The following is a 57,671-nucleotide window of genomic DNA, read 5'->3' as shown; positions in this document are numbered from 1 at the left end:
GTCCAGAAGTTTTGGTAGTACCAACGACAGCAGTATTCGGCCGTTAGTCCAACGGAGAAGCCATCGGCAATGGCTTGGGCCAGGCAGAACATGAGCGAGGCATCATCGGACCAAGTGCCGGGCGGCTGCTTGTGCGTGCCGTAGCCGCGCATGGTCACCACCGGATCGAGGCGGCGACGGGTACGGCTTTCAAACTCCACGGGGACGCCCAATGCGTCGCCGACGGCCAGCCCAAGCAGGGCAGACCGAACTTGAGATAGAAGTTGGGATTGGTGTGCTGACATAGCCATTAATAAAACTCAGGCAAGCTCAGCAAGCCGCAGGGTATAAAAAAAGCTGATCCGAAGCAATGCAAGTGTTTTATTGTTTCAGGGGCCGCTTGCCAGCATCCGCTTGATGGCCAAGTGGCTAAATTTTATAAGAATACACCGCCAGGGTCAAGATCTGCGCTTCATCTATTCCTTTTTGAACTCATGCCCAACTTGTTTCAAATTTTTTCAACGGAACAAACACGTTCTTATCAATTCACAACTATCAGTTTTTCAAATATATAACTTATAAAACCAACTAATTCTCGAACTTCGAGAGCACCTTTCATCTACCTATAGTTGCTGTTCGTCGTCGGAATTGGCACACATTTTTCATATAGCAATTCGACTCTGATCAATACACTAACCCCTACTCTGTACCATGTTCCGGATTCTGCTCTTGTGTTTCGCGCTGCTGGTGAGCAGCGTTGCTCCGGCCGAAGCGGCCCGTATCAGCTCATACGCCAAGGCCAAGATGAAGGGCCGCATGTACACTCACCGCCCGAACTACAAGCGCTACAAAGGCTGGAAATTTTCCAAGCGCCAACGCAGCCGCAAATCCGGCAACACCAAGACCTTCCGCGCTCCGGCGCGCACTACGCGCACCACGCACAGCACCACGCGCTTCTAACGGCGGCGCCCATCCCCGACTCCACCCGGGTTACTTTTAGCCGTTACGACGAGGGCCTTCCCCGGCAGCATTGCTGGGGAAGGCCCTTCTGGTTTTGTGCGGAACGATAAGCTGCCCTCAATTAGTAACTTCATCATAAAGACGCTGGCGAGTCTCAACCAGCAGCCGTTCCACGACGTCGCGGTCGGGCTCGTCGGGCAGGTGACTGGCGACAAAGGCGGCTTCTACCCGCGTTACCAGCACTTCAGCCTGCTGCACCAACTCGTCGTACTCAAACTCACCGCGCCGGATCTGCAAGAGAAAGTCACGATTGGGGCGGCGTACGCGCAGCTCGCCTTTCGTAGCAATTTCTTCGGCCATCTGAAGCAAGCGGAAAACGTGCAGCATGTTCTTGGCATCGTAGTTTTTGCCGTGCTGCACAGTGTTCTGGTAGCGCTCGGCGTTGCGCTTCGCTACCCAGTCCCAATATTCCCGATATACGCGGCAGTAAGTGCTATACCCGTTGCGGTTGAACGAAAGGTAGGCTAGCGGCTCTTCCCCTTTCGGCACGGCGGAGAGTTGCACGTCGTTGGAGGCTTCGGCGTCGCGCAGGAGGCCACGGTAGCCAAGGCGACCTTCGGGCGAGCGGTCTACGAACAGGGCGTAAAGATCAGTCAAGTGTGGCACGTTGGCTAGGCCGCACTGCTGCTGATCCAGTCCTTGGCGCTCCAGCCATTTCTGCGCAGGTTGGGCCCCGGCGCCCACGGTCACGTAGCAGAAATCGAGCACCGATTTGCGCGCGGGCGGCTCAGGGTTGTTGATCTTCTTGTTCAGGCCCTTGGCTTTCTTGATCTGGGCCACGGCGTACTCGGCAAAGGTCTGGCGGCAGAGCTTGGAGAGGTACAGCTCGGGGCGCAGCAGCGGCTCCATGAGCGGGTGGCGCTGCCGCACGCAATCGGCCGGCGAAGCAAGTAGCTCCAGCACGTTGGGGTTGTTTTTGAGCGCCAACTCCACAAAGCGGCGCAGCTCATAGAACACCTCATCGTTGGTGGAGTTGGACACTTGCGGCAAGTAATCGAGACCGAAATACTCGGCTTTGGGCAGCAGAAACACGCCCTTCAGGTCGGTATCGGAATGAGCTAGATTGGTGCCATAGGCGCGGCTGCCGCTTACGGCTTCGAAGAGGATAAGGCCCCGCTGGCGCAGGTTAGGGATGGTCACGGGGCAGTGGTATAGTTTTTAGCCCGCAGAGGACGTGGTGACAAGTGCAAAAGGTGGAGTGGCAGAATCAACTCTTAGCTAGTAACTGCTGAAATAAGGAGTTAAGCTCGGGGGTTGGATCCTGGTGCCGGGGCGGTGCCAAGGTGGTGCGGGCGGCCTGCGCCGCTTCGTACTCAGCCCTCAAGAAATTTGCTACATCGGCAGGCTTCGCTATGGTGGTTTTCTCGTTGGCGTCGGCTTTTTGGCGCAGCAAGTCATCCACGCACTGGGACAACTCTTGGGGCAACATCGCGCGCAACGGCTGGAACTCCATCGGAGGCACCTCCCCGGGCCGCTCCCGAATCCAGCGCGCTGCCAACGCCGAACGCAGCGCGTAGAACAGGCGCTTCAGGCGAACGTCGTTGCCGACTAAGTCATCTTCGATGCCCCGGCGCACCAAGCCAAGGTAGTGATGCAACACCGCCAGCGGATTATAGCACGCTGACAGCAGCGGCCGCACGGCGGCGCAAAAATCCAGCACCTCGTGGTACACCGTAGGCGACTGCAGCCACTCCTGCAAGGCCGCATTGGAGCCGCGTAGCAGCTTCAGGGTTTTGCGCAACTCCCAACCGCTCAGGTCCAGTTCGTCGCTGATGGGTAGGTGCAGCGTATCAGGTCCTTCGTCCAAGCGCAGGTACCACTCGGAGGCGTGACAATAAATGAAGCGCACATCGTAGTCCGAATCGGGTGAGGGAAAGCCCCAGGCCCGGCTACCGGCTTCACAGGCATAGAGGATGCGAATGTGGTGCTCTTTCTCAAGGCGGAGCAGTTCGGCTTGGATGCGGACACGGATGGTGGATTGCATACGGGCAAAAGTAGCCGTTGGAAGCTCGGTTCATCGCGTCAGAAACGAGAGGCCACCCCGAAACTTACGAGGCGGCCACATGCGGTGCCATTAAGTATGCAATAGGGATAAGGCGCGAAGCAGTGCGTTTCTACGCCTTACAATGCCTCGGCCTGTGGGGCTGGGGCACCATCAGTTAAGGAAAGCATAAAGGCTTTTAGGGCCAACTTCTCGGCAGTCGTGAGGTTGAGTGGCTCGGCCGCCAGCGTTTGGTTGTCGACACTCAGCCCGCGGCCCGCGCCGCCGCCTTCGTTGTAGAAGTCAATGACTTCCTCCAAGGTGGCGAAAGCGCCGTTGTGCATGTAAGGCGCCGTGAGGGCGATGTTGCGCACGGTAGGCGTCTTGAAGGCGTGTTTCAGTTGCTCGAAACGCGTGTGGGCGTAGCGGCCGAGGTCAGGGTCGAGGCGGCGGTCTTTGTTGGACATGGTCACGCCCAGCACTTCTGATTCGGCGTGGGTAAAAGCGGGCGGCACGGTGCCGTTGAACAGTGGCGTAAAGTGGCAGGTGGCGCATTTGCCTTTGCCCATGAATACGTTGAAGCCCAGAGCCTCTTCAGCTGTCAGCACGGCTTGGGAGCCGCGCAGGTGGCGGTCGAAGCGTGAGTTGAGGCGCACGAGGGAGCGTTCATAGCTGGCCAGGGCCATTTGCAGGTGCTGCGGGCCGATCTGGTTTTTGGACTGCGGAAAGGCCTCGGCGAACAGGCGCTGGTAGTCGGGCTGCAGGGGCAGCTGGCGGGCCGCATCGGTCAGGGAACCGTGCATTTCGAGCGGATTGCCGACCACGTCGGCGGCTTGGTTTTCGAGAGTGGCCGAGCGCATGTCGTAAAACTGCGCGGCCTGCAGAGCGGCGTTGAGCAGAGTGGGTGTGTTGCGGGCTATTTGCCCGCCGCTCAAGGTGGTGTTGCGGGCGAGGCCATCGGTGAAAGCCTTGTCGGGCTGGTGGCAGCTAGCGCAGGAGCGCCGCCCGTTGCCGGAAAGTGAGGCGTCGAAAAACAGCTTCTTGCCCAAGGCGACCTTGGCCGGCGTGCTCAGCGCTTCCTGCGTGGGCGCGTAGAAATCAGCATCGAAAGCGGCCGAGTCAAACAGCGTAGCGGCCGAAGGGCGCAAAGCCCGGCGCTCCTCAAAGACAGGCACACCCGCTTGCTGCTGAAACTGCAACAGCTCGCGGCTCAGCGGGTTGGCATAGGCTGTGATGAAGTTCAGGCGGTCAAATTCGTTGAAACCGACGGGCTGCCGCAGGTAGGTTTCAGCGGCTTGCAGGCGCTGTTCCAGTGCGCGCCACGCCCCACGGTTCGGAGAATCGGGGCTGGCGTAGGCGGCCAGCACCAGGCGCAACGCCGCCACGGCGGCAGCGGCTTCGGGCAGGGCCTGCCCGCAGAGCGGCGTATCAAAACCGGTGATGCCCAACGACACCACGCGGAACACCTCCAACCGGGCCGCATCAAACACGTGGGCGTCGGTCAGCTCCTGAGCTTCCCAGAGCGCCTGGGCGCGGCGAACCTCGCGGAGCAGCTTGCGCACTTCGCGCACGAGGTCGGCACGAGAGGCGGGGTCGAACTCAGGATAGATTAACTCCTCCACCACCTGAAAGCCGCTGGCCTCGAAAGCGCGGGTTTCCTCCACCTCGATTTCCTCGAAGGGCGGACCGTTCAGCAGCCGGCTTAGGCCGGGCATGAAGTACTCGGTGAAAGGCTCCACCCGCTTGAAACGCAGCCGGCAAGCTTCGAAGACCCGGTGCAAAGAATCGGTAGAGCGGCCCGCCTGCGCCAGCGGCAGCAACTGCTGCTCTACCTGCGTGGCCAGCACCTGCAAATCCTGCTGCACCAAGGCTTTCACGGCGGCGGCCGGGGCTGGTGGGGCTTGCCGCTGCGGCGAAGTGGTGCAGGCCACTACGGCCCAGGCGGCCAGCGCCAGCAACAGGACAACACGGCGCCAACTGGCTGCTATTGTATTGAAGGTCATTGGATAAAAACGTGCTGCTACGCAACGAACCCGCCGCCCCTGTGGACGACGGGTTCGGGCGAAGCGTACCGTAATCAGGTTATTTGGCTACGCCGCGGATAATGAGCACCTGCCCGCCTTCCCGGTTTGTCGACAGGCCCGAGCCGTCGGCGTTCAGGAATTTGGCATCCTGCCAGGTGTGCGGGTGAATGTTGACGGCGAAGGTGTTCGGCACCCCGATGATGTCGGAGATGTCGTACATGGCGCCGTACTCCCAGGAACTCAGGCGCTGGTCGTTCGAGGGATTGTACTTCTGGTTGAACGCGGCTTCGGTGCGGCGGTGGTTCATTTCCAGCATTGGCACCAGGTTCTTGGAGGCGATGTTCATCTGCCAGATACGGCCGTCGTGGCGCGTCTCGCGGTAGAAGGAGTCGCCGTCTTCCTGGATGTACACGTAGTTGTCGGTCACGCAGATGTTGTCGGGGTTCACCAGGCTCCTGCCGGGATTGGAGTCGCCCTGCGCCACCACCTCCAGCTTGCCGCGGAGCGGGTTATTGGCGTCGAGGTTCAGCTTGTACACGCGGCCCCACATGGTTTTGCCGGTTACGGGCGTCACCTTATCGGCCTGGCTTACACCGGTAGCCGTGAAGTAAATTTCTCGGCCGTGCGCGCCACCGCCTTTGCGGTAGTCCATGTCTTCCACGCGAGCCAGCTGCAGAGCGTTGAGCGTGCGCGAGGCAGCGGCCATCTGGGCGCCGGTCATCGTTTTGGCTCCTACCACTTCCACAAACTCCACGTCGTACTGCGTGCTGGGGGCCATGTTCGTTTCCACCGGGTCGTTGTTGGTGCGCTTGAGCATGTAGAGCTTGCCGTTCTGCAAGTCGCCGGGGGCGTCGCTTACGTAAGCCAGCAGTTGGCCGTCGGTATCGTCTTCACCAATGATAATCACTGTCTTGCCGGGGAAAGCGTCCTTGGGCAGCGGCACGGCATTTTCCATGCTGCCACGGCCCAAGGCGGGCAACACGCGGGAGCGGTTTTTCTTGTCGGCGGGCCCGAGCGGATCGATGGCGTGTACCAGCGACTCGGCGCCGCTTTCGCCGGCCGTCAGGAACAGCGGCCCGAAACCGTGCTCCTCCGGCGTGGCCAGCGTAGCCGAGCACAGGCGGAACATGCCCCCGTCGCCATCCACGATGTACTCCCCTTTCACGGGCTTAAACGACTTATCGAGGTACACGCGCGACACCGACCACAGAATCTCGTGGTTGTTGATCATCACGTAGCCCTCGCCGTTGGGGTTCTTCAGCAGGGCCGCGCCGTCGGGCTGGGCACCGAAAACGAAGTTTGGCGACTCGGGCAGCTGGTCGTCGGAGCTGATGAGCGGGAAGATGTCGAGGTTTTCGAAGCCGGCGAGCGGCTTTACCAGCGAAGGCGTGACGGAGTGTGCCTTCAGCTCCACGGTGGTATTGGGGTTGTCGTCATCGTTGTTGCAGCTGGCCAGCAGGCCAAGCAGCATCAGGCCGGCCACGGGGCGCAGCGCAACACGTTGGGCGAAGAACATAAGGTTTGGTAAGGGTTAGTCGATGCACAAAGCACCGCATAGCACATTACCCGTCATTTACCCTAGCGTTATTCTACTGCGAATCACAAATACTTAACGCATAGCGCGTAACCTTCCGGAAACAAAGCACCCCGACCAATCTGGCCGGGGTGCTGAACTTACTGAAACGTTGGTCGGAAAGTGGCGCAGAGTACCACTCAGCGCCACTCCGGGGCTCTAACGGACCACCAGCTTGCTGCTGGCGCCATCATCGGTACGGAGTACGTACACGCCGGCGGTGAGGCCCTGGGTTTCGAGGCGGTCAGCCTTGGCGAGCTGGCGCACCGGGCGGCCGAGCGCATCCACCAGCGTACCGGTTACGGGGCGGCTCAGGCGTACCTCGCCACCTTGGGCCGGGTTGGGGAAGATGCGCAGCGGCTCGAGGCTGCGTGCGCTGCGCGCCGCCGTTACGGTGCCGCGCTGCTGCACGCGGTACACGCTCACGGTGCTGCTGACTTCGTTGGCGAGCAGCAGCAGCGGCTGGCCGGTAGGGCTGTTGGCCGCCGATACGAAGATGATACCTTCGGGGCCTTGGTCACCGGTGCCAGCGGTGGTGCTGCGGTTGTTCACGTAGTCCACCAGGCGGGGCTGGGCGGGGTTGTTCACGTCGAACACCATCACGCCGCCGATGCGCTCCAAGGAGACGAAGGCGTAAGTGGTGTCGCGCAGCACGGCGGTGGTCACACCTTCGGGCTCGGGACCTTTGTCGTCGGAGCGGTTCTTGCGGGCGGGGTTGCCGGTGGTGTTGCTGGCATTGAAAATGGCGCCGAAGGTGGCGTCGGTGCTGGTGACGCGCTCCAGCAAATCGCCGCTGTCGTGCACGAGGGCGCCGGTTTGGGCGTTCAGGATGCTAAACGAGCGGCCCCCGAAAGCGTAGATTTCGTCGAAGTCGCCGTCGCCATCGGTGTCGCCCAGTTTGTTGGTCACGTTCAGGCGGCCCAGCACGTGGTTTTGCTTGAGCAGGCGGTGATTGGGGAAAGCTACGGTATCGAGCACGTAGCCGGCCGCGCCCACGCGCACGGCTTCTTCCAGGGCGGTGTACTCGCGGGCGTCGCCTTCGTTGGCGGTCAGCAGGTAATCCACGCCCTGCACCTGGAACGAGGCCATGGCATCGGGCATACGCATGCCGCGCACCGGCCAGTTGGCAATCAGGATGTCCGAAGTTTGATCCGAAGCATCGAGGCCAAAACCGGCCTGGCTATGATCCTGAAAGCCCACCGAGCGAATGCCGGTAAACTGCCGCGTGGTGAGGTCCAGCGTGGCAATGGCGTTGTTTTCCTGCAGGGTCACGTAGGCAAAGCGCGAATCGGCGCTGACGGCAATGTACTCGGGCTCGAGGTCCTGGGCTACCGAGGAAGGATTGGTAGCGGTACCGCCAAACAGGCGCACGCCGGCCGTGCGCAACGCAGCCGCCTGGCCGTTGAAGCTGGTGAAGCCCACGGTGGTCACGCTGGCTTGCGTCACGCCGTTTACGCCGCCGGTGTAGTCGATGATGGACACCGAGCCTTCCGGGTCGTTGGTGTAGGTGGTATTCGGCTCGCCTTCGTTGGCGGTGAGCAAGTAGCGGCCGTCGGGCGTAAACGTAATCATGTCGGGCATGGCGCCCACGGTTACCTGCTTGATGAACACGCCGTTTTGATCCAGGAACACCACGGTGCCGGGGTTCTGCGGGTTGGTGGCCTCCATGGCGCAGGCCACGAAGCCGTTGCGCACGGCCACCGAGTTGATGCCGCCGTAGGGCCGCACATCAATAGACGCTACCGACGTGATGTTGGCCGGGTTGTCGAAGCTGAGGATATCGAGCTTGCCGCCGATAGAATTGGCTACGTACAGTCGCCGGGTACTAGGGTCGTGCGCCACGATTTCGGCCGAGTTGGTGCCGGCGGCGCCGTTTTGATAGCTACCCAGGTGCGTGAGCGTGAGGTTGCGGCCGCGCAGCGGGGCCGTCGCGTCGTTGTCCTTAATATAGACGAGGTACTCCCGCGCGTCGCGCTGCACCCGGCCGTTGGTGGGGTTTTCGAGGCGGATGGTAAAGTACTCCGCTCCTTCCGCCACAGCGTCGTTGACGATGGGAATGGTCAGCGTTTGCGGGGCAGTGCTATTGGCCGGGAAGGTCAGCGTTTGGGCGGTGGCGTAGGTGAAGTCCTGCCCGGCCGTAGCCGTGCTCAGCGTGGGCACCAACACGGCCTGCACGGTAGTGGCCGAGGCGTTGGCATCCTGAATACTGACCGGAATGCTCACCGTACCCGCTGCCTCATCTACCACGGCCGTGGCGGTGGCGAAGCGCAGCGTGGGCAGCTGCACCGGCGCGGGAGTAGCTGTTAGCGCCACGTCGTCCCAGGCAGCCCAGTCGTCGTTGCCGTTTTGCTTGGCCGCGAGGCGCAAGCGCACGTGCGTGCTGCCGGCCGGAATCGGCACCGTGACGGTGGTCCAGGCGCGGGTATCTTTGTTTAACTGGGTGAACGTGCGCGGCGCGGCCCAGGTGGTGCCGTTGTCGAATACCACGGTATAGGCCAGCGAGTCGGGGTTGTCGAAGGCGTTTGAGAAGTACTTAAACGACACCGCCGTAGCTGCCCCGCTCCCGCTCTGAATGGCTACCGGCGCAAAATCCAAGTAGTGCCAGATAGCGGCATTATTGGTAGCGGGCCCTTCCAGGTCGCGCATGCCCCAGAGGTGGGCGCCGGCGGCCGGGGTGGCTTGCACGCCGGCCGAGCCGGTGGTGCCCACGTTGGGCAGCACGGCCCACTGGTCATTGTCGGCCGGCACGTTGTAGCTGGCCGGCGTGGCGGTGTAGGTCCAGGTGTCGGCGGTGGTGCCTTCGAAGCCCTGGCGGGAGCTTTGGGCGTGGCCACTGCCGGCCGAAAACCCCAGCAATAACAGAGTGGAAGGTAGTACTAAGTACAAGTTCTGGCGCATCAGCAACAGGTAGTTGAATGAAGCGCCAAAGCTATTTTGGCCCTGTTGCCAGCGTATTACGCGCCGGTTATTGAATTGTAAACTGGCAATATTTCGTCGCCGGGCCACTCAGCCACCAGCGCTGTGGCGCAGCCCAGCAGCAAGGGTACCTGTCGTACCTGCTCAAAGCCCATCAGGTGAAACGCGCCTTCCACGGCATCGAGGTTGGCAAACGACTGCGCGTAAAACGGTAGGTAGCGGTGCATGGCCGCCTGCCCCCTTCCCAGCCGGGACAACAGCGGCAGCACCGCCCGCAGGTAGTGCCGAAAGCCTGCCCGGCGCCAGCCCTGGCGGGGCACCGTCAGCTCCAGCAGCACCACCGTCCCGCCTGGCCGCAGCAGCCGGCGCACCTCCCGAGCCAACTCTGTAAAACTGCCCACTTCTAGAGTTTTCAGCCCGAAGCCGCACACCACGGCATCGGCCGCGCCGCTGGGCAGCGGGGCTGCGGGGGCTGCGGCCCGGCGCTGCTCGGCCCGCGCCAGCATGGCCGGCGAAAAATCAACGGCGTGCAGCTCGGCATCGGGCCGGAGCCGGGGCTGCAGCGCCGCCCACATCTCACCGGTGCCCGTCATCAAATCCACCACGCAGCGCTGCGGCTGCTGGGGCAACAGGGCCGCGGCCTGACGGCGCCAGATGCGCGTCAGGCCCAACGAAAACAGCTCGTGCCAGCGGTAAGCGGCGGCTAGCTGATTGAACAAGGCCCGCACAAACGCGGGGCAGAACAACTCAGCCGCGGGCGCCAGATCGGCCGGGGTACGGCGGCGGGCGCGGGGCAGGGCCATTACGCGGCTACTCATGTTCGGCTTGGGTTTGGATGGCGGAAAGCACGCGGGCGTGCATATCATCGAGCAGGTAATCACTCCACAGCTGCCAGTAGGCCCGGGGTCCGATGCTGTGGCGGTACACGGTGCGGGCTTCCAGCAGGGTGCGGCCATCGGGCTGCGGCAGAAGCCGAAACGTGCCGCTTTCCACCTGAAAATAGCCGTGCAGGTGCGGCGCATGGATGCGCGGATACGGGCTCAGTTCCTTCATGGGAACGGGCGTATCGCGCACCGCAAAGCGCAGCTCCCGCCCCGGCCGCCACACCGTAATGGGCAGCGTAGCCGCGCCCTGCGAGTAGCGGCACTCCAGCACCCGCTGCCCCTGCGCATCGGTACCGATGGCGGTGCGCTGGGGGTACGCCACGCCGGCCCGGAACAGCCAGCCGACCTCGGCCGGATACGCCACCGGCTGCGTCAACACCCGCCAGATGCGCTCGGGCGAGGCCTGCACCAGCACGCGCGTGGTGACTTCGGTGGGCACGGCGGGCGCCGGGCGCTGTGCTTCGTATTGCTGCCCGGCGGGGTACAGCAGCACCACCACAGCCAGCACTGAGACCCGGCGCGTTTGCCCCAGTGCCGCGCCCAACAGCTGGCCAAACACCGAGCCGAGCAAGCCGAGCACCAACGAGAAAGGAGCAGCCATCAGCACACAGATAATGCCTTCCAGGGCCGAAAAGACGAGCAGCGCCAGGGTCGCCAGCATGGCCAGCACTACTGTGACCCAAAACGTGATGCCGTTGTTACTTCCTTCTTCCTTAGGGTTTAGCCAAGTGAAGGTGGTGCTGGCCACCATGCCGCAGATAAAGGGCGAAGCCACAAACAGCATGACGCCGTACTGCCCGAAGCCATTGGCCGAAAGCGCGGTGAGCAAAACGCCGAGCAGGGCCGTGGCGGCTACGGATAGGGTGACGCAGCCAAGCTGCGTGTGCAGCAGCCAGCGCCGGAAAGCTTGGGACGTAGTGTGCCCGTCGGCCGGATTTTCCGGCCGTTCATCGGTTTCCATGATGCAAGCGGGTAAGGTGTATGACGCGCCGTTCTACACGAACAGCTTCAAAAACTTGTCCCAAAACCAGTTGCGCTCGGCCTTCATCATCACCGTCAGCACGCGGTCGGCGCCGTCGGCGAGCTGCTGGATGTCGGTAAGCGTGCGGTTGAACTCGCGGTAGTTGGGGTCAGAGGCGTCGCCGGCGACGTGGGCCAGCTGATCCAGGCTGCGCTTCATGGCGTCCAGCTCGCGGCGCTTCCGCTCCCGGATGACGCAGCGCGTAACCTGCAGCATGTCCTTTTCGGCAACGAAAAACTCGCGCCGCTCGCCCGGCCGCAGCTCCTTGTAAACGAGGCCCCAATCGAGCAGCTCACGCACGTTCATGCTGGCATTACCGCGTGAGATCTGCAGCTGCGCCATGATGTCCTCGGTGCTCAGCGCCTCCGCCGATACCAGCAGCAGGGCGTGAATCTGGGCCATGGTGCGGTTGATGCCCCAGCTGGCGCCCGAGGTACCCCAGGTATGGATAAACTGCGCTTTGGCCTCTTCGAGGGTCATATATCTGGTGCTTAGTACTTGGGGTTGGGTGCCTGGGAAGAGCACAGATCCAGCGTAGACTTGGTAACGAGCTGGCGTTGGTCAGTGGAGCTGCAGTTTAGCTTGAGCCTTCAGCCGAAGCTTACAAGCGAATGGCGGGCAGTATCGAAGCCTTAGTGAAATATGCGGCGGAGCGAGCCGCGCAAGTGCGGAAAGTCGAAAGCAAACCCGTGCTGGCGCAGCACCTCGGAGGTGACGTAACGGCCCGTCAGCACCAGTTCGGGCTCGGTGCCCAGCAGCCAGGTGCCCACCCGAACCAGCGGCGCCCAGCCTGGCAGCCCGATGGGGGCCTTCACGGCCCGGCGCAGCTCGCGCATGAACTCGGCATTAGAAACCGGATTGGGCGCGGCGGCATTGACGACGCCCTGCACCGCAGGACGCTCCTCCAGCCAATCAATCAGCCGGCAAAAATCGATTTCATCCAGCCAGGTAATTCCCTGTGTACCACGCCAAATGGTGCCGCCTAGCCCCCACCGCGCCACCCGCACGAAGGGCTGCAACACGCCGCCGGGCAGGCCCAGTACTAAGCCGATGCGCAAGAATATTTTCCGTGTACGGGGAGTGTCGGCGGCAGCAAAGGCGGCCTCCCACTGCTGGCAGACTTCGGCTGAGAAGCCCGATCCGGGCGCGTTGTACTCGTTGACTTCCCGGTCGCCGGGGTCACCAAAAAAGGCAGCCGAACCGGCGTTGATCCACAAGGGCGGCGGGGTGGCGCAATGCTGCAAGGCCTCTCCCAGCACACGAGTGCTTTGCACTCGCGAATCCACTATTTCCCGCCGGTTTTCGGGGGTGTACCGGCAGTTGACGGAGCGGCCAGCCAGATTTATCAGTAGGCGGCTGCCCTCCAACTCCTGCGCCCACTCTCCCACGCTACGCCCATCCCAGCTCACGTAGCGCACATTGTCGTGCGGAGCACGCGCCGTGCGCGTCAGCACCACTAGCTCCACCGGCTGGTCGAGGTAATGCCGCATGAGGCACTGACCCAGAAAACCAGTTCCACCGGCGAGAATGATGCGTATGGGAGTCATAGCTAGAGGCGTTTCAGGCGGGCCAGGGTTAGCCCTGATCCTTGTTCGCCTCAAAGGTATCATAAGTTTCAATAATTATTGAAACTTATGATACCTTCTTCACACTGTACTGATTTACAGCATCAAATATTCACGATTGAGTTCTTAAAGGGGCAATAAATAGCCGCATTCAGCCTGCTGAGGTAAGCTGTAGGCAGCATCAAACACCCGGGTCAGAAACTCAGACGGATTGCTGAAGCGGAGAATTGCTGACGTTCAGAGCCGCAGTTTCACCGGTCGACAGGGACTGTCCCGCCAGAAAGTCCCCGTACCACCGCCCCGAGTCCTTTACGGTACGCTGCTGGCTTTCATAATCCACGTGCACCAGCCCGAAGCGCGGGCCGTAGCCTTCGGCCCACTCAAAATTGTCGGTAAAGGACCACACGAAATAGCCATCCACCGGCACTCCCTCTCGACGGGCCCGCAGCACTTGCCCGATGCAGGCCTGCAAAAACGCCATGCGCGCCGGATCAAACAGCCGGCCATTGGGAGTGAGTGCCTCGTCGGGGAAGGCCGAGCCGTTTTCAGTTACCAGCAGACGCGGCGCGTTCGGGTAGGCCGCAAACTGGTGCAGCATGTGGTGCAGGCTTTCGGGATACACCTCCCACCCCATCACGGTGTGCGGCACCCGGCGGCGGGCGGCCCCTACCAGCGTGGCCCACAGCAAAGGCACGAAAGGCGAATGGCGCACCACTTCGCGGGTGTAGTTCTGCACGCCCAAAAAATCGAAGTCAAAAGGCAAACGGGCCTCGTCGCCCGGCAGCATGTAGCGGTCCATCCAGCCGAGCAGGGGCAAATCAGCCACGGGGTAGCCGAGGCCAAGCGCGGGCTCCACAAACAGGCGGTTGAGCAGGGCATCGGCGCGGCGGGTGGCGCGTTCGTCACGGGGCAGGCCGGGGCGCCAGGGCGTCACCTGCGAGCAGGAAAAGGTGGTGCCGATGCGGGCCGTAGCGGGCAGCGCGGCGCGCAGGGCGCGGCCGCCTGCAGCCTGGGCCAGCGCGGCGTGATGGGTACTGCTCAGAAAGGAGCCAAGGCCCCGCCGGCCGGGCGCGTGAATGCCCAACATGTGCCCGGCACCTACGAACACCATCGGCTCGTTGAGCACCATCCAGTGCTGCACCCGGTCGCCGAGGCGGCGAGCCATCAGTTCGGCGTAATCGGTGAACCAGCCCACCACAGCGCGGTTTTGCCAGCCGCCACGCTGCTGCAAGGCCAGTGGCAGGTCCCAGTGATAGAGCGTGAGCCAAGGCGTGATGCCTCGCTCCAGACAGCCGTCGACAAGCCGGTCGTAAAAATCCAGGCCCTTCGGATTCACGGTGCCGGTGCCCGTGGGCAGCACCCGCGACCAAGCCACGGAAAAGCGGAAATTATCGATGGCCAGCTGCCGCATAAGGTCCAGATCCTGCGGCCAGCGGTGGTAGAAATTGGTGGCAACATCGGCATGCTCGCGGCGCTTGATCTTGCCCGGGCGCCGTACAAATGCGTCCCAGATGCTCGGCCCTTTGCCGTCGAGGTTCCAAGCCCCTTCGGTCTGGTACGCCGCCGCGGCTACGCCCCAGCGAAAATCGTCTCCAAAATCGGCCCGGCTAAAAGCGCTCGGGGTAGTGGCAGGAAAGAAAGCCGGCGGCAGGCTGGCGGCGAGGTAATCAGACATGCACGGGATAACGGCGGCAGCGGGCAGTGGTTGGCTGCCGGTACGGTTGGAAAGCTACCCTTCTTAGATGAGGGGCGCTAGTCGTTCTTTCTTGCTGTTGCTCCTCGGCCTGACGCCCGCCGGCAACTGCTCCAGCAGCAGCTGATCGATGACGGCGGCCGTTTCGTCGGGGTAATCCACCGGTACGGTGTGTCCATGGTGCAGCCAGTGGTCGAGGGTAGCCAGGTGCTTGTCTTTAAGGCTTTTTACCACCGGCACGCCCAAGTGCGCCAGCGCGGCGGCGTTGCACTGCTGCTCATACTGATTTTTCATGGGCACCACCAGCAGCTTCTTGCCAAGGAACAGGGCCTCGGCGGGTGTTTCGAACCCGGCGCCGCAGAGCACGCCGGCGCTGCGGCTGAGGCTGTCGAGAAAGGCGGCCCCGCTCACGGGGCGTACCAGCACATTGTCATGCTCCGATTCGGTGTGGCTATGCTTGCTGAACACTTCCCAGCGCGCCGAGCGGCTAAGGTAGCGCAGGCGCTTCACCAGCGTTTCCTCATCGAAAGCAGGCAGGTACACGGTGTAGTGGCCGTCATTCTGGGGCTGCAGCTGGCGCACCTGCTGGCGGATGACGGGCGTGCTGATGCCCGGCGCGTAGCGGTCGAAGTGAAAGCCGTATTGGGCGGTGCTGGGCGCGTAGTGACGCAGCACGCCGCGGCCCATCACGTCGGAGCTATCGGGGGCAGGGGCCGCGGGGTGCAGCACGGCGCTCTGGTGGCTTAGGGCTACACAGGGCACCTGCCGCAGCTTGCACGCCCACGCCGACACCGGCTCGAAGTCACTGATAACCAAATCGTAGTCCTGCACCGGCAGCTGGTTTACTTCCCGCATTAGCTTGGTCGACTTCAGCTGCCAGAACGTGCGCACGAAGTCTACCCCGCCCTTCTTGCCGAAGATAAACCCCATGCCGTGACAGCGGAAGCGCACCGGAAAAGGCAATGGCAGATCGGCGGGCGGGCCGCTCACCAGCACGTCGAGGCGGGTGGCGCGCTGCTGGAGCAAGGGTACCACATCGAGGGCGCGGCTGAGGTGGCCGTTGCCGGTGCCCTGAATGGCGTAGAGAATACGAGGCAAGATGAAAAGTGAATGTCGTTGAATAAACTTCCCTCCTCGGCTGAGGAAGGGGACGCCAAGCCACAGGCTTGGCTGGGGTGGTCGACAGCCCTTACTAATGTGGTTCTGATCGACCTTGAAAGCGCGTCGCGTCGAGCTTATCGAGACATAACGCTCTGAATCCTAATGGCTCCTCCGCCCTATCTGGCCCCGCTCAAGCGCATCTCCGCCAATAGCCCATCAAGTAAGGTGGCAGGCAGCGCATCGGCTGCTTGGTCCAACTCGTCGGGTTCGGGCTCAGCTTGGTTGTGCATACGCGCATCGTCTTGGTAGCGGTAGAGGAGCCAACCCGCATCGGTGGTGTATTCGAGAGCGGTGAGGTTCTCGACCCAGTCGCCGGAGTTCAGGTAGGTTACGCTGCCTTTTTCGGTGCCGATAGCCTTGATTTCGGGGCAGTGGATGTGCCCGACGGCCACGTACTGGTAGCCACTGTCGGCGGCGATGGTAGCGGCCGTTGTTTCGAAGTCGCTGACGAGGCTCACGGCGCTTTTCACGCGGTCCTTCACGATTTTGGACAAGGCCACGCGCGGGCGGCCCAGCCTCTGCAAGCCCCAGTTGACGAGGCGGTTGATAAGAATCAGCAGGTCGTAGCCTTCGGCGCCGAGTTTGGCCAGCCAGCGCGAATGGCGCATGGTCACGTCGAACACGTCGCCGTGGAACAGCCAGGTGCGGCCGTGGGGCAGGTCGAGCACCAGCTTGTTGTCAATGCTGAACGCGCCGAGGCGGGTGCCAGCGAATTTACGGAGCAGCTCGTCGTGGTTGCCGGTGAGGTAGTGGATGCGGGTGCCCTTGGCAGCCATGTGGGCCAGGTGGCGCACCACGCGCATGTGGGCCGCCGGCCAATAGCTTTTGCTAAACTGCCAGATATCCACGATGTCACCGTTGAGCACCAATACTTTGGGCTTAATGCTTTTGAGGTAGCGCAGCAGCTCCGGGGCGTGGCAGCCGTAGGTACCCAGGTGCACGTCGGAAATCACGGCCACGTCGAGGCGGCGGCGTTTGAGGCGGCGCTGCTTCATGCCGGGTGGGTTTTGAACCGTACGGGGCGGCTGGGCCACCACGTCTGGCGGCCGGCGCCGTGCAGGCCATGCTTCCACGCGGCCAGCGAGCCGGCGAGGTACGCTACCAGGAGGGCGAGTTGGAAAAGTCCGTAGCCAATCCGGCGCAGCCAGGCCGGAGAAGCCGATGCATCATGAATGCGTATCATATCAGGCCAGGGTTGCTCCAGGTCCGAAATTCGGCCGTAGCCATGACCTGATGATTACTTGCGGGTTATGCTTCCGTCATGGTTTGATGATGGGAAGGTTAAGGACATCTGCGCTTTGCTTTTCCTGGGATGCACGCTACCCACGCGCCACGTCTTCCGCTGACAACCATTACCTTGAACCACAACCTGCCAGACACCCCGTTCCCATGCTACCCACTCCTTCTTACCACCGCATGCTGCACCGCCTCGCTCCTCTCGGCCTTGTGGGCTTATTGCTGACCGGCTGCCAGACCCGGTCCACTACCGCCACTGAAGCTCCCACCACGGCAACCGCCGAAACCGTGCCCGCCGCAGCCCCAGCCGAAGCCATCAGTGCAGCCACCATTGGCCACTACCTGCAGGCCGTGGCTTCCGATGAAATGCTGGGCCGCAAGCCCTTTACCGAGGGCGAAGAACGCAGCACGCGCTACCTGGCCGAGCAGTTTCAGCGGCTCGGCCTGCAACCCGGCCCCGATGGCAGCTATTTCCAGCCAGTGCCGCTGGTGGAAATCACCGGTACGCCCGCAGCTAACATGCAAATCAAAGGCAAGGGCAAGAGCCTGAGCTTTCAGTACAAAACCGATTTCGTGGCCTTCACGCAGCGTGAGCAGCCGCAAGTGGCCCTTACTAACTCACCGTTGGTGTTTGCTGGCTACGGCGTGGTAGCGCCCGAGTACAATTGGAACGACTACGCCGGCCTCGACGTGAAGGGCAAAACCGTGGTAATCCTGGTAAACGACCCCGGCAACGCCGGCAACGACACCACCCTGTTTCGGGGCAAGGCCATGACGTACTACGGCCGCTGGACCTATAAATACGAGGAAGCTGCCCGCCAAGGGGCCGCCGGCGTGCTCATCGTGCACGACACCAAGCCGGCCGCTTACCCGTGGTCGGTGGTGCTGAGCGGGGCCATCAGCCCGAAGCTGCGCGCCCAGACAGCCAACAAAGGGGCTGATAAGTGCGCGATTGAGGGCTGGCTGTCATTAGATGCCGCCAAGCGCCTGTTTCAGGCCGCTGGCATGAATTACGACCAGCTCTACGCGGCCGCTAACAAGCCCGGCTTCCGCCCGCGCCCGCTCGGCGGTCTTACCGTGTCGGTCAGCATTCAGAACAAGCTCCGTCGCCAGTCCAGCAAAAACGTGCTGGCCGTTCTGCCCGGCACCACGCGCCCCGATGAATACATCGTCTACTCGGCCCACTGGGACCATTTCGGCGTAGGCAAAGCCATTGCCGGCGACTCCATCTACAACGGCGCGGTGGACGACGGCACCGGCCTGGCGGCCTTGCTCAGCATTGCCGAAGCGTTTCAGAAAGCTTCGCAGAAGCCCGGGCGCAGCATCGTATTTCTGGCCGTAACGGCCGAAGAGCAAGGCCTGCTGGGCTCGGCCTATTACGCCCAGCACCCGGTATTTCCGCTTAACAAGACCGTGGCCAACCTGAACATGGACATGCTCTGGCCCTACGGACCGATGAAAGACCTCACCGTTATCGGCTACGGCCAGTCGGAGCTAGAGGACTACGCCCGCGCTGCCGCCAAGGAACAGGACCGCTACCTCCTCCCCGACCAGACGCCCGAAACCGGCATGTTCTACCGCTCCGACCACTTCAACTTTGCTCACGTGGGCGTCCCCTCGCTCTACGCCAGCGGCGGCTACGAAAGCCGCACCCGCGGCAAGGAATACATTGCCGAGCAGCGCCAGAACTACACCACCAACATGTATCACAAGCCTGCCGACCAATTCGACCCGAGTTGGAATTTGATGGGCATTGCCCAGGACGCCGAACTGTATTACCGCGTGGGCCAGCGCCTGGCCAGTGAAACTACGTTTCCGCAGTGGCGGGCCGGCTCGGAGTTCCGGGCGGCGCGGGAGAAGAGCATGGGGCAGTAAAATGCCTGGTTGAAAACCGGAACGCCTGCATAGACGCGACATGTCGTGCCCTACGCAGGCGTTCCGGTTGTTAAGTTTGTTACAGCCGCGGGTCCACCGACTCGCTTTCCAGCGCCAGTACGCCAAACACGCACTGGTGCACCTCGCGTAGCGGCGCCTTCGCCACGAAGCGCTCCAGCCCTTCCACTCCCAGCGCAAATTCCCGCAGCGCGAGGCTGCGCTTGCTCTTGATGCCCCGCTCCCGCAGGCGCTCCAGGTTCTGGGGCAACAGGTAATCGGGGCCGTAAATGATGCGCAGGTACTCGCGGCCGCGGCACTTCAGGGCAGGCTGCACCACCCCGCGGCGGGTACGGGCAATAAAATCAAAGGGCTTGACCACCATGCCCTCGCCGCCACGCTCGGTAAGGTCGGTCCACCAGTTGATAGCCTCTTCCACGGCGGCGGGGTCTTGCAAGCTGACTACGCGGTAGTTGGTGGCCAGCAGCAGGCCGGGGTCGGCAGCGCATAGGGCGCGCAGCGTTTCCATATGCCACTGGTGGTCTTTATCGAAGTAGGTGCGGCCTTCGGTGGCGAGCAGGTGAAAGGGCGCCAAGCGCAGATCAGCCAACGAATGCACCGGCCAGCTGTAGCGGCGGTAGGCCTGGGCGTACTGCTCGGCGGCGGTGCGGCGGGCGGTGTAGTGACTCAGCAGGGCCTCGGAGCCATCGAGGCCGCGGGCTATGGCCAGCTCCAGCACCTGCTGTACTTGGGGCAGCGCGGCGGTGGCAGCGGCAGCCACGGCGGCGTACTGGTTCTTGATTAGCTCCTGTGCCTTCGCCGACCACGGCAGCAACTCGGCATCGAGGCACACCCAATCGGTGCTGAACTGCTCCCAAAAGCCGGCCGCGGTGAAGGCGTCGCGCACGCGGGTGAGGAAAGCCAGCTCCAGGTGGGGGTCGGTGAAAAAGTTGCGACCGGTGCGGGTGTAGCACTTGCCGAATCCCTCGCCCACTATCCCAAAGCGGCGGCGGGCGGCTTCTTCGTCGCGAGCCAATACCAGCACAGTGCGGGAGCCCATGTGCTTTTCCTCGCACACCACGCGCTCTACGCCCTGGCGCTTGTAATAGTCGAAAGCCTCGGCGGGGTGCTCCAGCAAATCGGGCAGCGCCGAAGTTTCCGAGGGGCTCATGGTGGGCGGCAGGTACAGCAGCCACTTCGGATTGAGAGCAAAGCGGCTCATCACCTCCAGGGCCGCAATGGCGTTTTCCTCCCGGATGGTCACCGAATGCGCCAGCTGGGTCCGGATCTGCTGCTTGCCGGTTACGTCGCGGATGTCCAGCAGCTCGTCGTGTTGCTGCTGAGCCGAAAGCTGGGCCGCATCCTCTGCCACTTGGGCATGGTGCAGCGGCCGGGCCGGCTCGCAGTACACCGCATGGGCCGGCACCGATACCAGCTCACGCTCGGGGTAGCGCAGGGCCGTGAGTTGCCCGCCAAACACGCAGCCGGTGTCGATATCGATGGTACCGTTGAGCCACTCGGGCTGGGGCACGGGCGTGTGACCGTACACCACCATGGCGCGGCCGCGGTACTCGGCGGCCCAGTTGTAGCGCACGGGCAGGCCGAATTCGTCGGTTTCGCCCGTGGTTTCACCGAACAAGGCGAAGGCGCGCACGGCGCCGGAGCCGCGGCCCTGCATTTCCTCGCGCATGCCGGCGTGGGCCACCACTAGGCGGCCGTCGTCGAGCACGTAGTGGCTGACGAGGCCGTCGATGAACTGCCGCACCTGGCTTTTGAAGGCTTCCGGTTCGGCGGCCAACTGCTCCAGCGTCTCGGCAAAGCCGTGTTTCACGGCCACGTTCTTGCCGTTGAGGTGGCGCAGCAGCTTGATGTCGTGGTTGCCGGGCACGCACAGCGCGGCTCCGCTGCGCACCATGCTCATCACCAGCCGCAATACTGGTGGTGAAGCCGGGCCGCGGTCGACCAAATCGCCCAAAAACAAAGCCCGGCGGCCTTCGGGTGGCGTAACGCGGATGCCCAGGTCGCGCACGTCCTGCACCGGTTCGTTTTCCACCCGGTAACCCAGTTCGGCCAACAGCTCCAACAGTTCCTGGTAGCAGCCGTGCACGTCGCCGATGATGTCGAAGGGGCCGTGGTCGAAGCGGCGGTTGCTGTAGAGCGGGTCGCGGTAGATGTCCTGCACCGCGTCAATTTCCTCCGGGCCGTGCAGGTGGTAGATCTGCCGAAAGCCCTCCTCGCGCAGCCGCTTCAGGCTCTTACGCAGCTGCTGGCGCTGCATGGGCAGCACGTGCCGGCCCATCTGCTGGCGGTCGGGCCGCAGGCGGTTGCGCTCAGCCGATACGTCTTCGGGTACATCCAGCACCACAGCCACGGGCAGGCAGTGATACTGCCGCGCCAGCTCCACCAAGGACTTGCGCGACTCCGGCTGCACGTTCGTGGCGTCTACCACCGTTAGCAGGCCGCGCTTCAGGCGCTTAGCCACGAGGTAGTGCAACAGGTCGAAGGCGTCGGGCGTGGCGGCCTGGTCGTTCTCGTCATCGGCCACGAGGGCGCGGCAGTGGTCGGAGGAAACGATTTCGGTGCTGCGAAACAGCCGCCGGGCAAAGGTGCTTTTGCCGGAGCCGGTGGTGCCGATGAGCAGGATAAGCGAGAGTTCGGGGACGCGAAGGGTGGTCAGGGGCATAGCGCAAAGATGCAGAGCCGCAGGTATCTTTACTGGTCCAATCAGCTTAAACAAAAGCCAGCGGCTGGCAAGGGCTCTGCTTTCACTCCATGAAATTACTTGTACTACCGGTTGCGCTGATGCTGAGCGCCCTCACCAGCGGCCACGCACAGAAGCTAACGGCCCAGGCAGCGCGGGTGGTTCAGCAAATCCAACAGGCCTCGCTGGAGCCCGGCAGTGCCCATATGGGCTACCGCGGGGTGGGCCAGCAAGACGAGTTGTTGAGGCAGCTGAGAGCGGCCACGTCGCAGGCGCAGCAGGTGGCGCTGAGCCGCCACCCCCACCCGGCCGTGAGCGGCTACGCCAGTTGGGCCCTCGCCGATGCCCGCTACCCGCGCCTCACGCAGTTGTTTGGCCAGTGGCTGCAGAATCCGCAAAGCCTGCACTTTGGCGCGGGCGCGGCAGCTGCCCCCACCGACCAAGATGCCTGGGGAGCCGCAGATTCCAATAGGAGCCGTTTACGCCAGAAGCAGGCTTCGTCGGAGGACCTCGCAACCGTGCTATACCGGCGGGTGTCGGCACGCGTGCAAGGCGCATCCATTGCCGACAGCGTGTTTTTCGCCCGCCAGCGCCGCGGCATGGATAGCCTGCTGTTACGCCGGGAGCCTGCGCACCCGCTTCTCTCTTTTGCTTTGGCCCACAATGCCGCCTACCCGCCCAACTACGCCGCCGTGCGTGCCGTGTGCCTCCGCGACTCCTCGGAGGAGGCCCTGGTGGCCCTGGCTCAGTACCGCAAAGCCACGGATGTAAGCCTGATTGCCGGGTTTGGTCCTCGGGCGTTCAGAGCGGTTTCCTGGTTTCCGCACCCGGAGTTTTGGCCGCTATTGGAACAACACGCCGGACGCGAAACCAATCGTGACTACTACCTGGCCCTAATTAGCTATCAGGATGCGCGCTCCGCTGCCCTGCTAAGCCAGCTGTGCCGCAGTCAGGCAGTTCCCGAAACCGTAGCCGAGTGCCTCACCGAGAAGTACGCCCCCGTGTACCAGGAAGTAATACTGGACCTCTGGGTGCGGCACAAGACAACCAGCCTGGCACTTACCGAGCGCCTCGCCCGGGACCGACCACAGGAAGCCGCGGCCGGCTTTACCCGGGGCCTCTTACAAGGAAGCTGGTACGGCAGCCCACCCGATTTTTACTTCAACGAGGAAATCATCCGGGCCATGCTGCAGCACCTCAAGCAGCAAAACAGCCCGCAGCTCGAGCAGGTGTGCGCCCAAAACATTGGCCGTACGGAGAACGGGCTCTTACAAACGTTTCTGGACTTTGCAGCCGAACACCGCTTGGCAGCTGCCCAGCCGGCCATACTGGAGAGACTGGCCAGCACCCGCCCTACTTATCATGATGCCGACGGCGTGTACCGCATCGAAAACGACGGCCAGCATATGTACATGCTGACCCGGGCGGCGCTAGCGTTCCAAAACTCCGCTATTCACGACCAAATCATCAGCAGCCTTACGGGCAAGCGCGCGGTGTGGGACACGGGCAACACCGGCGTCCGTATGAAGCAATTGCTCGCCGAACACGGACTTAAGCTGCCGGGGGCGCTGGTCCCAAGCCCCCGTAAGCCGAGTAGTCCCCGCTAAAGCAGAATAGCCCACTTCTGCCCGGATTATAGCCCCAGTGGTGCTCATGCTGGCTCGCCGTACGAGCGGTTATTCTAGCGCGACCCGGTCACGCGCACTTCCACTCGCCGGTTGAGCTTGCGGGTAAATTCCCGCTCGTTGCTGGCCCGCGGCTGGGTACTACCAAAGCCGATGCCCCTGATGCGCGCGGCCGACACGCCACGTTCTACCAGATAAGCTTTCACCGCTTCCACGCGCTGCTCGCTGAGTTCGAGGTTCTTCTTGGGCGAGCCGACGTTGTCGGTGTGGCCGTGCAGCTCAATGGTCATGCGCGGATTGGTTGTCATCAGCGCCAGCAAGCCGTCCAGGGCTGGAAATGATTCGGGCAGCAGCACGGCCTGGCCTTGCGCGAACTGCACCCGATCCAGCCGCAGCGTGGCCCCGATGGTAAGCGGCCGCAGCAATACGTCTTGGGCCGTGGCGCCGGCTCGGGGAGTCAGGGCGCTATCGAGGGGCAGGTAGCCGGGCATTTCCACCTGGGCCTGATAGACCTGGCCCGGGGTGAACGACAAGGCAAAGGCAGCGTTTTCGGTGAGCGGCACGGTTTGCTCCGCAGCACTGCCCATGCGCAAGCGGAACTGCGCCTGCGAAAGCGGTAGCATCGTACTGGCATCGAGCACGCGCCCCTGCCAGCTAGCGGTGGCCAGTGCCGCAGGGGCAGCGGGCGGCGTTTCGTTGGCCTGAAATAGGTTGCAGCCAGCCAAATCGGTGTAGCTGCCGCGGCGCACCTGGGTGGCGCGGCGACGCTGCATATCCACGCGGTAGAGGGCTTTCGGGCCGGCCAGGTACATCACGCGCTGACCGCCGGCCCCCTGCTGAATCAGCACGTCGCTGTAGCCGCCGCGCTCGGGCAGACCGTCGACGGGCAGCAGATCGGGCGACGCGCGCTGGGTTTTCAGATCGATGCGCAGCAGGGAGCCATCGGTGCTGTACACCTGCCAGAGCGTGCCCGCGTCGTCGAGGCTAAAATTGGCATGGGTACCGGCACCAGAGAAGGCAATGGCCGGATAGTAAGGCGCGCGCGCCACGGGGTCGGTGGTCCACAGCACCTTCACGCTGTTGTCGCGCGGATTTACCCGCACCAGCAGGTTGCCATCGGAGGTGATGAAATACAGGTCGCCGCGCTCATCGGTAGCGGCCGAAATCCAGACGTTTTCGGAGCCCTGAGCCGGTAGCTGCCAGGTAGTGTAGCTACCCTGGCGTGTGGCCGGGTTGTAGCGGTACAAGTATTCGGGCTGATCGGTAGGCGCCTTGGTAACGGAGTACAAGCAGTTGTCGAAGCCCTTGGTGAGGGCGTAGGACTGGAAAGGCAGCACCCGGCGGTGAACCTTGGGTGAGGCCGCAGGGTTGGCGACCGAAAACTCGTGGATGGTCCGGCAATCGTCTTCCCACTGACCGTTGCGGTAGCGCAGCGCCGCAATGCCGTACATTTTGTCGTCGCACCCCGCCGTGGAGGATGGGGCGCTGCTTGGTGCTGGGCGGGCGGGTGCCGGGCGGGTCGCGGGGCTGGCTGGTGCTGCCGCCCCGCCCACGAAGCCAAACGACTCGAGCAGCAACTGGCCCTGCAAACGGATGCGCGCATCCAGATCGGCCGCGGCCCGGTACTCCAGCCGGTAGTCGTAGCCGTTGCGCCAGAAGCGCCGGCCAATTACCCGGGTGCGGGTACCGCCCTCGGGGGTGTAAGTGTAGTCGAAGCGCAATTCCTGGTAGCCGTCTTCATCGTGCGCATCCAGCATGAGTACGCGGCCTTCGGGCAAGCGCAAAATGCGGCGGCGCAACGAGTCTGGCTCGCCCGTAGTCAGCAAATTCTGATTGCGACGCACCGCCGGCAGCTGGCGCACCAGCAAGGATACATCCGCCAAAGGCGCGAGCCGATTGGGTCCGACATAGAACACAGTGGGCGCGCCAGGGCCCTCGCCTTCCTTTATCTGCCAATCCGCCGGATAGGCTACGCGGTAGCCCTTTTTGGCGTCGGTGTAAGTGGTAGGCGCGGAAGGCGTCTGCGCGTACAGCGTCATCCAGCTCAGCGCCAGCATGAGCGACAGACATACCTTCAGGAACATGGGCGTAGCAATAGGCAAGGGTTACTTCAAAAATACGGAGGCAAATGGTCAAGTACCGCTCCGAAAGTAAACGAGTGCAGACCGTGGAGTAATGTACCGGAAAGCATAAGCCTGTCATGGTTCTCATGACATAGTACTTACGTCACACTACTTGGGGCCGTACCAGCCGGCTAGTTTGCTCCGCTCAGCACCTCGAACACCGCCAGCTGCGAGGGCGCTCCTACCTCAGCCTCTTCTGGCCCTAGCGGCTCCACGCGCACGCGGTACCCGTGGCGCTCGGCCACGCCCGTGGCCCAAGCCTCAAACTCCGCCCGCGTCCACTCGAAGCGGTGGTCGGAGTGGCGAAACTCGCCGGCGTGCAGCTTCTCGAATTTCTGGTTGTAGGTCACGTTGGGCGTGGTCACGAATACCATGCCCGGCTTGGCCCGTTCAAAAACCACCCGTTCAAACGCGGCCAGCCGGCCCTCGTCCAGGTGCTCGATAACCTCCACCACCGCGGCGGCATCAAACCCAGCGAGGCGCGGGTCGTGGTAAAGCAAGGAACCCTGAATCAGGTCGAGTCGCTGCCGCTGGCGCGGGGCCATATCCAGCACGCCGAGGCGGTCCTGGGCCCGCGTCAGGGCCTGATACGATACGTCCATGCCCAGCACGTACTCGATGCCGCGGTTTTGCAGCAACAGGCGCAGCAGCTTGCCTTCGCCGCAGCCCAGATCCAGCACGCGCTTGGCACCTAACCGGCCAATTTCGGCGGCTACGTGCTCCAAACGCAAGTCATGCAAGTTGCGACGCTCGGCGCTTGCTTCAGCGTTGCCCGCGGCCGATGCGGAAGCGCCCGTTGGGGAATCAGCAAACTCATCCAGCAACTCGCCCGCAGCTGCGTCGGGCATGTCTGTTTCGTCGCCTTCGAGCAGGCGCTCAAGGGCCGGCCGCGTATAAGCCGCCAGATTCAGCAGGTAGCGCCTAGTGATAAATTCCCGCTCGGGGTGGCGCGGTAGCCACTCGCCGCCTTTGCTTAGCAGTTTCTCGATTTCGGCCTCTCCCACCCAATAGTGCTTATCGTTATCGAGCACCGGGATTAGCACGTACAGGTGGCTAAGCACCTCGCGTAGCCGCAAGGCCGCGTGGCGCAGGCGCAGGGTGAAGTAGCGGCTCTCGCCCCATTCGGGCATGGCCGGGTCGAGCGGGTAGCTTTCAACTTCTACAGCGTAGCCCAGCGGCTCAAACAAACGCCGCAGCAAAGTTTCAGAGGGGGCCGGTACCACGCTTACCGTCACCTCGAAGGGCCATTGCTCATCGGGCAGTTCGGGGCGGTCCTTGCAGGTGCCGCTGAGGGCAGTGTTAAACGCCTTGGCAATGGCTACGCTCATAAACGAAGAGGCCACGTATGGCCGGTCGTTGACGTACTGCTCCAGTGCAAAGCCCTCCCCGGCCGGGCCGCGGTGGTTGCGCACCAGGCCCACCGGGTCGATATCGAGCAACAAAGCCGCAGTGCAGCGCTCCGCCGTGGCCTCGGGGTAAAAGATGTGGGCGCGGCCGTAAGCCAGCTCCACAGCCTGCATGCGGGCGGGGTTCTTGTGCAGCAAGTAGCCAAGGTCGGTGGCGGGGTGACGGGTGGTGCTGATGGTCAGGAGCATGGTAAGGGCGATAAAGCACGCGTAGCGCAAGTGCAAGCTACGCCGAAGCCGTTGAGGTGTAAAACGGGTTTACGCCGCCTTTATATCCACTTATTGGACAAAACGCTGTTCAAAGGCCGTGTTTCCTCGTGGTCCGGCATTGGAAGTTGCCTATTTTTGTCGGCTGAACGGCGCGCCTTTGCGTCGGCTTGATTTGCTATGAAGAAGTTTTTTACCCTGATTACCCTGCTGACCCTCGGGGCGGCGGCTCACGCCCAATCCGATCCTGGCGTGGAGCGTAAAAAGTACATGCTGCCCAAAAAAGACAGCGAGTGCCAGTATGTGCAGAACGTGACCAAGAACACGGAAGATGAGCAGCAAGTGGAGGGCACCTTCACGCGCATCGCCTACCGCCCCTACACCGAGTTGCTCACGGAAATCAACGAGCTGAAGAAAATGAACAGCTGGGCCGATACCACCTACCAGCGCCGCCTCAACGCGCTGCCTGCTGGCGGTACGCTCGTCATTACCATGCACCGCAAAGGCGCCAAGAATGCCGACCCCAGCTTGCTCACTGTCACGGCCCGTACCAAGGACGGAAAGGAACTCCTCAGCCAGCAGCTTACGCCCGGCACCGGCCGCTTCTGGAACCGCGACCTATACATGAGCACCCGCACTATTCCATTTGTTAAGACCGAGCAACCGGGTTCGGTAATGGTCAGCATCAAGGACGAAAAACTGCAGCAGCGCTTTGATTACGTGGTAAATACGCAGTAATCATAACTTATACAAAAGAATAAACCCGGATTAGAAGGCTATATTTGCTTTGCTTTCTAATCCAGGTTTATTCTTCATTTGGGCATATCTATTTTCGCCGCAGCTGAGCCCATTGCACAGCCACTAGCGACTTGGCATCCTGAATCTTTTCGCGCAGCATTTCGTCCCAGCTTAGGTACACGGCCGTGATGTTTTCATGCTCGCCTTCGACGCCGCCACCTTCTCCGTTACGGCGGCTTACCTCGGCGTAGTAGATGATAATCTGCTCGGCGTTGGCGCCTGGCGAGGGGTACATGTCCACAATGTGCTCCAGCTTGTCGACCTCATAGCCGAGCTCCTCCTCTATCTCGCGGCGAATGGTGGCTTCCGGCCCTTCGCCAGCCTTATCGATCATGCCGGCTGCTATTTCCAGCACTTCGCCTTCCACACCAATCCGGTATTGGCGCACGAAAACGTATTGATCTTTGTTGGTGTCAAATACTAGGGCCGCGACGGCGCGGCCGGGCTCAAACCGTTCCCGCACCAACTGCTCGTCGCCGTCTTGCAGGGTCAGTTTGCGCATTTTATAGAAGCCGTCGTAAACCGTTTCTACCTTTGTAATCTTCATGGGGTACAATTTGGGAAGGCTTGAGTGAGCCTTTACGCCAAATATGCGGGCCAATGTTTGCCCTATACCCCTTAAGCCGCATTTCTTTTTTCTGTTGATTTTGACATTTGACGACCTCCACCTGCTGCCAGAGCTACTAAAAGCCCTGCACGCATCCGGCTACGAACGCCCCACCCCCATCCAGCAGCAGGCTATTCCGCACGTGCTCGACTCGCGCGACCTGCTCGGCGTGGCCCAGACTGGCACAGGCAAAACCGCCGCCTTTACGCTGCCGCTGCTCCAGCGCCTGCACCTTTCCAAGCCCCAGAACCAACCCAGCGGCTCACGCGCCGTGCGGGCCCTCATTCTCACGCCTACCCGCGAGCTGGCCATCCAGATCGGGGAAAGCTTTGCCACTTACGGCCAGAACTTGAAGCTGCGCCATGCCGTCATCTTCGGCGGCGTAAGCCAGCACCCGCAGGTGCAGGCGCTCCAGCGCGGCATGGATGTGCTCGTGGCCACACCCGGTCGCCTGCTCGACCTTATCGGCCAGGGCTACATCGACCTGAAGCGCCTGGAGATTTTCGTGCTTGACGAAGCCGACCGCATGCTCGACATGGGCTTCATCAACGACATCCGGCGCATCCTACCACTACTGCCCAAACAGCGCCAGTCGCTGTTTTTCTCGGCCACCATGCCGCCTACCATTCAGCAGCTGGCCGACTCTATCCTGCGCAACCCCGTGCAGGTAGCCGTGACGCCCGTGTCCAGCACCGCCGAAAAGGTGGAGCAGGCCGTTTATTTGGTGGAGAAAACCGACAAGCCCTACCTGCTGCTGGAAGTGCTCAGCAACCCTGAGTTGCGCCGCGTGCTGGTCTTTACCCGCACCAAGCACGGCGCCGACCGCGTGACCAAAGGCCTTAACGCGAAAGGCATCGGGGCCGAAGCCATTCACGGTAATAAGTCGCAGAACGCCCGCCAACGGGCCCTGCAAAACTTTAAGACCGGTGAAACGCGCGTGCTGGTTGCTACCGACCTGGCTGCCCGCGGCATCGACGTGGACGAGCTGAGTCACGTAATTAACTATGAGCTGCCCAACGAGCCCGAAACCTACGTGCACCGCATCGGCCGCACAGGCCGCGCCGGCGCCGAAGGCATGGCTCTTTCCTTCTGTGACTTGGAGGAACGTGCCTACCTACAGGACATTCAGCGCCTGATCAACCAGCAGATTCCGCTGATTGAGAACCACTCCTACGCCAACAACGAAGTGGCTCCGGTACCGCTGAAGGGCCCGAATATTACCAAGCCTAAAGGCCCAGCGGGGCGGCCGCCCCGCTCGGGCGCAGGCCGTGGCCCCAGCGCCGGTGGTGGCCGCAAAGAGTCGGCGAGGCCGGCTGCAGCCCCCGCACCCCGCCAAAAGGCGGCCGGCCGTGGTCAATCCAGCGCTAGCCCGGCTGCGGCCGGTAAGCCACGTCCCAACGGCCGCTCCGGCCGTCGGCGCCGCCGCGACTAGCCCGTTTGACTTATCGGTACCTCCAAAGGCACCGCATTTGATCCGCAGTGCTTCCACAGCCGTCCGTCTTCCGATGGGCGGCTGTGGCTTTTTTTGGCTCTCAAGTGCTAGGCCCGTTGGCTTTTGACAACGCAGCGAACAAATTCAGGGGCCCTTCGCTTATACAGTAGCGCCTGAGCCTCTGAAGCAAGGGCCACCCGTTCATCAGATCGACAGCACTCCTTATGGCTAACTGTTCGCTTTCCGTCATCGAAGCGCTGCGCGCCACCGCCCAGCGCCTGGCTACGCAAGCCCCGTATCAATGGGGCCACATGGGCAGCTGCAATTGCGGCCACCTTGCCCAAACCGTCACCCGCCTGACTAAGGGCGAAATTCACGCTCGCGCCCTGCAACGCTACGGCGACTGGGACCAGCAGCTGCGCGATTACTGCCCTACCAGTGGCTTACCCATCGATGAAACCATCGACGAAATGATAGCGGCTGGCTTCACCCGCTCCGATCTGGCGCATCTGGAACGGCTATCCGATCCGACCATTCGGGCCGCCATTCCATTCGAACGCCGTGACACCCTCCGCCACAACCACCGCGACGATGTGGTGCTGTACCTACGCACTTGGGCCCGCTTACTTGAAGAGCAACTCGCTGCCGGCATTCAGTTGCCTGCATGGCATGCGGCCCCAGAGCCAGTAGCCACTCAGGTCTTAGTCTGAGACTGGAATAAGTAGTACTAACGCCAACAGCCCCGCTCGACACAAAGTCGAGCGGGGCTGTTGCTTATTTGGCTATTCCGCAGCTGCAGCAGCTACTTTACCGCCACTACTTAATGGCGTTTGGGTTGCTGCTCTGAGCTTCGCGGTAACCCTCAGCCCGATGGCTGCGCTTGTAGGCGGCATCGGCATTAGGGTCGTTTTCAGCATTCGGGGGAGGCGTGCACGAGGTGGCCAGCGCTGCAACCCCAGCAAACAAAGCGAGCAGGAAGGTCTTCTTCATGCCCCAAAGGTAAGCACCCACCCTGCAATCCGGCAAATAAGGTTTTTAAACAGTTTTCTAGTCCACGCCAGGACATTGCCCCGTATAAAATATAGTAGCGCGTTTACAGATCCTACTCTTAAACGCAAAGAGCGCAAATCCATCATGCGTTTACAATTCACAACCACAGTCTTCACTTCATAATCAATTAGCGACAGACCTTTTGCTTGCTTATTTACTCTTATACACAATCATAACACCGCTATCTGGCTAACTAAACAAATTGGCTTCAACAAGTTTATGAGGCGTCAACATTTTGAAAGCAAAATAAGACATAACCTGCATGAATAGCTGTCAATATTGTTAGCACAACCCTTATTGTAAAACAACAACCTTAGTCTGCAAAAATCATTAAGCAAAATTGAACAATAAAAATACTATACATAAGCACATAACCAGGCTTTAAACTTACATTTCGACTTTAGACGCCTTTACTTAACAAGTTGATAAACAATACGTAAATACACCCATGAATCATCTATATAAGCTTTCAATATCTTCAACCAATCATATAACAAAGCTTTTACACACAGAAAGAGCCAACCTCCTATCAAGGTGCGTTTTGGCATAGCCATTATAGCTCAACAAGGGCTTAATCCAAAGACACTGACAAGTTGTACGAAGCCATGGGCTCTCCTCTACGCGTTCTGGTGCGTATCGGCAGCAGGGCTATAGTCGCTGAATGTACCGTCGCTGTAGAAAATCACTACGCGACGAACAGTCTTTGCTTGTGTGGGAGCTACTTGATGAGCTGTAGGAGCAGGCACTGATGGCGCTATATCATGCTGAGGTACTAACCTCTTGGGCTGAAAGTCTGGGGGCAAAGCTTCCTGAGTCGGTTGTTGTGCTGGCACTTGCTCCACAGCAGCAGGCAGTATAGCTGGCGCTGCTACCATTTCTGCTGTATTTGGCTTAGGCCTGTTAGGAGCTGGAGCATTAGAGGCCTTAGGAGAGCGTTTTGGCGCAGCAGAAGTACCTAGAGAAGCAACCAGGCTTGAGGTTTCGTCTGAAGCCCTGTCTGGGGCCGCAGCGAGCATTGTGCCCTGACCAGTTAGCAGCCATGGCATAGACAGATCGGGAAAAGCAGCAATGATCTTCTGTATAACCTCTAAACTTGGCTTGTTGCGCCCTCCCAGAATATGGCTTACAATAGGCCTTGCAACTCCGATAGTGTCTGCAAACTGGGTTGGGCTTAGTTGGCGAGCCTGAATCAGCTGCCGGATACGATCTACCATGAGTCTTAAAATTGGTTTACAAATCTACAGGTATCAATCGATGCCACATCATGCCGTCTTCCAACCCAAACACAATTGTTATTACATAAGTAAACAGTATGGCTTAAGCTTTGACGTGTTTACAAAACCATAGGAGCAGTTTACATAAGTTACACATGTAAACAACCAGCCTTCCTTGCCTATTCCCGCACCTTTATACCCCCTGCCCCAGGCCTTCACTCCACATTGAGTGCTTTAACCATTAGCCAGTGTTACCCATTGGCTCACTTCATATCGTTCATACCGAAGTGAAGTCACGACTAACTTTCACACGATTGACAACTCTTAGGTAACAGCTATAAAGCAAAGGCCGCCACTCCCGATGAGGAAGTGGCGGCCTTTGCTTTGGAAATATAAGAGCGGTAAGCCCAAGTAATACTCAGGGCTTAGAGGGAAAGACGCGGGTTACGTGCTAAAGTATTGCCGCGCCAAGGTCTGATCATGACCGTAGATGTCTTCGCGGAAATGAACGTTGCCTTTGTCGTCTACCCAGGAAGTAAAGTACACCAAGTACACCGGCAGCTTCTCGGGTAGCGTCACATGCTGCTCTTTCCGGGCCGCCACGGTTTCCTGTATTTTGGTCATGTCCCAGCCCGGCTTATTGCGCAGCAGATACTCCGCCAACTCCAGTGGCCGCTCTACGCGCACGCAGCCGTGGCTGAAGCCACGTTTGGATTGAGAGAACAGCTGGTCGTTCGGAGTGTCGTGCAGGTAGATGTCCTGCGAGTTCGGGAATATGAATTTTACGTCGCCCAAATCATTGCGCGGGCCTGGGCGCTTGCGCAGCGTGTACCTCCAAGTCTTCTCCGTAAGATTAGCCCAATCAATGCTGGTCGGATCGACCGGGGTGGCCTTCTCTCCGAAGCCTTTCACCACCTCCATGTCGAGGCGGTTGAGGTAGCCAACGGGGTCAGAGCTCAGACCCGGACGCAGTTCCTTATCAATAATACTGAAGGGCACGTTCCAGTAGGGCGACAATACCACGTACTCCATCTTGTCGCTGAAGACCGGCGTTGCGTTCAGCTGCTTGCCTACGATGACTCGCATGTCAAGCGCCGGCTTACCGTTCTCGTACACCCACATGTGGTAGGCCGGAATATTCACCAGCAGGTAGTTCGGCTCGAACCGTTTCGGAATCCAGCGCCACCGCTCCATATTCAGGATGAGTTGGTCGATGCGCTCCTGCAGCGAAACGTTCATGTACTTAATCGTCTCGGGTCCGATGTTGCCATCGGCATTCAGGCCGTGCAGTTCCTGAAACTCTTCCACTGCTGCTACCAGCTCGGTGTCGTACACGTTGACGGCACGCGCCCCGGCTGGTGCCGGCTGGCCAGGCTTATTGCCTGCAGGTACGGCCCGCGGTTGCGCGGACACGTTTGGATTAGGAGTACCATCGGGCTGGAAGCCGAGCAGGCGCTGGCGCAGCACCGGCACCACGGAAGATGAGTCGCCGGGACGCAGGCGCTTTACTTCGGGCACGGTAGGCCAGCCACCGTTGCGCTGCATGGTGCGGAACCGAGCCAGGGCGCTGCGCAAACGGTCGTACTCAGGGTGCAAGGGCTCGAATTCGTAGTACGGATACGTACTCTCGCGCTCCTCCAGTATGGTCATGAGGGCTTTATGCAACTTGATTTTGTTGCGTTTTACCCCCCAGCTGACGTTTTTGACGTCCCGCGGATTGGCAATACCGCGGTAAAAATCATCGGCCCAGTTAAAGTAGGTGGCCGACAAGGCAACGTCTATTTCCTTTTCTAAAGCGTTGCGAGCGGTAGTATCCGGAGCCTCTTTGATCTTGGAAAAGAGCAGATCAAAGTCTACTATCTGGTAGTCCTTTGGGTTCAGGCCCTCTTCACCGGCTTTGTTAACCACGCTGAGCATGCGCTCGGCATGAGGCAAAATCTCATGGTTTTTAAACCAGCCCAGCCGGCCGTCCCGCTCCTTGTAGAACTTCTTGCCCCACTCAATTTCTTCTTTAAACGCCGGTTTCGAAGCCATGTATTTTTCGACATACACGGTATCTACACGCGGCTGCGGGCCCGCTTTTTTGCTGCTGCCCGGCAGTAGATCAGCCGCTGCATCCTTGACGCGCTCCTTCTGATCCTGGCTACACGATGCGGTAACCAGTAACAGGCAGAGGGCCAGCCACAGCGTTAGGGTTGATTGGAAAACGGTTTGAACCGAGAATTTCATGAGAGAAGGTGGAAAAACAATGCGGCAGTTCCGCTGCTCCGCAGTGGCATCCCTGACCTCAGGGCCACGGGCACGGATTGCCTAATTGTACTCCAACGGCCCCCGGCAGGTTACCGCAGGCCGCATTATTCCACGGGGCAAGATAGCCGAAAATGCCTGCTAAACGAAACATTTCTAAATAGTTTGGCTTATCCCAAAAGCCAATTATCGACCTTGACAACTACCTGTTGAGCCTCCACGTCAGCCTTACACCTGCTGTCTGAATGGCCTTTTCACTCGGAATCCGGCTACAACTAAGTGGTGTTTTTTCATTGCTGATCTGGCCAAAAGCGGTGCTGCTCGTAGCTAAAAGCCATAATACGCAGCCACCCTAGCGGCTATCTTTGCTAAACTCACCTTCCCACTCCTCATAGTATATACATGACCGTTTCGCTGCTCGCCTCCGATCCGCACAGCTGCGCCCGCCCCGCCGAGGCTGTAGTGCGCCACCTCTCGCTCGACCTGACCGTGGACTTTGCGACCCGCACCTTGCTGGGCGAAGCCACTTGGCAAATAGAAGTGCAAGCTGGTGGGCGGGAGCTTTGGCTTGATGCGCGCGACCTTACCATAGACGCCATAACCCTAGACGGTGACTCCAACTCTACTCCGTTTGAGCTCGGTCCGGCCGATGCCGTGCTGGGCCAGGCTTTACGCATCGAGGTGCAGCCGACCACAAAAACGGTAACGATTCGGTACCGCACCGCGCCCGAGGCCGCCGCGTTGCAATGGCTAGCGCCCGAGCAAACAGCCGGTAAAGTGCACCCGTTTCTCTTCACTCAGTCGCAGGCCATCCTGGCACGCACCTGGATTCCGTGCCAAGATTCGCCGGGGGTGCGCTTTACTTATGATGCCACCGTGCGCGGCCCCCAGGAGCTACTGGCTTTGATGAGTGCCGAGAATCCGCAGCGGCGCTCCAACACGGGAGAGTATAGCTTTCGCATGCCGCAGCCCATTCCGGCTTACCTCATGGCGCTGGCCGTCGGCGACCTTCGGTTTGAGGCCCTAAGCCACCGCACCGGCATCTACGCCGAGCCGACTACCCTCCCGGTATCCACCCACGAGTTTGCCGACCTCGAGAATATGGTGGCGGCAGCGGAAGAGCTGTACGGCCCCTACCGCTGGGAGCGGTACGATCTGCTGGTGCTGCCGCCGTCGTTCCCCTTCGGCGGCATGGAAAACCCGCGCCTCACTTTCGTCACGCCCACCATCTTGTCCGGCGACCGAAGCCTTACCAGCTTGGTAGCGCACGAGTTGGCACACTCCTGGTCGGGTAATCTGGTGACCAACGCTACTTGGAACGACTTCTGGCTGAACGAAGGCTTCACAGTATACTTTGAGCGGCGCATCATGGAACGCCTCTACGGGCGGCCCTATGCCGATATGCTGCAGGTTCTTGGTCAAACAGGCTTGCACCACACCATTGACGAATTGGGCAAAGACAGTCCCGATACCCACCTTCACCTACAGTTAGCCGGCCGTGACCCCGACGAAGGCCTAAATGAAATTGCCTACGAGAAGGGAAATTACCTGCTGCTGACCCTGGAAAGCATCGTGGGCCGGGAAAAGCTCGACGCGTTTATCACGCAGTATTTTTCGGAACACGCGTTTCAGTCGATGGACACGGACAGCTTCCTGCAGTACCTGCGCCGCGAGTTGCTGGACAAGGTACCCGGAGCCGAGGAGCAAGTACAGCTCGACAAATGGATAAACGCGCCGGGTATCCCGCCGGTGGCGCCGCCGGTGGAGTCGGAGCGTTTTGCCAGTGTGGAGGCGGCGTTGCTGACTTGGAGGCACGGGGCCGCGCCGGCTGCGCTCGAAACCCAGGACTGGAGCACGCACGAATGGGTGCATTTTTTGCACGGCCTGCCCGAGCACATCAGCGCCGAGCAGCTGCAGGAACTGGATGAGGCTTTCGGTTTTACCCAATCCGGTAATGCCGAAATCCTTACGGCATGGTTTCCGCACGCCATCCGGGCTGGCTACTCCGCAGCCGACGAATCCTTAGCCACTTTCCTGACCCGCGTGGGACGACGCAAATTCCTGGTGCCGCTATACAAAGCCCTGCTCGCTACGCCCGCGGGCCAAGCTCGCGCCCGTCAGATCTACCAAAAGGCCCGCGCCAACTATCATTCCGTATCCACCAGCACCTTAGATACGTTAGTAGGACGACCTGCCCTGGCATAACTCTTACAGTCAGCGGGGCTGGCGCACGCGTCTGGCTCCTTCTGTTTTTTCGTTCATCCTTAAAGGCCCATCCGATAGTTGAGCACTCCGAAACCTCTGGGTAAGCTGATTGCCATTGGCGGCAACGAAGACAAGGGCACCCACCCTAATTCCCGCAAACAAAAGAAGTACTACCTCAACTTCTTCGAACTAGGCATTCTGAAGCGCGTCGTGATGGAAAGCGGCAAAACCGACCCGCGCATCGAAGTCATTACCACGGCTTCGATGATTCCGGAAGAAGTCGGTCGCATCTACGTCTCCTCCTTCGGCATGCTGAACTGCATGAACGTGGGGGTGCTGGATATTCGGGTGCCCGAGGATACCGACCAGCCCGAATACCTGGACCGCCTTCGGGCCGCCGACATTATCATGTTTTCGGGCGGCGACCAGTCCCGGATCAAGCAGATGTTTGGGGGCACGCAGTTTCTGGAGCTGCTGGTGCAGCGTTACCAAACAGAGCCGTGCTTTGTAGTAGCGGGCACCAGCGCCGGGGCCATGGCCATGTCGCACATCATGATTCGGGGCGGCTCGGTACCGGAAGCGCTGATGAAAGGCGCCGTGAAGATGGGTAACGGCCTGGGCCTGATTCACAACGTGGTCATCGATTCCCACTTCGTGAAGCGCGGACGCTTTGGTCGGCTCATTGAGGCAGTAGGCTTGCATGAGCGCCTGATCGGCATCGGGCTGGGCGAAGACACCGGCGTTTTGATCTACGACGGCAACCTGATCGAGACCATCGGCTCCAACTTGGTTATTATCATCGACGGGCATACCATTCGGCACAACAATTCGGCCGTGGTCGACAAGGGCACGGCGCTGTCGATTGAGAACATGACCATGCACGTGTTGGCCAAGGGCAATGTGTATGACATTCGCGACCGGCAGTTCTTTGTCGACAAGCGCACCCACGACGAAGCATTGGAGGCGCACCCACGCGCGGTAGAATCGCCGCCGAATTTGTAAGTAGCAATTCACACATAAAAAAGGGCGGCGCCAGATGGCGCCGCCCTTTTTCCTTTTTGCAAAAAGCACTAATTATTGCGCGTACGTGTCGCGGTCGTTGTTGTCGTGCAGCGATGAGTGCTCTGCTAGGCCACCGTTGATGGTATCGGCTGGCCGAATGTGTTTGTCGGCGTCGCTTTCGTTGATTTCGAGTTGCTGCCCGTTGGTTTCGCGGTCCAAGAACGACTGCGGCTCCGAAGTACCACGGTCGGGGGTCACCTCGGCATCAGTACTGCGCTGGTGCGGGCCATCTTCCGGAAGCGTGAAAAACTCCTCGCCCGGCTGACGCGCTTCGGCGCCGGCAGTTGGCGAATTCAGTGCATCGTTTTGCGGAGCGTCTTGGTTTTGGCGGTTAGGGTGTTCAGTGCGATTATCCATGATTGAAATTGCTTGGTCAAAAAAATCTCCGAAGAGAATCACCATCTTTTACGAAGCAGCGCCAGCAACAACCGAAAGTGACGTTCAAAATTTCTAATGCCACCGGTGGGCAAAACCGCTCCTACTCCTTATTATATATAGCGCAGATCAGGCCCTGCCTCTACTCGTCCCGATAAATACCCACAAACAGCGGTGACTCGCTGCTGATGCTGGCCCGGTACATGCCTTCGGAATTAAAGGGCAGCGCAATGTTGCCGGCTGCGTCCACTGCCACCAGCCCGCCTTCGCCCCCGGTGCGCACGAGTTTGTCGTTGACCACCACATAGCATGCTTCGGCCAAGCTAAGTCCGCGGTACTCCATCAGGCAGGCCACATCGTGCGCCACCACGGCCCGGATAAAGTACTCGCCGTGGCCGGTGCAACTGATGGCGCAAGTGCGGTCATCGGCCCAAGTGCCGGCCCCAATGATGGGCGAATCGCCGACCCGGGAGAAGCGCTTGTTGGTCATACCGCCAGTGCTGGTGGCCGCAGCTAGGTGCCCACGCGCGTCGCGGGCCACGGCGCCCACCGTGCCCATCTTGCGTTTGGGGTCTTCGTTGAATTTGTCCGGCTCATCGAGAGGTCCATCGTGGCTGTGGTCAAGCCGAATGCGGCCGCTGCTCAGGGCCTCCTGAAGCTGCGCGTAGCGATGCTCGGTAAAAAAGTACTCCGGTGGCTGCAGCGGCAACCCGTGCTGGCGGGCAAATTCCTCGGCCCCGGGCCAAGACAGCAATACGTGCTCGGAGCGCTCCATCACGAGGCGCGCCGCCCGGATTGGATTTTGCACGGCCCGCACGCCCGTAACGGCCCCTGCCATACCGCTTCGGCCATCCATAATGGAAGCGTCCATTTCGTGGTGACCTTCGTGGGTAAAGACGGCACCGCGGCCGGCGTTGAACAGCGGATAGTTTTCGAGCTGCTCTACGGTGTACTCCACCGCATCGAGCGCCGAGGCACCTTGGCGCAACAAATCGTAACCGGCCAACAAGGCACTACGCAGGGCGCGGCGGTAATCAAGTTCGGCATCGGCAGAGAGCTGGTGGCGGGCGATGGTGCCAGCACCGCCATGTAGGGCAAGGGCTATGTGGGACATGCAGTTAGAAAGAAATGCCGCTTGCAGTACGGCAGCGGCGAGCCTCGGTTGGGGTTGGGCAGCATTTGGCGTGCTTACTCCTTATTATATATAGGAGCAAAAAAGGCGGTAGCAAAGGGCCTTGGCGAGCCGCTGACGGGGAATTATTTTTCGTAGATTTGGCTTACTAATTTTCAACATCCCTCCTCTTTTTGACTATGGCTTACGAAGCTACCGGCCGCCTGCACGACATTATGGACGAGCAACAGGTGAGCGAGAAATTCCGCAAGCGCGAGTTCGTGCTGGAAGTCGTAGACGGCCAGTATCCCGAGCATATCAAGTTTCAGCTGGTGCAAGACAAAACGGCCCTGATCGACCAATACAAGATTGGCGACGAGGTACGTGTGCAGTTCAACCTGCGTGGCCGCGGTTTCAACAAGAACGGCCAGATGCTGTACTTCACCAACCTGGAAGCATGGCGCATCGAGCCTTCCAGCGGCGGTGCTTCGGGCGGTGGCCAACAGCAGGGTGGCTACGCTGCTCCCGCAGCCAACCAGAACCCCGGCCTGCGCCGCGACGCGCAGCCACAGCGTCCGGCTCCCATCGCGTCTGACGACGACAACGACCTGCCCTTCTAAGCAGCGCTGACATCAGGAAAATGCCGCCTCCGGTCATCGGAGGCGGCATTTTTGCGTATATACTCTGGCCAGGAACTGTTGGGCTTGGCCCTCCACCATGAAAGCAAGATTACCTACTGCCTCTTTGCAGGGGCGCACCATTCTGCTTACCGGCGCTTCATCGGGCATCGGGCTGGCAGCGGCTCATCGGCTGGCTGCCTTAGGCGCCCATTTGCTTCTCGTCTGCCGCGACGCCGGCCGCGGCGAGCGGGCGCGCGCCGCCGTGCAGCTTTCGGCTGCCCCGGATACCCCTTCCCCCGAGCTGCTGCTTTGCGACTTATCCAGGCTGACCGATGTGCACCGGCTGTGCGACGAAATCCTGGCCCGCTACGAGCGGCTCGATGTGCTTATCAACAACGCCGGGGTTTTGCCCAACAACCTCGTCACTACTGAGGAAGGCCATGAGCTATGCTGGGTAACCAATCATCTGGCTCCTTTCGTACTGACCAACCGCCTGCTGCCGCTGTTGGAAACCTCTGGGCCGGGCTCACGCATCATTACGGTAGCCTCGGAAGCGCACCGGCTTGGGGAAATAGAGTCGGTGGTAGCGGCTCGCTCCGATCCCAACCGCAGTAGCGCCTTCACAGCCTACTGCGACTCTAAGTTGGCCAACATCCTCTTCACCAAAGCCTTAGCCGAGCGCCTCGAATTCACTGGCATCACGGCCTTTAGCATGCACCCTGGCGTAGTGCGTTCCAATTTATGGTCGCACAGCTCGCGGCTGATGCAACTATTAATGGTATTCGCCTGGCCTTTTGCCCGCACCAATGATCAGGCTGCAAGGCGGATTGTGTGTATGGTAACTAATTCTAATCTCGCTCGGTGCAGCGGCATGTATTTCAAAGATTGTAAGCCGTCGAGTTTATCTAATAAAGCTGCCAACCGCGCCGAAGCGCACCGCCTATGGCGTATTTCAGTTGAGGAAACCGGCATCGGCGAATAACTATTCACTTTATTATCCTCCGATAAATACGCAACGCACTTGAAATTAATAATTGATAAAACCCGCCTAATTTTCCGTCAGTAACCACGCATCAGGTATTACTAACTAGGCTAAACAGCGCGTTAAATCAGCATTTACAGCCTTGCAAAGGGCTATTCAAGATATGCTTGCCAAAAAAAATACCCCCTGACGTTACTTTATTTTTTATTTCTCGTTCCTTTGTTCAGGAATTGTATTCATTAAACCTTTTCATAACATGGCCGAACTTAACCTTCAGCACCTGCAAAAAGTATTGACAGATGCTGGCCGCAACGAAAACCTGGTTCGCGAAATCCGTCGCGCTCATACCAAAGTTCAGGCAGCATTAAACGAACTTGGTGAATTGCTGGACCCGGCCTATGAGCCTTCGGAGCGCAAGAAACCAGGCCGTAAGCCTACTGCCGAAGGTGCTGAGGCCGGCGAAGGCCGTCGTCGTGGCCCTGGCCGTCCGCCTAAGAGTGCTGCCAACAACGGCTAATCATCTACCGCTTCTTGATAAAAAGAGCCCGCCGATACCTATATCGTCGGGCTCTTTTTATTTTAGGCATATTAGGCTTCGCCAAGATCAAAGGCGTTATCACTTAGCCGAATACGTTATTCAAATAACTATGATTCAAGCTTAACAAAGTCTATCCGCCGAAAACAAGGCAAAATGGTTCGTGCTTAAGCAAGCCAGAATGAAACGCCTGCCCTCCTTTTGAAGTTAACTATGTGCCAAGCACAACTGGGCTGCACTTACGTCAATTGATATTGGCTTTCATCCTAGCTGGTGCATAATCAGCCTTAACACGATGGCATTTACTTTACAACGGTTGCGCGAATTGATAGCAACGGGTGAGGGCGAAACGCTTGAATTTAAAAAGCGCACGACCCACCCAACACGAATTTCCCGTACCCTCGCTTCGCTGGCCAATAGCCGCGGCGGAAAAGTGCTGGTGGGAGTAGAAGATAATGGCCGAATTGTGGGTGTACGCGACCCTGAGGAAGAGCTGTATTTATTGCGCCAGGCCGCCGAACATTACGTGGAACCGCCCCTTAAGCTACAGGTGGAAGAGTTGGAGGCGGATGAGCGCACCGTGCTGGTAGTGACAGTGGCCGAAAGCACCCGCAAACCCCACCGTGCCTTAGTAGGCGACGACGACTGGCGCGGATACGTACGCGTGGGCGACCAGAGCGTACAAACATCCCACCTGACGGAGAAGGTGCTGGCTACCGAGCCGCCCAGCCAGTTTGAGCGGTTGCCCCTGAACCATCACGAACAAGTGGCCCTGGATTATGTGCAGCAGCACGCCCGGCTCACGCTCCCGCAATACATGAAGCTGATCAACGTCTCAAAGCGCCGGGCGTACCGCATGCTGATCAAGCTGGTGCTACACGGCTATCTGCGCTACCACGACAAAGAGAAGGAACCCTACTACACCAAATAACCAGTCGGCCCGGATGGAACACTTATTCCATCCGGGCCGACTGGTTATCATCAATTTACAACAGCGGCAAGTAGCGCTCCTGCAGAATGTGCAGATGGTGCGACTCGTGGCCGGCCAGCGCAAACAGCAGTGCCCGCACCGTCACGGGGTGGCCGCTGGCGGTGCCCTGCTGCGCTAGTTGCTCAGGAGTGAGGTGCTGGAGCAGCGACAGAGAAGCCAGCCGCACGGCGGCGTATTCATCGAGCAGGCTGGCGAGGGTGCGCTCATCGGCGCCGGACTGGTCGGCGTAGGTATTTTCGTCGAACCCAGGGAGGCTTTGGGCATCGCCGCGGGCAAAGCGCAGGGCGCGGTAAGTGAAGATGCGCTCGGTATCGGCCATGTGCAGCACCATTTGCTTGATGCTCCACTTACCGGGTGCGTAGCGCAACGTGGCCTGCTCATCGGTGAGGCCCGCTACGAGCTGATGCAAGGCCGTGGGTTCGGCGCGGAGCATATCGAGCGGGTCGGCATCGGCGCCAACACGGCTGATGTAATTGTCAAAGTAGGGCGGATAGGTTCCGGCCGTGGGGCGAGTGGTGCGTTCGGAAGTCATCATATCTAGTGCGGCAAGTTAGTTCGGCCCCTCAGAAGTGCGCGACGGCACTTTTCAGCTCCCATTAACCAGGGAATTAAAGCTATATGAATCAACCAATTGCTCGATCAAACAATATGATAATTCTGCCCTAAAGGCTTGGGCAGTACGTATGGAATATCTTTACAAGCAACGTTTCCTGCTTTTTCATGACACAACGACTACGCTTGGGCTTGCTTTGGAGCCTGCTGCTGATGCTGAACGCCTTACCGGTGTGGGCGCAGGTCAGCTTAGGCACCAGCCCCTACTCCCAAACCTTCGATAATCTAGCCAATGGCCTGCCCACCGGCTTCGAGGTGTACACCGGTGCCACGGCTAGTACGCTGGGAACTGTGGGCGTCTTTGCACCGACACCAGCTTCTTGGAGCGCTGCAGGTGCCGGTTTTAAAAACCTGGCTTCGGCCACTGGCCTGCCGGTTGGCAGCAGCGCTACCGCCCAAAATGCCGCCACCAACCGCGCCCTCGGCGTGCGACAGATGGGCACCGGTGGCTACGACCCTGGCGCGGCCTTCGTATTTCAGGCCGCTAATACCACCGGCCGCACGGATTTCGAGCTTAGCTTCCGGCTGCAGTCGCTCGACGCCGCGCCAGAGCGCACAGTGAGCTGGCAAGTTGATTATGCGACCGGTGCCACGCCCACGACCTTTACGCCGGTAACCGGCGGCACTGGCACCACCGGCAACAGCACCTTTTCAAATACCCTGATCAACGTCAGCTTCGGCAACGCGCTTAACAATAGCGCTGGGCCAGTCTGGATCAGGGTGGTGACGCTGGTAGCCAGCACGGGCGCGGGTAGCCGACCGACTACGGCCATCGACGACTTCACTCTGGCTTGGAGCACGGCCGGCTCCACCACGCCTACCCTGACGGTATCGTCGGCGGCGCTGGCTTTTGGCAATCAAAACATCAACACTAATTCGGCGCCTCAACCCTACACCCTCACGGCGGCCAACCTGACCGGCAATGCAACCGTGACGGCCACCGGACCTTTCACCGTATCGAAAGACAACAGTGCGTTTAGCAGTTCGCTCACGCTGACGCCCACCGAGCTAGCGGCGGTTCGCACGCTGTATGTGCAGTTTGCGCCCACTGCTGCTGGCCCCTTCACCGGCACCCTCACGCATAGCAGCCCTGGCGCCACCACCCGCACGGTGAACCTGAGCGGTGTGGGCATCGACCCGAGCCAACTGGTATTCAATTTCAACGCCTGCAACGGTGCGCAGCTAGCCGATGGCTGGACGCAGTTCAGCGTATCAGGCGGCCAAACCTGGGGCTGCACCAGCTTCGGCCGCGATGCTAACGACCCCACCGGGCTGGCCAGCAGCCCGAGCGGCTTGCAGATCAATGGCTTTGCCAACGGCACCAACGTGCTTAACGAAGACTGGCTGATTTCGCCGGCACTCAACCTTAGCGGCACCACCTACCCGCTGCTTTCTTACTGGAGCCGCGTTGCCTTCAACGGGCCACCGCTGACGCTGATGGTGTCCACGAATTACTCCGGCACCGGCGACCCTACCGCCGCCGGCGTTACGTGGACCGACCTGAACAGTACTTTCGCCAACCGCGGCACAGAGCCCTGGGTGCAAACTCGTGACATCGACCTGAGCGCCTACAAGCAGGCGGACGTGTACGTGGCGTTCGTGTATAGCTCGACCAACGACGAAGGGGCCCGCTGGACCCTCGACGACGTAAGCGTAACTAACTCTTTGGTGGCGCCCCCGCCTGCGTTGCGCCTCAGCACGCCCAGCGTGGCATTTGGCTACCGAGCCGTGAATAGCACCAGCACCGAAACCTTTACCGCCACTTTCTCCAACCTAACCGGCAACGTCACCATCACGTCTTCTGATCCGGCCTTTCAGGTGGCACAGGGCAATGGCGCTTTCGGCAGTTCCGTCACGCTCACGCAGGCTACGGCTTCCGGCAATTCGCTGCCGATTTCGGTGCGCTTCACTCCTACCCAGAACCTGCGCACCTACAGCGCCGAGCTTACCCTGAGCACTCCCGGCACCGCCGCGGTCATCTTGCCGCTGACCGGCAACACATACGACGCCACCAACACGCTGGAAGTGGTGAACTGGAACGTAGAATGGTTTGGCTCGCCGACCATGGGTCCGACCAACGACAATCAGCAGTTCAACAACGTCCGTACGATTCTGAATAACCTTAACGCCGACGTGTATGCCCTGGTGGAAATCGTGGACACCATGCGTCTGAATGCGTTGGTGGCCCAAATGCCGGGTTACGCCTACCGCGTGTCGGACTTTGGCTCGTTTGCCGATAGCCGCACCGATCCGGACTACGCCACCTCTCAGAAGCTGGCCTTTATTTACCGCACCAGCGTGATAAGCAACCCCACCTTCACGGCGCTGTTTCGCTGCACGCAGGCCCAAAACTGCCAGGCCTACAATTGGTGGTCATCGGGGCGCTTTCCCTTCGTGATGCAAGCCGACGTGACGCTGGGCGGCATCACCCGGCAAGTGAATTTCATCCTGATTCACGCCAAGGCCAATACCAGCCCCACCGCTACCTCCTACGACCGCCGCAAGAATGGCGCCGATGCGCTTAAAGCTCTGCTCGACCGCGACTATCCCACGGCCAATTTTGTTTTGCTGGGCGACTTCAACGACGACCTCGACCAAACCATTACCACCGGTCTGAGCACTACTGTTACTTCGTACAGCGCCTTCACCAGCGACCCAGCAAACTACCCGGCCCTGACGCTGCCGCTCAGTTTGGCAGGCAAGCGTTCCACTGTAAGTTATAGCGACGTTATCGACCACGTCATCGTCTCCAACGAGATGAACTCCTATTACATCAACGGCTCGGCTGAAATTCTGACCAATGTGGCGGGCCAGGTAGCCAGCTACGGCAGCACCACTTCCGACCACTACCCGGTACAAACGCGCTACCTCTTCAGCCCGGCCACTTCCACCCAGCCGACGGCCCGCCCGGCCAAGCTGGGCCTGTTTCCAAACCCCGTAAACCAGTCGGTGCGTCTGGAAATACCCGAGCGTGGTACTGCGCTGCAATTGCAGGTGCATACCACCGATGGCCGCTTGGTCTTCTCGAGCACCGGCTCCTTGGAGCAGCTCAACGAGCAGCTCAACCGCAAAGTGGGCGGCCTGAAAGCGGGCCTGTACGTGGTTCGCGTGGTGGGTTCACAGCAAACCTACGTGGAGCGGTTTGCCAAGCAGTAATCGGTTTTAGCTACGCAAAAGCCCCGTTCTGGTAGCAGAACGGGGCTTTTCTTTTGCCATTCGCCTTCAGCGGCTGCTAGCAAGGCCCTTTAGCGGCTCATCAGTTAGCTCGAAACGTTGCGCGTGCTGCTCGCCGATAATATGCAGCCAGTGCCGCTCGGACGGCCGATTGGTCGGGAGCCAGCCGCGGCCTTGCTGGGTAAGAATTAGCAGGCCCTCATCGTCGCCCAGAGCCGCAAAGTTGGGCAGCTTGGGGCCGCGAAAAAAGTCGGGGATGCCGTGGGTAGCAGTGATATGGGCGGCCGTAGCCGGCACATCGGGCGTCACAATGCCGGCTTCGCTCAGGCCCAGCAGGCTGGCTGAGGAAAAGGGCAGGTCGGCGGCGTTGGGCAAATCAAACCGCGCAATAAATTCGAGAATATTGCCAGCGGGGTCGTGAAAGTAAAAGGCCCGGGCGCGCCAGTTTGGGAAATCAGCAATTGGTTGCCCGTCGATGAAAGGCAGCAGCGGCGTGCGAGGCCTGAGCCAAGCGTAGGCGGCATCTATTTGGTTGTGCGGCACACTCAAGGCAAAGTGGTAGAAGGGCTGCGTGCCAGCCGTTGCCGGCCGAAACAGCAGCAGCGAGTAACCGATTTGGACGCGCAGCTCGTTAGCGGCGGCTTGCAGCACAGGCAGTGCCAGCACTTCGCCGTAGAAGCGGCGCAGGGCGGGCAAATCGGGGGCGAGCAGGTGAAGTTCGAGCAAGCGCATAGCGGTACTGACTAGGGCCGCAACCTACCGGCTTTTGCGCATACTTACCAGCCCATCGGTACCCGGCACAACGCCGACCAAAGCCCACTCGTACACGAGGCACATCACTCCTACACTCCTGTTATATGTCTTCTCTCAGCCAAAAAGGCTTTTCCATTTCCAAAAACGCCCTCTTCAGCTTGTTTATGGGCCGTGCCGGCAAGCTGCTGGGCCGTCCCTTTAAGGCGGTCCTCATCCTGAACGAAGTGGCCGATAAGCTTGCCGTAGAAGGCAGCAAAGACAACAAATTCAAGCAGCTCATCGACGCCGCGCTGACCCTGGTACGCCTCGTGCGGGCCTACGTCAAAGGGACGTACCGGCAGGTAGAAACCTCCACTATTCTGAAGGGCCTGGCTGTTCTGCTGTATGCTTTATCACCCATCGACCTCGTACCCGACTTTATTCCGGTGCTGGGCTTTTTGGATGATTTGAGCCTGATCAGCTGGTTTATCAGCAACTTCCAAACCGAAATCAACCGTTTCCGCGAATGGGAAACAACCAGCGCTGCTGATGCAGCACCGGATATGAATATGGCCCTGACGCCCGAGGCCTCGGCCAGCTCCGCACAAAACGCCGTAGCCATATCCGAAATGGGCCATTCCTAAGCCCAGCAGGCCTCTTCCGGCGGTTTTAGTAATCAAGCCGAGCCCACGGGCTCGGCTTTTTGCTGCTGCAAGCGGTACCAGCAGGCAAAACCCAACAGCCCCAGCCACAAGGCGGTACAGCCCGTGATGATAATTTGGAGCACAAAAAGACGCAGTGACAAGTAAGAAGAAAGCGGCGCGGCCTGCCACCGGGCATAGCCCACGGCCGCGGCAGCCGCGGCTACGCTGAGGCCTGCCACCCAAGCCAGTCGGTGGGGCAATGCAAGGTTAGTTTCTGGGGCAGCCGGTTGGCGGCGCAGCCAACGCCAGGCCCACCAGGCCAGCAGCGCCCCACCAACGGCCGAACTCAGGAATTGGCCGAGCTTGAAGAGCGGCATCGAGCCGAAAAAGGGGAACGGCACCTCTCGTTGCAACACGGGCCATGCCGTCACCACCCAACCATCGAGGTGCGTGAAAGCATCCCAAACGATGTGCGAAACGGCGCCTACCAAAACAGCCCCCACTACGCGCAGAAAGCGTCTGCTCGGACCAAAATTAAACGGCTGCGCGGCGGCCTTGCACATCCGCCACCGCCCCCACTGCGGCAACAGCGCCGCCGCGGGTTGCTTCATCACGCGGTGCCACAGCCACAGTACTACCAGGCTCGTAGGCAGGCAGAAAGTAAACAAGCCCGCAAAGGTGTGCCCGATATTCCCGTTGGCCTTCAGCTCAATGAAGTAGATGAAATCGGGGCTCATGCTGCCCACCACCAAGGCCGACATCGGTAGGCGAAGCCAGCGGGCCAAGGGTACTGCGGCGGCAGCGTGGCTGAAAGTGAAGGGCATGAAGAGGCGAAGCTGCAGGCTAGCAAGGGCACCCTCTCGGCATTCGGGGCGTTGAAGAAGCAATGTGCAAGAAATTCCCTGGCGCGGTTGTCAACGGGGCGGTGTATTTTCGCCCATTTCCTCACCAAAGGATTATTTAGTGACCAAACTCTCCGTTTCCCTTACCCATTTGCGCCGGGCAGCTTTGTTGCTACTCCTGCTGCTACCGGCCGCCGCCCGCGCCGACGAAGGCATGTGGCTACCGCTGCTGCTCAAGCAGCTGAACGAGGCCGACATGAAGCAAAAAGGCCTGAAACTGTCGGCCGAAGACATTTACTCCGTCAACCGCGGCTCGCTGAAAGATGCTATCGTGCAGTTTGGCGGCGGCTGCACCGGCGAAATTATTTCCAACGAGGGCCTGCTGCTGACCAACCATCACTGCGGTTACGGGCAGATTCAGCAGCACTCATCGGTGGAAAAGGACTACCTCACGCACGGTTACTGGGCCAAGACGCGGGCGGAGGAACTGCCCAACCCCGGCCTCACGGCCACCTTCATCGTGCGCATGGAGGACGTGACGGCGCCGGTGCTGCAGGGCATTCCGGCCGGCATCGCCGAAGCCGACCGGGAACGAATCGTGCAGCAGCGCAGTGCGCAGGTGGCGCAAAAAGCCGTGGAAGGCACGCATTACAAAGCCTTCGTGCGCCCAATGTTTGGCGGCGGCGAATACTACTTGTTCGTCACGGAAGTATTTGAAGACGTGCGCCTTGTGGGTGCTCCCCCGAGCAGCATCGGTAAGTTTGGTGGCGACACCGACAACTGGATGTGGCCCCGCCATACCGGCGACTTCAGTATCTTCCGCATTTACGCCGGCCCCGATAACAAGCCTGCGCCTTATTCGGCGCAGAACAAGCCTTTTCAGCCCCGCCACTCGCTGCCCATCTCGCTGAGCGGCGTGCAGCCCGGCGACTTTACGCTGGTGTTCGGCTTTCCCGGCCGCACCAACGAGTACCTCACCTCTTGGGGCGTCGATGAAACCTACTCGGTTTCAGACCCCATTAAGGTCAAAATTCGCGACAACAAGCTGCGCATGCTCGACGAGGACATGAAAGCCTCCGACAAGGTGCGCATTCAGTACGCCGCGAAGTACGCGTCGCTGGCCAATTACTGGAAAAAATGGATCGGTGAGATGCGCGGCTTGAAGCGCCTCGATGCCGTGCGGCGCAAGCAGGAGCAGGAACAACAGTTCCGCCAGTGGGCCCAGCAGGGCGACGCCACCCGCAAGGCGGCCTACGGTCAGATTTTGGATCAACTGGAGCAGCAGTACAAGCTGGTGCGCCCCTACGTGGTAGCCCGCGACTACATAACCGAAGCCGCCCTTGGCGTGGAACTGCTGGCGTATGCCAACAGCCTGCAAAACCTAGTGGATCTGATTCAGGCCAAAGCCCCACAGGCCGAGCTGCAGACGGCCATTGATAAGGCCCGCAAAGGCACTGCTGGCTTCTTCCGTAATTACTCCGCTCCCACCGATCAGAAGGTGGCCGGCTTGCTGCTGCCGCTCTTCGTGGAAGGCACGCCCGCTGAGCTACTGCCCGACAATGTGAAGGCCCTTCGCACCCAAAATACCACACCGGAGGCATGGCGCCGCTATGCCAATACGCTTTACTCGCGCAGTAAGCTGACTTCCGAAGCCGATGCCAACAAGGTGCTGGATGAGCTAGCCAAAGGCAATGCAGCAGCGCTGACCAACGACCCGGCTTACCAGTTGGTAGCGCCCATCGTGGCAACTTACCGCCAGAAAGTGCTGCCTACCTACACCCAGGCTCAGGACCAGATTACACTGCTGCAGCGTACCTACGTGGCCGGCTTACGTCAGTGGCAGCCCGAGCGTAAATTTTACCCCGATGCCAACTCCACCCTGCGCGTGGCCTACGGCCAAGTAGCCGGCTACCAGCCTGCCGACGGCGTGCAGTACGAGTACTATACCACCCTCGACGGCATCATGAAGAAAGCCGACCCCACCAACGTGGACTTCGAAATTCCCAAGCGCCTCACGGAGCTGTACCAGCAGAAGGACTACGGCCGCTATGCAGTAAATGGCACGGTGCCGGTAGCATTTACCGCTACCAACCACACCACCGGCGGCAACAGCGGTTCGCCCGTGATTAACGCCCGCGGCGAGCTGATCGGTACCAACTTCGACCGCAACTGGGAAGGCACCATGTCCGACATCATGTACGACCCCGACCGCGTGCGCAACATCACGCTGGACGTTCGCTACATGCTGTTCATCGTGGACAAATACGCTGGCGCCGGCCACCTCGTCCAGGAAATGAAGCTGGTAGGTAGTGCTGGTCAAGCGGAGGTTCCGACTGGTACTTCATCGGATAAAAAAGCAAAGAAGCAGAAGGTAAAAGTGAAGCGAGCGAAGGAAGCCGCAGCAACTTACTAAGCAGGCCGCTTTTGAACTTTAAAAACGCCGCCCCATTTAGGGCGGCGTTTCTTATTTCTTGGCTACAGAAGCCAACATAGGTCACGTTCCGGAGACCAAGAAATGTTACCAGTAGAGTATCTTTCAGCCTAGATTCAACCCAGCTTCGTCTTTTCCATAACACGCTTTACACGCGTCCTCCTATTTCGACCAATTAATGCAGCGTTTTTGCTTAATTCTAGCGTCCACACTGGCGCTGGCTTCCCCAGTTTGCGCCCAGGTACAATCAGATTATCAGATTCTTATTGCCGAACCTGAACCCGAGCCCGTTCCGCCCCCCAAAGTCCCGGCACTGACGCTCAAGTTTAGTCCGCTCACCGTATTTGACCCCACCACCAGTTGCCTTCAGGGCGGAATAGAATACCGTTTTTCGCCGCAGTGGGGTTTTGAGGTTGAATACGGGCATCAGTTTACTGGAATGCGCCCCAACGGCTTCAGGCTCACGGAAGGACGAAACAATTTTGAATACCGCAAATATAAAGTTGAGTTGCGCCGGTATCTGGCCCCCAATACGGATCATCCCAAGCGGGAAACTTACCTAGCTCTGCAAAGCTTTTTCGTACCGCAGAGTTATAGCCGTAATGGAGCCGTGTATTACCGTTCCGGTCGGTTCATTACGTCTGATCATGCCGATGTCACTAAAAACCTTATCGGCCTTGTTGCCAAGGCAGGGTTCATCTGGCAGCTCGGGCACAATTGGGTTTTCGAAACAGGCATGGGCATGGGCGGACGCTATGTAGAAGTGCTTTACACGAACGTAACTAACGAACGGCGGGCTTCTGACTTCAGTAAGTCCTATACCAATATTTTCAATCAAACTGAACAACCCGGCTCCACAGCCAAAATTCACATGGAAGCAGTACTGAAATTGGGATATAATATCCCCTTCAACCAGCGCTAATAGCTTCGTATGCCCGCGCTATCCTTGCAAAATGGCGCTTTTAGCAAAAAGAAACCTGGACAAGAATGGAATAGCATCTACCACCGGTGTCATAAGGGCTGACTCCTGTTCAATGCGACTTCCGTTGGTCAGCGGCTCCTCTTCACTAGGTTTAGCCTTATGCATAGCTTCCTTTTAAGGCGCATTCTGCTTCAACTCGTATTGCTTGCGGCTGTGTTAGGCATATGCCCTGCACTTCATGCCCAATCTTCAAAGTTGCTCCGCCCAGCCGCCGTCTTTGATGGCACCATGCTGCACCCGGGCTGGGCGGTACTAGTCGAAGGTGAAAAAATCACGGCTGCTGGTCCGGCAGCTCAGCTGTCGGTTCCGGCTGGCACCCAAACCATCGACTTGCCCGGCCTCACGCTCCTGCCCGGCATGATCGAGGGCCACTCGCACCTGCTGCTGCACCCGTACAATGAAACGTCTTGGAACGACCAAGTGCTGCTGGAGTCGCAGGCCGTGCGGGTGGCGCGGGCCACGGTGCACGCGCAGCGCACCTTACATGCCGGCTTCACCACCGCCCGCGACTTAGGCAGCGAGGGCGCCGGCTACGCCGATGTCGGCCTTAAACAAGCCATTGACCAAGGCATCATTCCCGGTCCGCGCCTCCAAGTAGCTACGTTGGCCCTGGTTGCCACTGGTGCCTATGGCCCCAAGCTCTCGGTGGACGTGCACGTGCCCCAAGGCGCGCAAGAGGTCAGCGGCGCCGATGAAGTGGTGCGCGCCGTGCGCGAGCAAGTGGGCAAAGGCGCCGATGTGGTGAAAGTGTACGCCGACTACCGCCTATCGGCCAGCGGCCCCGCCGTACCCACCTTTTCGCAGGACGAACTGAACCTGATAGTGGGCACTGCCCGTTCCCTGGGCCGCCCAGTGGTGGCGCACGCCTCTACGCCCGAAGGCATGCGCCGGGCCACGCTGGCCGGCGTGCAGACCATCGAGCACGGCGACGGCGGCACGCCCGAAGTCTTTAAGCTGATGCGGCAGCGCGGCGTCGCCCTCTGCCCCACCGTGGCCGCCGGCGACGCCATTTCGCAGTATCGGGGCTGGCGCCGGGGCCAATCGCCCGAACCGGAGCGCATTACACAGAAGCGCCAGAGCATGCAGGCGGCCCGAAAGGCTGGGGTTGCCTTGGTAATTGGTGGCGATGTGGGCGTGTTCACGCACGGTGACAACGTGCGTGAGTTGGAGCTGCTCGTGCAGGACCACGGCCTTACCCCCATGGAAGTTCTGCGCGGCGTGACCAGCGGCAACGCCCAGCTACTGGCCCTTCCCGACCGTGGCCGCATCAGCCCCGGCCTGCTCGCCGATATGGTGGCTGTGCAAGGCGACCCTACGCGGGAAGTGGCGGCGTTGCGGCGGGTACAATGGGTAATGAAGGGCGGCGCAATCGTCAGACAATAAAGATTGCTCCTAGAGCTGCTACGGTCAACTTTACTACCCTACCCGGCGTTAAGCACGCAACGGTTTCTTGTCATTGCCCCATGAGCATGTATGTCGTGACGCTGCGTTTGCCCGATGCTTTCGATGAAGAATTCATTGCGCTCATCCCGCGTCATCGTGCGTTTATCAACAGCCTGATCGAAGAAAACATTATCGTGTCGTACGCCATCAGCGCCGACCGCTCCCGTGGCTGGGTCACCATGCACGGCCCAAACGCCGAAGCGGTGCGCGCCGTCGTAGAGCAATTCCCGCTTTATAGCTTTCTGAAGCAGATCGAAATCGACGAATTATTTGTATTCGATAGCACCGCTTCGCGCTTGCCCAAAATCAGCTTAAATTGACCCTTTGGCTAGCTGTGGCTCCGGTTGAATTGGCCTCCGTTAGCCTTACTCCCACCCTACATTCGCTCACATGATGTACCCGATGCTCTGGCTGGTTCTAGGCACTTTGCTGCTTCCATCCACCGCACCGCACCCCGCTGCTCCGGCTACCGTGGTACCAACCACTGAGAACGTATTGAGCCGTCTTAGCACGGCCATCAGTCAGCTCAAAACGCTGCGCTGCACCGCCAAAGCCAACGAGCGGCATGCCGACGGCTACCAACGTGCCATGTCCACTATGAAAGTGGCGTATGCTCCCCTGCGCATTTACGTGCGCAACGACAAGGGCATTGAAGTGCTCTGGGTGCAGGGCCAAAATGGCGGCGATGCTTGGGTAAACCCCGGTAAGTTTCCGTACGTCACGCTCAGCCTTGATCCGAATGGCTCCCTGATGCGCCGTGGCCAGCACCACTCCGTACTCGACGCCGGTTACGGTACCATCGCCGACCTGATCCGGGCTTCTCCGCAGCGTTCCGATGCGTTTCGTCGCACTTTCCGCTACGTTGGCGACACCACGGTGCAAGGCCGCCCGTGCTACTTAGTGCGCTCCGATTATCCGCAGTTTCGCTACGTGAATTACAAAACGTCGGCCGGCGAAACGGTCTCGAAAGTAGCTGAGCGTTTTGGGTGCGGCGAGTTTCGCATCGTGGAGCGCAACAAGGTGGACTACTCGGAGACGCTGCCCGAAGGCAAGGTGCTGCAAGTGCCCAACGCGTACGGCCGCCGCACGATTCTGTGCATCGACCAGAAAACGATGCTGCCCGCCTCGGTAGCCGTGTGGGACGATAAGGGCTTGTTCGAGTCCTTTGAATTTTCGCAAGTGGTGGCGAACCAGCCCATCCCAGCAGAAGAATTCAGGAAGGATTACAAAGGGTACAAACTCTAACCCCTGCTTTTTGCGGATTCGATCGATGGCATGGACTCCGTAGCCCATTTCTGTCCGAATCTCTTTTAGCAAGCGGAGCTAGGGTGGCAGCAGTTGTTGATGTACGGTTGGCGCTGCATTTATCGATACCCTAAAAAAGAGGGGGCACGGCTTAAAGCAGTGCCCCCTCTGTGCGTTTAACGAATCGTCCAAAATCAGTGACGTTCGTCGAATTCGCAAAAAGCCTTGATTAACGGCGCATGGTCTTCTCGATCTGGTCCCACATCTGAGGAGTCAGTATTTCCAGCTTGTTGAACTCGCCGGCGCCGTTCAGCCACTCTCCGCCATCGATGGTAATTACCTCGCCGTTGATATAAGCGGCGAAGTCCGACACGAGGAACGCCGCCAGATTGGCTAGTTCCTGATGTTCGCCCACGCGCTTGAGCGGTACTGAAGCGGCCGGATCGAGCTTCGAGGCCAGCGGCTCGGGAAATAGGCGGCTCCAGGCACCTTCCGTTGGGAACGGACCAGGCGCAATAGCCACCGAACGAATACCATACTTGGCCCATTCCACAGCCAAGGAGCGCGTCATGGCCAATACCCCGGCCTTGGCGGCGGCCGAAGGTACCACGAAGGCTGAGCCTACGGAGGCGTACGTGGTTACGATGTTCAGAATAGTACCCTGCTGCTGTTGTTCAATCCAGTGCTTGCCCACTGCCAAGGTGCAGTTGTAGGAGCCTTTCAGCACGATGTCCACGATGACGTCGAAAGCCTTGTTAGACAGGCGCTCCGTAGGGCTGATGAAATTGCCAGCAGCGTTGTTTACCAGCACGTCGATGCGGCCAAACTCCTCCACGGTGCGGCGCACCAGGTTTTCTACTTCGTCGTACTTGCGCACGTCGCACTGCACGGCCAGTACTTTGCCGTGCGTTTTTTCGCGCAGTTCGTTGGCAGTGGTTTCCAGCACGTCCAGCTTGCGTGAGCTGATGACGACGTTGGCGCCCAGCTGCAGGAAATACGTGGTCATGGCGCGGCCCAGGCCGGTGCCGCCGCCCGTTACGATGATGGTTTTACCTTCGAGGGCGCCGTCGCGCAGCATGGGTTGGGCGTAGGGAGAGGCCATATTTCTGAGGGGAATGGTGTGGCTGATGACAAGGCGCAAGAAAGGCATTTTACTGAATTAGTATGCATGCCGCATACTTTTCTTACCATATCAGGCAATGCGCCGCGCCAACTTACGCGCTTCGCTGTTATTTGCAGTCTTATGAATCTTCCTTCCGTTGCTATTCTGGGTTGTGGCTGGCTGGGCCTGCCCTTGGGCCGCACGCTGGCCGAAGCGGGTTACGCCGTGGCAGGCAGCACTACCACTACCGAAAAGCTGCCAACCCTGCAGGCTGCCGGCATCGCGCCGCACCTGCTGCGCCTCAGCCCCGACGCCGCCACGGCCGACGTAGCGCCACTGCTGACGCGTGCCCAGATTCTGGTGCTCAACGTGCCGCCATCCCGCACCGCCACCGACCGCAGCGCCTATACCGCCGCGCTCCGACCCGTGGCCGCTGCTTTGCTGGAGTCGCCGGTGCGGCACGTGGTATTCATCAGCTCCACCGGGGTGTATCCCGATGAGCCGCGTACCATGCACGAGCCCGATGCCATAGCCACGGCCACCGCTGAGAATCCGCTGTTACGCGCCGAAGAGATGTTTCAACAGCCCGATCAGCCCTGGACAACCACAGTGCTTCGCTATGGCGGCCTCATGGGCCCGGGTCGTTCGCCCGGCCGCTTCCTTGCCGGCCGTACCGACGTGCCCCAACCCGAAGCAGCCATAAATATGCTTCATCTGGCCGATGCCGTCGGGGTTATTCGCAGCGTCATCGAGCAAAAAGCTTGGGGCCACATTCTAAATGTGTGCGCGCCGGTCCACCCCACCCGTCGCGAGTTCTATCTGGCTGCCACCCAATGCTTGGGCCTCATACCGCCACAGTTCCGTATCGGCGACCATGAGAGCGGCAAACTAATCGGCACCGAGCAGTTGCAGGCGGTGCTGCATTACGACTTTCTGCATCCCGATCCGATAGCCGCGTTGAACCACTGCCGCTAGAACACGGTTTTGAGGGGCTAGTCCACCGTACCTTTGCGCTGTGAAAGATTTGATTGCTGCCGATGTAGCGGTATTGGGCGGTGGTGCCGCCGGCTTTTTCGGAGCCATTGCCTGTGCCGAAGCCAACCCTGACCTTACCGTAGTACTGCTCGAAAAAACCACCAAGCTCCTGAGCAAGGTACGCGTTTCGGGCGGCGGGCGCTGCAACGTCACGCACCATTGCTTTTCCCCGGCCCAGTTGGTGCAGTTCTACCCGCGCGGCGGCAAGCACCTGAAAGAACCCTTCAAGCAGTTCGGTGCCCAGGATACAGTGCAGTGGTTTGAGCGCCGCGGCGTACGGCTCAAGACCGAGCCCGACGGCCGCATGTTTCCCACCACCGACTCCTCCGAAACCATTGCGCGCTGCCTGGAAGAAGCGGCCCAGCGGGCAGGCGTACTCATCTACACCAGCACCGCCGCCGACAGTATTGAACCACTGCCGGACGGTAGTTTTCGCCTAAAGATCAGCGGCAGCAGGGCGCAGGATCTGCGCGTGCAAAAACTGCTGGTGGCTACCGGCGGTAATCCCAAATCGGCTGGTTACGACTGGCTACGGCAGCTGGGCCATAGCATCTGCGAGCCGGTGCCGTCGTTGTTTACGTTCAATGTGCCGCAGTCACCGCTCAAAGATCTGATGGGTGTGAGCGTGCCTCACGCCCGCGTGGTGCTGGCCGGCGAAAAGCTCGAATACGAAGGCCCGCTGCTGGTGACGCACTGGGGCGTGAGTGGCCCAGCCGTGCTCAAGCTTTCAGCTTGGGGCGCCCGCCGGCTCAACGAATTGCAGTACACCGGTACGGCGCTCGTCAGCTGGGCACCCACTTACACCGAGGAAAGCATGCGTCAGTGGCTGAATACTTTCCGCACCGAAAACGGCAAGAAAATAGTAGCTGCCAACCCGCTGTTCGGTCTGCCACAACGCCTGTGGCGCACGCTCATCGAACAAACGGGCATCGGGGCCGAAGTGCGCTGGAGCGAGCTGGCGGGCAAGCTGCAAAACCGCCTGATCGAGTTGTTGCTGCGCACGCCACTGCAAGTACGGGGCAAGACTACGTTCAAGGAAGAATTTGTGACTTGCGGCGGCATTCCGCTCGACGAAGTCAATCTCAAAACCATGGAAAGCCGCCGCGTGCCCGGTCTGCACTTCGCCGGCGAGGTGCTGGATATTGACGGCATCACCGGAGGCTTTAATTTTCAGGCCGCCTGGACGACGGGCCATCTGGCCGGACGGGCCATG

At 60.1% G+C, this 57,671-nt stretch carries 48 protein-coding genes (1 of these 48 running past the window's edge); 21 read left to right on the top strand and 27 right to left on the bottom strand.

The genetic code is table 11. The features are described from left to right. Positions 1-284: the start of an ADP-ribosylglycohydrolase family protein gene (locus AC5FXY_RS09920; RefSeq protein ID WP_493556512.1), read on the bottom strand. It extends 676 nt beyond the left edge of the window; 284 of the gene's 960 nt are visible here — the first part of the coding sequence; it begins with the start codon at positions 282-284; its stop codon lies beyond the left edge, outside the window. Positions 285-690: 406 nt separating this feature from the next. Here AC5FXY_RS09920 and AC5FXY_RS09915 point away from each other — a divergent pair, with 406 nt between their 5' ends. Beyond that, complete coding sequence (locus AC5FXY_RS09915) at positions 691-939, top strand: hypothetical protein (RefSeq protein ID WP_493556511.1); 249 nt, start codon at positions 691-693, stop codon at positions 937-939. Between the two features lie 117 nt (positions 940-1,056). Here AC5FXY_RS09915 and AC5FXY_RS09910 read toward each other — a convergent pair whose 3' ends face one another. The 13 genes from AC5FXY_RS09910 to AC5FXY_RS09850 form a co-directional block, all read right to left on the bottom strand. Further along, entirely contained in the window at positions 1,057-2,139 is a 1,083-nt protein-coding gene (locus AC5FXY_RS09910; protein ID WP_493556510.1) for a DNA polymerase beta superfamily protein, read from the bottom strand. Between the two features lie 67 nt (positions 2,140-2,206). Continuing rightward, the gene (locus AC5FXY_RS09905) at positions 2,207-2,983 is read right to left on the bottom strand and encodes a nucleotidyltransferase domain-containing protein (RefSeq protein ID WP_493556509.1); all 777 of its coding nucleotides are present in this window, start codon (positions 2,981-2,983) and stop codon (positions 2,207-2,209) included. A 137-nt stretch (positions 2,984-3,120) separates the two neighbouring features. Next, on the bottom strand, positions 3,121-4,983 hold the full coding sequence (locus AC5FXY_RS09900) for a cytochrome-c peroxidase (protein WP_493556508.1): 1,863 nt from the start codon (positions 4,981-4,983) through the stop codon (positions 3,121-3,123). A gap of 79 nt (positions 4,984-5,062) precedes the next feature. Next, positions 5,063-6,520: an alkaline phosphatase PhoX gene (locus tag AC5FXY_RS09895; RefSeq protein ID WP_493556507.1), complete on the bottom strand. Its 1,458-nt coding sequence runs from the start codon at positions 6,518-6,520 to the stop codon at positions 5,063-5,065. Between the two features lie 216 nt (positions 6,521-6,736). Next, a complete protein-coding gene (locus AC5FXY_RS09890) occupies positions 6,737-9,475 on the bottom strand; it encodes a choice-of-anchor I family protein (protein WP_493556506.1) in 2,739 nt (912 codons plus the stop codon). 56 nt (positions 9,476-9,531) lie between these two features. Further along, positions 9,532-10,311 carry a class I SAM-dependent methyltransferase gene (locus tag AC5FXY_RS09885; protein WP_493556505.1) on the bottom strand — a complete coding sequence of 260 codons (780 nt, stop codon included), beginning with the start codon at positions 10,309-10,311 and terminating at the stop codon, positions 9,532-9,534. Further along, positions 10,304-11,338 carry a hypothetical protein gene (locus tag AC5FXY_RS09880; protein ID WP_493556504.1) on the bottom strand — a complete coding sequence of 345 codons (1,035 nt, stop codon included), beginning with the start codon at positions 11,336-11,338 and terminating at the stop codon, positions 10,304-10,306. The genes AC5FXY_RS09885 and AC5FXY_RS09880 overlap by 8 nt, the downstream gene beginning before the upstream one ends. Positions 11,339-11,371: 33 nt before the next feature. After that, positions 11,372-11,878 carry a GbsR/MarR family transcriptional regulator gene (locus AC5FXY_RS09875; RefSeq protein WP_493556503.1) on the bottom strand — a complete coding sequence of 169 codons (507 nt, stop codon included), beginning with the start codon at positions 11,876-11,878 and terminating at the stop codon, positions 11,372-11,374. Between the two features lie 152 nt (positions 11,879-12,030). After that, positions 12,031-12,945: a TIGR01777 family oxidoreductase gene (locus tag AC5FXY_RS09870; RefSeq protein WP_493556502.1), complete on the bottom strand. Its 915-nt coding sequence runs from the start codon at positions 12,943-12,945 to the stop codon at positions 12,031-12,033. Between the two features lie 220 nt (positions 12,946-13,165). Beyond that, entirely contained in the window at positions 13,166-14,638 is a 1,473-nt protein-coding gene (locus tag AC5FXY_RS09865) for a GH1 family beta-glucosidase (protein ID WP_493556501.1), read from the bottom strand. 63 nt (positions 14,639-14,701) lie between these two features. Next, positions 14,702-15,754: a glycosyltransferase family protein gene (locus AC5FXY_RS09860; protein WP_493556500.1), complete on the bottom strand. Its 1,053-nt coding sequence runs from the start codon at positions 15,752-15,754 to the stop codon at positions 14,702-14,704. A gap of 179 nt (positions 15,755-15,933) precedes the next feature. Beyond that, the gene (locus tag AC5FXY_RS09855) at positions 15,934-16,812 is read right to left on the bottom strand and encodes a UDP-2,3-diacylglucosamine diphosphatase (protein WP_493556499.1); all 879 of its coding nucleotides are present in this window, start codon (positions 16,810-16,812) and stop codon (positions 15,934-15,936) included. Beyond that, positions 16,809-17,000 carry a hypothetical protein gene (locus tag AC5FXY_RS09850; protein ID WP_493556498.1) on the bottom strand — a complete coding sequence of 64 codons (192 nt, stop codon included), beginning with the start codon at positions 16,998-17,000 and terminating at the stop codon, positions 16,809-16,811. The genes AC5FXY_RS09855 and AC5FXY_RS09850 overlap by 4 nt, the downstream gene beginning before the upstream one ends. Before the next feature lie 206 nt (positions 17,001-17,206). Here AC5FXY_RS09850 and AC5FXY_RS09845 point away from each other — a divergent pair, with 206 nt between their 5' ends. Then, positions 17,207-18,928, top strand: coding sequence for a M28 family metallopeptidase (locus AC5FXY_RS09845; RefSeq protein ID WP_493556497.1), 1,722 nt, complete (start codon positions 17,207-17,209; stop codon positions 18,926-18,928). A 79-nt stretch (positions 18,929-19,007) separates the two neighbouring features. On the opposite strand, the gene AC5FXY_RS09840 is transcribed toward AC5FXY_RS09845, so the two are convergent. Beyond that, a complete protein-coding gene (locus AC5FXY_RS09840) occupies positions 19,008-21,608 on the bottom strand; it encodes a polynucleotide kinase-phosphatase (protein ID WP_493556496.1) in 2,601 nt (866 codons plus the stop codon). 89 nt (positions 21,609-21,697) lie between these two features. Here AC5FXY_RS09840 and AC5FXY_RS09835 point away from each other — a divergent pair, with 89 nt between their 5' ends. Next, the gene (locus AC5FXY_RS09835; RefSeq protein WP_493556495.1) at positions 21,698-23,233 is read left to right on the top strand and encodes a hypothetical protein; all 1,536 of its coding nucleotides are present in this window, start codon (positions 21,698-21,700) and stop codon (positions 23,231-23,233) included. A 74-nt stretch (positions 23,234-23,307) separates the two neighbouring features. On the opposite strand, the gene AC5FXY_RS09830 is transcribed toward AC5FXY_RS09835, so the two are convergent. Together AC5FXY_RS09830 and AC5FXY_RS09825 are read right to left on the bottom strand one after the other, a co-directional pair. Beyond that, complete coding sequence (locus AC5FXY_RS09830; RefSeq protein ID WP_493556494.1) at positions 23,308-25,335, bottom strand: OmpA family protein; 2,028 nt, start codon at positions 25,333-25,335, stop codon at positions 23,308-23,310. A 170-nt stretch (positions 25,336-25,505) separates the two neighbouring features. Then, complete coding sequence (locus AC5FXY_RS09825; RefSeq protein WP_493556493.1) at positions 25,506-26,969, bottom strand: 3' terminal RNA ribose 2'-O-methyltransferase Hen1; 1,464 nt, start codon at positions 26,967-26,969, stop codon at positions 25,506-25,508. Between the two features lie 198 nt (positions 26,970-27,167). Between AC5FXY_RS09825 and AC5FXY_RS09820 the strand changes: the two genes are divergently transcribed. After that, complete coding sequence (locus tag AC5FXY_RS09820) at positions 27,168-27,725, top strand: hypothetical protein (protein WP_493556492.1); 558 nt, start codon at positions 27,168-27,170, stop codon at positions 27,723-27,725. A gap of 88 nt (positions 27,726-27,813) precedes the next feature. On the opposite strand, the gene AC5FXY_RS09815 is transcribed toward AC5FXY_RS09820, so the two are convergent. Continuing rightward, positions 27,814-28,332, bottom strand: coding sequence for an NUDIX domain-containing protein (locus AC5FXY_RS09815; RefSeq protein ID WP_493556491.1), 519 nt, complete (start codon positions 28,330-28,332; stop codon positions 27,814-27,816). 100 nt (positions 28,333-28,432) lie between these two features. Here AC5FXY_RS09815 and AC5FXY_RS09810 point away from each other — a divergent pair, with 100 nt between their 5' ends. Together AC5FXY_RS09810 and AC5FXY_RS09805 are read left to right on the top strand one after the other, a co-directional pair. Further along, positions 28,433-29,824: a DEAD/DEAH box helicase gene (locus AC5FXY_RS09810; RefSeq protein WP_493556615.1), complete on the top strand. Its 1,392-nt coding sequence runs from the start codon at positions 28,433-28,435 to the stop codon at positions 29,822-29,824. A gap of 224 nt (positions 29,825-30,048) precedes the next feature. Continuing rightward, positions 30,049-30,534 (top strand): hypothetical protein, encoded by a 486-nt coding sequence (locus AC5FXY_RS09805; protein WP_493556490.1) that lies wholly within the window; start codon positions 30,049-30,051, stop codon positions 30,532-30,534. Between the two features lie 106 nt (positions 30,535-30,640). On the opposite strand, the gene AC5FXY_RS09800 is transcribed toward AC5FXY_RS09805, so the two are convergent. From AC5FXY_RS09800 to AC5FXY_RS09790, 3 genes are all read right to left on the bottom strand, one after another. Further along, on the bottom strand, positions 30,641-30,814 hold the full coding sequence (locus tag AC5FXY_RS09800) for a hypothetical protein (RefSeq protein WP_493556489.1): 174 nt from the start codon (positions 30,812-30,814) through the stop codon (positions 30,641-30,643). Between the two features lie 677 nt (positions 30,815-31,491). Further along, the gene (locus AC5FXY_RS09795) at positions 31,492-32,088 is read right to left on the bottom strand and encodes a helix-turn-helix domain-containing protein (RefSeq protein WP_493556488.1); all 597 of its coding nucleotides are present in this window, start codon (positions 32,086-32,088) and stop codon (positions 31,492-31,494) included. A gap of 444 nt (positions 32,089-32,532) precedes the next feature. Then, positions 32,533-34,317, bottom strand: a complete 1,785-nt coding sequence (locus AC5FXY_RS09790; protein WP_493556487.1) for a L,D-transpeptidase family protein — start codon at positions 34,315-34,317, stop codon at positions 32,533-32,535. 420 nt (positions 34,318-34,737) lie between these two features. On the opposite strand from AC5FXY_RS09790, the gene AC5FXY_RS09785 reads away from it, so the two are divergent. Next, on the top strand, positions 34,738-36,540 hold the full coding sequence (locus tag AC5FXY_RS09785) for a M1 family metallopeptidase (RefSeq protein WP_493556486.1): 1,803 nt from the start codon (positions 34,738-34,740) through the stop codon (positions 36,538-36,540). 78 nt (positions 36,541-36,618) lie between these two features. Next, entirely contained in the window at positions 36,619-37,542 is a 924-nt protein-coding gene (locus AC5FXY_RS09780; protein WP_493556485.1) for a cyanophycinase, read from the top strand. A gap of 72 nt (positions 37,543-37,614) precedes the next feature. On the opposite strand, the gene AC5FXY_RS09775 is transcribed toward AC5FXY_RS09780, so the two are convergent. Next, a complete protein-coding gene (locus tag AC5FXY_RS09775) occupies positions 37,615-37,959 on the bottom strand; it encodes a hypothetical protein (protein ID WP_493556484.1) in 345 nt (114 codons plus the stop codon). Positions 37,960-38,119: 160 nt separating this feature from the next. Further along, the gene (locus AC5FXY_RS09770) at positions 38,120-39,091 is read right to left on the bottom strand and encodes an isoaspartyl peptidase/L-asparaginase family protein (RefSeq protein ID WP_493556483.1); all 972 of its coding nucleotides are present in this window, start codon (positions 39,089-39,091) and stop codon (positions 38,120-38,122) included. Positions 39,092-39,288: 197 nt separating this feature from the next. On the opposite strand from AC5FXY_RS09770, the gene AC5FXY_RS09765 reads away from it, so the two are divergent. The 4 genes from AC5FXY_RS09765 to AC5FXY_RS09750 all read left to right on the top strand — a co-directional run bounded on the left by AC5FXY_RS09765 (position 39,289) and on the right by AC5FXY_RS09750 (position 42,156). Continuing rightward, positions 39,289-39,708, top strand: a complete 420-nt coding sequence (locus AC5FXY_RS09765; RefSeq protein ID WP_493556482.1) for a DUF3127 domain-containing protein — start codon at positions 39,289-39,291, stop codon at positions 39,706-39,708. Between the two features lie 97 nt (positions 39,709-39,805). Further along, positions 39,806-40,690, top strand: coding sequence for an SDR family NAD(P)-dependent oxidoreductase (locus AC5FXY_RS09760; RefSeq protein WP_493556481.1), 885 nt, complete (start codon positions 39,806-39,808; stop codon positions 40,688-40,690). 256 nt (positions 40,691-40,946) lie between these two features. Further along, on the top strand, positions 40,947-41,207 hold the full coding sequence (locus AC5FXY_RS09755) for a hypothetical protein (RefSeq protein ID WP_493556480.1): 261 nt from the start codon (positions 40,947-40,949) through the stop codon (positions 41,205-41,207). 313 nt (positions 41,208-41,520) lie between these two features. After that, positions 41,521-42,156: an AlbA family DNA-binding domain-containing protein gene (locus AC5FXY_RS09750; protein WP_493556479.1), complete on the top strand. Its 636-nt coding sequence runs from the start codon at positions 41,521-41,523 to the stop codon at positions 42,154-42,156. A 55-nt stretch (positions 42,157-42,211) separates the two neighbouring features. Here the strand turns inward: AC5FXY_RS09750 and AC5FXY_RS09745 are convergent, their stop codons facing one another. After that, complete coding sequence (locus AC5FXY_RS09745; protein ID WP_493556478.1) at positions 42,212-42,751, bottom strand: DinB family protein; 540 nt, start codon at positions 42,749-42,751, stop codon at positions 42,212-42,214. 185 nt (positions 42,752-42,936) lie between these two features. On the opposite strand from AC5FXY_RS09745, the gene AC5FXY_RS09740 reads away from it, so the two are divergent. Beyond that, the gene (locus AC5FXY_RS09740) at positions 42,937-45,984 is read left to right on the top strand and encodes a choice-of-anchor J domain-containing protein (protein WP_493556477.1); all 3,048 of its coding nucleotides are present in this window, start codon (positions 42,937-42,939) and stop codon (positions 45,982-45,984) included. A gap of 66 nt (positions 45,985-46,050) precedes the next feature. Here AC5FXY_RS09740 and AC5FXY_RS09735 read toward each other — a convergent pair whose 3' ends face one another. Next, on the bottom strand, positions 46,051-46,734 hold the full coding sequence (locus AC5FXY_RS09735) for a VOC family protein (protein WP_493556476.1): 684 nt from the start codon (positions 46,732-46,734) through the stop codon (positions 46,051-46,053). A 125-nt stretch (positions 46,735-46,859) separates the two neighbouring features. On the opposite strand from AC5FXY_RS09735, the gene AC5FXY_RS09730 reads away from it, so the two are divergent. Further along, positions 46,860-47,378 carry a YkvA family protein gene (locus tag AC5FXY_RS09730; protein ID WP_493556475.1) on the top strand — a complete coding sequence of 173 codons (519 nt, stop codon included), beginning with the start codon at positions 46,860-46,862 and terminating at the stop codon, positions 47,376-47,378. A 32-nt stretch (positions 47,379-47,410) separates the two neighbouring features. Here the strand turns inward: AC5FXY_RS09730 and AC5FXY_RS09725 are convergent, their stop codons facing one another. Then, a complete protein-coding gene (locus tag AC5FXY_RS09725) occupies positions 47,411-48,202 on the bottom strand; it encodes a DUF4184 family protein (RefSeq protein ID WP_493556474.1) in 792 nt (263 codons plus the stop codon). A 139-nt stretch (positions 48,203-48,341) separates the two neighbouring features. On the opposite strand from AC5FXY_RS09725, the gene AC5FXY_RS09720 reads away from it, so the two are divergent. The 5 genes from AC5FXY_RS09720 to AC5FXY_RS09700 all read left to right on the top strand — a co-directional run bounded on the left by AC5FXY_RS09720 (position 48,342) and on the right by AC5FXY_RS09700 (position 54,321). Beyond that, a complete protein-coding gene (locus tag AC5FXY_RS09720) occupies positions 48,342-50,633 on the top strand; it encodes a S46 family peptidase (RefSeq protein WP_493556473.1) in 2,292 nt (763 codons plus the stop codon). A gap of 196 nt (positions 50,634-50,829) precedes the next feature. Further along, positions 50,830-51,573 (top strand): hypothetical protein, encoded by a 744-nt coding sequence (locus AC5FXY_RS09715; RefSeq protein WP_493556472.1) that lies wholly within the window; start codon positions 50,830-50,832, stop codon positions 51,571-51,573. A 288-nt stretch (positions 51,574-51,861) separates the two neighbouring features. After that, positions 51,862-53,016 carry a metal-dependent hydrolase family protein gene (locus AC5FXY_RS09710; protein ID WP_493556471.1) on the top strand — a complete coding sequence of 385 codons (1,155 nt, stop codon included), beginning with the start codon at positions 51,862-51,864 and terminating at the stop codon, positions 53,014-53,016. An 80-nt stretch (positions 53,017-53,096) separates the two neighbouring features. Next, on the top strand, positions 53,097-53,396 hold the full coding sequence (locus AC5FXY_RS09705; protein WP_493556470.1) for a YciI family protein: 300 nt from the start codon (positions 53,097-53,099) through the stop codon (positions 53,394-53,396). A gap of 70 nt (positions 53,397-53,466) precedes the next feature. Further along, the gene (locus tag AC5FXY_RS09700; RefSeq protein WP_493556469.1) at positions 53,467-54,321 is read left to right on the top strand and encodes a LysM peptidoglycan-binding domain-containing protein; all 855 of its coding nucleotides are present in this window, start codon (positions 53,467-53,469) and stop codon (positions 54,319-54,321) included. A 229-nt stretch (positions 54,322-54,550) separates the two neighbouring features. On the opposite strand, the gene AC5FXY_RS09695 is transcribed toward AC5FXY_RS09700, so the two are convergent. After that, a complete protein-coding gene (locus tag AC5FXY_RS09695) occupies positions 54,551-55,423 on the bottom strand; it encodes an SDR family oxidoreductase (RefSeq protein ID WP_493556468.1) in 873 nt (290 codons plus the stop codon). Positions 55,424-55,564: 141 nt separating this feature from the next. Between AC5FXY_RS09695 and AC5FXY_RS09690 the strand changes: the two genes are divergently transcribed. Beyond that, the gene (locus AC5FXY_RS09690; protein ID WP_493556467.1) at positions 55,565-56,398 is read left to right on the top strand and encodes a Rossmann-fold NAD(P)-binding domain-containing protein; all 834 of its coding nucleotides are present in this window, start codon (positions 55,565-55,567) and stop codon (positions 56,396-56,398) included. Positions 56,399-56,438: 40 nt separating this feature from the next. Then, the coding region (locus AC5FXY_RS09685; RefSeq protein WP_493556466.1) for a BaiN/RdsA family NAD(P)/FAD-dependent oxidoreductase at positions 56,439-57,671 on the top strand (1,233 nt) is incomplete at its 3' end.

It is taken from the genome of Hymenobacter sp. FMD4, from assembly GCF_058932745.1.
This window is presented reverse-complemented; position numbering and strand designations above follow the sequence as displayed.

Bases quoted from the DNA above. Each gene is read 5' to 3' on its own strand.
- AC5FXY_RS09710 (WP_493556471.1), top strand. From the start codon at position 51,862: ATGCTGCACCCGGGCTGGGCGGTACTAGTCGAAGGTGAAAAAATCACG.
- AC5FXY_RS09865 (WP_493556501.1), bottom strand. From the start codon at position 14,638: ATGTCTGATTACCTCGCCGCCAGCCTGCCGCCGGCTTTCTTTCCTGCC.
- AC5FXY_RS09740 (WP_493556477.1), top strand. From the start codon at position 42,937: ATGACACAACGACTACGCTTGGGCTTGCTTTGGAGCCTGCTGCTGATG.
- AC5FXY_RS09775 (WP_493556484.1), bottom strand. From the start codon at position 37,959: ATGGATAATCGCACTGAACACCCTAACCGCCAAAACCAAGACGCTCCG.
- AC5FXY_RS09700 (WP_493556469.1), top strand. From the start codon at position 53,467: ATGATGTACCCGATGCTCTGGCTGGTTCTAGGCACTTTGCTGCTTCCA.
- AC5FXY_RS09840 (WP_493556496.1), bottom strand. From the start codon at position 21,608: ATGCCCCTGACCACCCTTCGCGTCCCCGAACTCTCGCTTATCCTGCTC.
- AC5FXY_RS09730 (WP_493556475.1), top strand. From the start codon at position 46,860: ATGTCTTCTCTCAGCCAAAAAGGCTTTTCCATTTCCAAAAACGCCCTC.
- AC5FXY_RS09895 (WP_493556507.1), bottom strand. From the start codon at position 6,520: ATGTTCTTCGCCCAACGTGTTGCGCTGCGCCCCGTGGCCGGCCTGATG.
- AC5FXY_RS09770 (WP_493556483.1), bottom strand. From the start codon at position 39,091: ATGTCCCACATAGCCCTTGCCCTACATGGCGGTGCTGGCACCATCGCC.
- AC5FXY_RS09785 (WP_493556486.1), top strand. From the start codon at position 34,738: ATGACCGTTTCGCTGCTCGCCTCCGATCCGCACAGCTGCGCCCGCCCC.
- AC5FXY_RS09845 (WP_493556497.1), top strand. From the start codon at position 17,207: ATGCTACCCACTCCTTCTTACCACCGCATGCTGCACCGCCTCGCTCCT.
- AC5FXY_RS09890 (WP_493556506.1), bottom strand. From the start codon at position 9,475: ATGCGCCAGAACTTGTACTTAGTACTACCTTCCACTCTGTTATTGCTG.
- AC5FXY_RS09815 (WP_493556491.1), bottom strand. From the start codon at position 28,332: ATGAAGATTACAAAGGTAGAAACGGTTTACGACGGCTTCTATAAAATG.
- AC5FXY_RS09830 (WP_493556494.1), bottom strand. From the start codon at position 25,335: ATGTTCCTGAAGGTATGTCTGTCGCTCATGCTGGCGCTGAGCTGGATG.
- AC5FXY_RS09915 (WP_493556511.1), top strand. From the start codon at position 691: ATGTTCCGGATTCTGCTCTTGTGTTTCGCGCTGCTGGTGAGCAGCGTT.
- AC5FXY_RS09900 (WP_493556508.1), bottom strand. From the start codon at position 4,983: ATGACCTTCAATACAATAGCAGCCAGTTGGCGCCGTGTTGTCCTGTTG.
- AC5FXY_RS09855 (WP_493556499.1), bottom strand. From the start codon at position 16,812: ATGAAGCAGCGCCGCCTCAAACGCCGCCGCCTCGACGTGGCCGTGATT.
- AC5FXY_RS09800 (WP_493556489.1), bottom strand. From the start codon at position 30,814: ATGAAGAAGACCTTCCTGCTCGCTTTGTTTGCTGGGGTTGCAGCGCTG.
- AC5FXY_RS09690 (WP_493556467.1), top strand. From the start codon at position 55,565: ATGAATCTTCCTTCCGTTGCTATTCTGGGTTGTGGCTGGCTGGGCCTG.
- AC5FXY_RS09905 (WP_493556509.1), bottom strand. From the start codon at position 2,983: ATGCAATCCACCATCCGTGTCCGCATCCAAGCCGAACTGCTCCGCCTT.
- AC5FXY_RS09835 (WP_493556495.1), top strand. From the start codon at position 21,698: ATGAAATTACTTGTACTACCGGTTGCGCTGATGCTGAGCGCCCTCACC.
- AC5FXY_RS09750 (WP_493556479.1), top strand. From the start codon at position 41,521: ATGGCATTTACTTTACAACGGTTGCGCGAATTGATAGCAACGGGTGAG.
- AC5FXY_RS09850 (WP_493556498.1), bottom strand. From the start codon at position 17,000: ATGATACGCATTCATGATGCATCGGCTTCTCCGGCCTGGCTGCGCCGG.
- AC5FXY_RS09820 (WP_493556492.1), top strand. From the start codon at position 27,168: ATGAAGAAGTTTTTTACCCTGATTACCCTGCTGACCCTCGGGGCGGCG.
- AC5FXY_RS09795 (WP_493556488.1), bottom strand. From the start codon at position 32,088: ATGGTAGATCGTATCCGGCAGCTGATTCAGGCTCGCCAACTAAGCCCA.
- AC5FXY_RS09745 (WP_493556478.1), bottom strand. From the start codon at position 42,751: ATGATGACTTCCGAACGCACCACTCGCCCCACGGCCGGAACCTATCCG.
- AC5FXY_RS09725 (WP_493556474.1), bottom strand. From the start codon at position 48,202: ATGCCCTTCACTTTCAGCCACGCTGCCGCCGCAGTACCCTTGGCCCGC.
- AC5FXY_RS09755 (WP_493556480.1), top strand. From the start codon at position 40,947: ATGGCCGAACTTAACCTTCAGCACCTGCAAAAAGTATTGACAGATGCT.
- AC5FXY_RS09790 (WP_493556487.1), bottom strand. From the start codon at position 34,317: ATGAAATTCTCGGTTCAAACCGTTTTCCAATCAACCCTAACGCTGTGG.
- AC5FXY_RS09880 (WP_493556504.1), bottom strand. From the start codon at position 11,338: ATGGAAACCGATGAACGGCCGGAAAATCCGGCCGACGGGCACACTACG.
- AC5FXY_RS09805 (WP_493556490.1), top strand. From the start codon at position 30,049: ATGGCTAACTGTTCGCTTTCCGTCATCGAAGCGCTGCGCGCCACCGCC.
- AC5FXY_RS09715 (WP_493556472.1), top strand. From the start codon at position 50,830: ATGCAGCGTTTTTGCTTAATTCTAGCGTCCACACTGGCGCTGGCTTCC.
- AC5FXY_RS09765 (WP_493556482.1), top strand. From the start codon at position 39,289: ATGGCTTACGAAGCTACCGGCCGCCTGCACGACATTATGGACGAGCAA.
- AC5FXY_RS09885 (WP_493556505.1), bottom strand. From the start codon at position 10,311: ATGAGTAGCCGCGTAATGGCCCTGCCCCGCGCCCGCCGCCGTACCCCG.
- AC5FXY_RS09705 (WP_493556470.1), top strand. From the start codon at position 53,097: ATGAGCATGTATGTCGTGACGCTGCGTTTGCCCGATGCTTTCGATGAA.
- AC5FXY_RS09760 (WP_493556481.1), top strand. From the start codon at position 39,806: ATGAAAGCAAGATTACCTACTGCCTCTTTGCAGGGGCGCACCATTCTG.
- AC5FXY_RS09870 (WP_493556502.1), bottom strand. From the start codon at position 12,945: ATGACTCCCATACGCATCATTCTCGCCGGTGGAACTGGTTTTCTGGGT.
- AC5FXY_RS09695 (WP_493556468.1), bottom strand. From the start codon at position 55,423: ATGGCCTCTCCCTACGCCCAACCCATGCTGCGCGACGGCGCCCTCGAA.
- AC5FXY_RS09825 (WP_493556493.1), bottom strand. From the start codon at position 26,969: ATGCTCCTGACCATCAGCACCACCCGTCACCCCGCCACCGACCTTGGC.
- AC5FXY_RS09875 (WP_493556503.1), bottom strand. From the start codon at position 11,878: ATGACCCTCGAAGAGGCCAAAGCGCAGTTTATCCATACCTGGGGTACC.
- AC5FXY_RS09735 (WP_493556476.1), bottom strand. From the start codon at position 46,734: ATGCGCTTGCTCGAACTTCACCTGCTCGCCCCCGATTTGCCCGCCCTG.